Genomic DNA, 56682 nt, shown 5'->3' with positions numbered 1-56682 from the left:
CGGGTGGGCTGGTGGAAGTCCGGGTCGTCGATGCCCGCGCCGGCCTTCTTGCCCCACATCGCCGCCCGCCAGAGCGCGCCCAGCTCGGCGTCGTCGGCGCCGGAGCGCAGCGCGGTGCGCAGGTCGGTCTCGCCGGTGGCGAACAGGCAGTCGCGGATCTGGCCGTCGGCGGTCAGCCGGGTGCGGTCGCAGGCGCGGCAGAACGGGCGGGTCACCGAGGCGATCACGCCGACCCGGGCCGGGCCGCCGTCCACCAGCCAGCGCTCGGCGGGCGCGGCGCCGCGGCGGGCGGAGGACTCGGGGGTGAGCGTGAAGCGGGCGGCCAGCCGGTCCAGGATCTCCTCGGCGGTGACCATCGCGGAGCGGTCCCAGCCGTGCTGGGCGTCCAGCGGCATCTGCTCGATGAACCGCAGCTCGTAGCCGCGCTCCAGGCACCAGCCGAGCAGGTCGGGCGCCTCGTGCTCGTTGACCCCGCGCATCAGCACCGCGTTGAGCTTGACCGGGGTCAGCCCGGCGGCCTCGGCGGCGGCCAGCCCGTCCAGCACGTCCTGGTGGCGGCGGCGCCGGGTGAGGGTGTGGAAGGTGTCCGGGTCCAGGGTGTCGAGCGAGACGTTGACCCGGTCCAGGCCGGCCGCGCGCAGCGCCGCGGCGGTCCGCGCGAGGCCGATGCCGTTGGTGGTGAGCGAGAGCTCGGGGCGCGGGTCGAGGGCGGCGCAGGCGGCGACTATGCCGACCAGTCCGGGGCGTAGCAGCGGCTCGCCGCCGGTGAAGCGGACCTCCTGGACGCCGAGGTCGCGCACGGCGACGGTGACCAGCCGGACGATCTCCTCGTCGGTGAGCAGCTCGGGCTTGGCCAGCCACTGCAGGCCCTCCTCGGGCATGCAGTAGGTGCAGCGCAGGTTGCACCGGTCGGTGAGGGAGACCCGCAGGTCGACGGCGCGGCGGCCGAAGGTGTCGAGCAGCACGGCGGTCCCTTCCCGAGTGTGGCGGCGCCTGGAAAGCCGCCGGCCCGGCCGCCGTGACGAACGGGGCCGGGCCGGGCCAGCTTAGTCATCACCCGACGGTCAGTGGGCGCCCAGTCCGGTCAGCGAGCGGACCTCCAGTTCAGCGTACTTCGCCGGGTCGGCCCGCTCACGGGAGAGCAGGGTGCCGATCCAGCCCGCCAGGAAGCCGACCGGGATGGAGACCAGGCCCGGGTTCTCCAGTGGGAACCAGTGGAAGTCGGAGTGCGGGAAGAGCGAGTTCTTCCCGCCCGAGACGACCGGGGAGAAGAACACCAGCACCACCGAGGTGACCAGTCCGGCGTAGACGGAGCTGACCGCGCCGGCGGTGTTGAACCGCTTCCAGAAGAGTGAGAAGAGCAGGGTGGGCAGGTTGGCCGAGGCGGCCACCGCGAAGGCCAGCGCGACCAGGGCGGCGGTGTTGAGCTTGTCGGCGAACAGGCTGAGCGCGATCGCCACCGCGCCGATCCCGGCGGCGGCCCACTTGGCGACGTACACCTCCTGGCGCTCGGAGACCTTGCCGCGCCGGATGACGTTGGCGTAGAGGTCATGGGCGAAGGAGGCCGAGGAGGCGAGGGTGAGCCCGGCGACCACGGCGAGGATGGTGGCGAAGGCGACCGCGGAGATCACCGCGAGCAGGATCGCGCCGCCGGTGGTGCCCGCGCCGCCGCCCAGGTTCTCGGCGAGCAGCGGGGCCGCGGTGTTGCCCGCCGCGTTGGAGGCCTTGATGGTCTTCGGGCCGACCAGCGCGGCGGCGCCGAAGCCGAGTGCCAGGGTCATCAAGTAGAAGCCGCCGATGATGCCGATCGCCCAGAGCACGGACTTCCGGGCGGCCTTGGCGGTGGGCACGGTGTAGAAGCGGACCAGGATGTGCGGCAGGCCGGCGGTGCCCAGGACGAGGGCGAGGCCGAGGCTGAGGAAGTCGAGCTTGCTGGTGCCGGTGGCCCCGTACTTCAGCCCCGGCTCCAGGAAGGCGTTGGCCTTGCCGCTGGCCTCGGCGGCGGCGCCGAGCAGGCTGGAGATGTTGAAGTGGTACTTGGCCAGTACCAGGACGGTCATCAGCGCGGTGCCTGCGATCAGCAGCACGGCCTTGACGATCTGCACCCAGGTGGTGCCCTTCATACCCCCTATGGCGACGTAGAGGACCATCAGCGCGCCCACCGCGACGATGGTCCAGCGCTTGGCGCCGTCGCCGCTCACCCCGAGGAGCAGGGCGACCAGACTGCCGGCGCCGACCATCTGGGCGAGCAGGTAGAAGATCGACACCACGATGGTGGAGATGCCGGCGGCGGTGCGCACCGGGCGCTGGCGCATCCGGAAGGCGAGCACGTCGGCCATGGTGTAGCGGCCGGAGTTGCGCAGCGGTTCGGCGACCAGCAGCAGGGCGACCAGCCAGGCGACCAGGAAGCCGATGGAGTAGAGGAAGCCGTCGTAGCCGAAGAGCGCGATGGCGCCGGCGATGCCGAGGAAGGACGCGGCGGACATGTAGTCGCCGCTGATCGCCAGGCCGTTCTGGAAGCCGGAGAAGCCGCGGCCGCCGGCGTAGAAGTCGGCGGCGTCCTTGGTCTGCCGGCCGGCCCAGATGGTGATGCCGAGGGTGGCGAGCACGAAGACCCCGAACAGGGTCATGGTGAGGCCGCGGTGGTCGGTGGCGGAACTCGCGAGCAGGTTCATTCGGCGGCCTCCCGGGGGGCGTGGACGACGGCGCCGCGCGCCTCGCGGATCGCGGCGGCGGGCGGGTCGAGCCGCCGGTCGGCGTAGCGCGCGTACCAGGCCGCGATGGCGAAGGTGGTGAGGAACTGGAGCAGTCCGAGGACCAGGGCGACGTTGATGTGCCCGACGACCCTGGTGCCCATCAGGCCCGGGGCGTAGCTGGAGAGCAGCACGTAGAGCAGGTACCAGAGCACGAAGCCGATGGTGACCGGGAACGCGAAGTTCCGGAACGAACGCCGGAGGGTGCGGAACTCAGCGCTCTCCTCGATGAGTTGGGTTTCGGTAGCGGTGGCGGTGGTGATCGGCGGCGATTCCACGCTGTCTCCTTCACTCCTTCGGCGGCATGACGCACCAGTGGAACGATCCGACGTGAGCGGCGTCACAGTCCGGATGCGCCGCGCAATGCTAGGAGGGTGTGGCGTACGCCGAAAGGGTTTGACCGTGACCAGCCAGACGTTCACCCCTTAGCAGTAACCGATTGGCCGAAAACCGTCAGTTCCGGGCAACGCGAAGGGGCGGCACCGGTTCCCCGGTGCCGCCCCTGGCGGTAGGTCAATCAGACAGTCGATCCGATCGCGTCAGAACACGTCGGGACGGGTCAGAACGCGATCCGGACCTTCAGCGCCGAGCGGTCGTCCATCGCGCGGTAGCCGTCCGGCACCCCGTCCAGGTCCACCGTACGGTCGAAGACCAGACCGGGCTCGATGGCGCCGGAGAGGACGTCCGGCAGCAGCTCGGGGATGTACGCGCGGGCCGGCGCGACACCGCCGTTGAGCGAAACGTTCCGGCCGAACATCTGGCCGATGTCGACGCCGGCGCTGCCGCCGTGCGGCACGCCCACGTAGCCGACCGCGCCGCCGTCCCGGGCGATCGAGACCGCGGTGCGCATCGACTCCTCGGTGCCGACCGCCTCCAGCACGGCGTGCGCGCCCTGCCCGCCGGTCAGCTCCTTCACCGCCTCGATCGCGGCCTCGCCGCGCTCGGCGACCACGTCGGTCGCCCCGAACCGGCGGGCCAGGTCGGTCCGCGCGGTGTGCCGGCCGAGCGCGATGATCCGCCCGGCGCCCAGCCGGTGCGCGGCCAGCACGCCGCACAGGCCGACCGCGCCGTCGCCGACCACGGCGACCGTGGAGCCGGGCCGGACCCGCGCCGAGACGGCCGCGTGGTGCCCGGTCGCCATCACGTCGGAGAGCGCCAGCAGGCCCGGCAGCAGCTTCTCGTCGCCCTGCGCCTCCTTGGGCAGCTTCACCAGGGTGCCGTCCGCGAACGGGACGCGGACCGCCTCGCCCTGCCCGCCGTCCGAGCCGACCTGCCCCCAGAAGCCGCCGTGCGGGCAGGAGGTCTGCAGGCCCTCGCGGCAGTACTCGCACACGCCGTCCGACCAGACGAACGGCGCCACCACCAGGTCGCCCACCTTGACGTCACGCACCTCGGCGCCGGTCTCCTCGACCACGCCGAGGAACTCGTGCCCGATCCGCTGCCCGGCGACCCGCGCGGCGACCCCGCGGTAGGCCCACAGGTCGCTGCCGCAGATGCAGGCGTTGACCACCCGCACCACCGCGTCGGTCGGCTGCTGGACGACCGGGTCCGGGACCTGCTCGATCCGGATGTCGTTGGGCCCGTGGATGACGGTGGCGCGCATGGGGGTTCGTCCTTCGCAGAGGCGCCCGCCGGGGGGTGTGCGGGCGGCCGGAAAACATTCGACCAGGTGTACGACGAATCTGTGGCCCACTCTATTCCGGACCGTCCCGCCCAACATTCCGAGTGGCCTCCGCCACGACGGCGGCCGAACCGCCACCCCCCGTCACCGCCGGGCCTTATCCTGTTGGACCATGTACGCGATCCAACCCGAGACCCCCGGCGCAGCACCGCGGACCGCGCCCCTCCCGGCGCAGCGGTCCGCCGCCCCCGACGCCGGATTCGCGGTGGTGGACGTCGAGACCACCGGCCTCGGCCGGACCGACCGCGTCATCTCGGCGGGCGTCTACCAGCTGGACGGCGACGGCCACGTCACCGACCACTGGTACACCCTGGTCAACCCGGAGCGCGACCCGGGCCCGGTCTGGATCCATGGCCTGACCAGCGAGCAGCTGGCCGGCGCGCCCACCTTCCCGGAGATCGCCGGCGAGTTCGCCGAGCGGCTGAGCGGCCGGGTGATGGTCGCCCACAACGCGCTCTTCGACTGGAACATGATCTCCCGCGAGTTCTCCCGGGCCGGCCTGCGCGCCCCGGTCGACCAGCGGATCTGCACCATGGTGCTGGCCCGCGACCTGCGGCTGCCGCTGCCCAACGGCAAGCTGTCCGCGCTCGCCGAGTACTTCGGCGTCCGCCAGCGCCAGGCGCACAACGCGCTGGACGACGCCCGGGTGCTCGCCGAGGCGTTCCGCCCCAGCCTGGAGCTGGCCCGCTCGGGGGGCGTCCCGCTGCCGCTGCAGGCCTGCCTGGCCGTCACCGACCTCGGCGAGGACGCGCCCGCCTCCGCCGCCCGCTCCTCCTGGACCGGCTCCTCCTACCGCCAGGCCAAGAAGCGCCCGCCTTGCCCGTACCCGAACCCCGGGCGCTGGGAGGACGGCAAGCCGCTGGTCCAGGGCATGCGGGTGGCGTTCACCGGCGACACCGCCACCGACCGCGAGCTGCTGGAGGACCGCACCGTCGAGGCCGGCCTGCACATCGCCGGCTCGGTGAGCCGGCTCACCAGCCTGCTGGTCACCAACGAGCCGGGCAGCTGGAGCGGCAAGGCCCGCAAGGCCCGCGAGGTCGGCACCCCGGTGGTCGGCGAGGACGCCTTCCTCCAGCTGCTGCGCGAGGTCGCCCCGCACCCCGGTGCGTGAGCCGGTTGTGAGTACGGCGTACCGTGCCCATGTGTACCGTTTTCTGCTCTCCCGGCACTGGCTGATCACCCTGCTGATCGCCCTGCTGCTGATCCCCACCACGATCCGGCTGGGGTTCTGGCAGCTGCACCGCCACGAGGCGCGGGTGGACCGCAACGAGCTGATCACCCAGTCGCTCGCCGCCCCGCCGGTGCCGTACGACACGCTGTCGGCCGAGCCCGGCTTCGCGGTCCCCAAGGACCTCACCTGGCGCGCCGTGACGGCCACCGGGCAGTACGACCCGGCGCACGAGTTCGTGGTCCGCAAGCGGACCGACTCCAGCGGGGACAAGATCGGCTACTTCGTGGTCACCCCGCTGGTGCTCGCCGACGGCAAGGGCAGCGTCCTGGTGAACCGCGGCTGGGTGCCCTCCGGCTCCTCCGCCGCCGAGTACCCGGCGGTCCCGGCGGTCCCGGCCGGCCAGGTCACCCTGACCGGCCGGCTGCGCGCCGACGAGGCCGCGTCCGGCAGCCTCAAGGACCGGGCCGGCCTGCCGGACGGGCAGTTCAACCTGATCAGCACCACCCAGCAGGGCAAGGAGACCGGCGCCGCCCTGCTCGGCGGCTACCTGGAGCTCACCGCCACCGAGCCGGCCCCGGCCGCCCAGCCCGAGCTGCTGCCCGAGCCCAACCACTCCGACATCGGCCCGCACATGGCGTACGCGATCCAGTGGTGGCTGTTCACCGCGATGATCCCGGTCGGGTTCCTGGTGATGGCCCGGCGCGAGGCCAGGGACCGCCGCAAGGAGGCCGCCGAGGCCGAGGTCGCGGCGGTCGCCGTCCCGGCCTGAGCCGGGCGGCCGCGGCACGTCGGCTACAACACGCCGGCTACAGCACGTCGTCCAGGTCGCGCAGCAGCCGGGCCTTGGCCCGGGCGCCGACCACCGACTTCACCGGCTCGCCGCCCCGGAACACCATCAGCGTCGGCATCGAGAGCACCCCGTACGCGGCCTGGGTCTCCGGGTTGCGGTCGACGTCCAGGCTGACCACGGTCAGCCGGTGCGCCTCCTCCCGGGCGAGCTCCGCCAGCACCGGCGCCATCTGCCGGCACGGCGGGCACCAGTCCGCCGTGAAGTCCACCAGGACGGGTCCCTCGGCGGCCAGCACCTCGGCGGCGAAGGACTCGTCCGTCACCGCCGCCACCCCTGCGATCTGCACCATGGTCTAGTTCTCCCCACTCTCGACTGCCGACTGCGCGGCCCATTCGCACTGCGGCGGCTCGCCGACGGCCCCGGCCGCCAGCGCGTCACGCTCCCGCTCGGCCCGGACGAACTGCTCGGACACCTGGGCGCGGACCTCCTGGAGCCGGGCGATGCACTCGTCCAGCTCGGAGAGCTTCTTCCGGTAGACCTCCAGCGAGGCCGGGCAGGAGTCGCCGTGCGGGTGGCCCGCCTGCAGGCACTCGACGAACGGCCTGGTCTCCTCCAGGCCGAAGCCGAAGTCCTGCAGGGTGCGGATCTGCCGCAGCAGCCGCAGGTCCTCCTCGCCGTAGGCGCGGTAGCCGTTGCCGGCCCGCCGGGCCGGGAGCAGCCCGAGCTGCTCGTAGTACCGCAGTGCCCGGGTGGTCGTGCCCGCCCGCTCCGCCAGTTCACCGATCCGCATGTCCGGCCCCTGCCCTTCCGGCAGCCGTTCGGACGCCGCCGGGAACGACGGTAGACCTTGACGCGGGCGTCAATGCCAGCGGTGCCGGGCGCCCGTGCCGTGCCGGTGCCTCAGTGCTGCTGGGTGTTGTAGAAGCCGATCAGCACCGCGCCCCACCAGCCGGCCTGCGAGACCAGGGCCGAACCGGCGCCGCGGGCCAGCAGCCGGGCCGGCGGGCGCCGCTCCCCGTACGCCGCCAGCCGACGGTGCAGGGTGGTCGCGTACACCCCGTTGAGGGCGATCAACAGCACCAGGAAGAGCTTGAGCTGGGTCAGTCCGGCGTCCAGCCGCGGCTCCAGCAGCACCCCGCTCAGGGTCAGCCCGGCCAGCCCGCCCCAGACCGGCACGTGCAGCGGCGCGGTGAAGTCGACCACCTCGCGCAGCGTGCGGCGGCCGAGCACCCAGAGCAGCCCGTAGTAGTCGATCGCCAGCACCGCGCCGAACCCGACCACCAGCGCCGCCAGGTGCGCGAACAGCGCCACCGTGTGCAGCGCCGGGTCGGAGTGCAGGTGCCCGGCGGTCCAGGCGCTGGCCCCCCAGAGCAGGCAAACGGCGGCGACGGCCCCGGCGACCCGCATTCTTCGCTGCGCGTCGTCCGGCGCGTCCACGGCTCCCCCCGGGGCCTGGACGGTCGGCTGGAATTCGGGCATGACGACTCCGGGGACGAGGGGATGGTGGATGCGGAAAGCAAGGGTAGGTTTCCCTAACTTTTGTATCGCCGTCAACTTTCAGCCGGTCATCGTCATGATTCGGCCACTGACCATCCCGGCGTCCCCACTACCTCCTCCCCCCTCCCACCCGGCAGGATGACCACCATGGATCTTGGACTGCAGAACAAGGTGTACGTGGTCACCGGCGCGACCCGGGGCCTGGGCCTCGCGACCGCCCGCGAACTCGCCGCCGACGGCGCCCGGGTGCTGGTCAGCGGCCGGAGCAAGGAGTCCGTCGACGCCGCCGTGGCCGAACTCGCGGCCCTCGCCGACGGCGCCGGGGCGGTGCACGGCCTGGTGGCCGACAACGCCGACCCGGCCACCGCCGCCCGGCTGGTCGAGGTGGCCGTCGAGCGCTTCGGCCGACTGGACGGCGTCCTGATCAGCGTCGGCGGACCGCAGGCCGGCCCGGTCTCCACCGCCCCCGAGCAGGCCTGGCGGGACGCCTTCGAGTCGGTCTTCCTCGGCGCCCTGCGGATCGCCCGCACCGCCGCCGAGACGCTCGGCGAGGGCGGGGTGATCGGCTTCGTGCTGTCCGGCTCGGTCCGCCAGCCGATCGGCGGCCTCGGCATCTCCAACGGCCTGCGTCCCGGCCTGGCGATGGCCGCCAAGTCGCTCGCCGACGAGCTCGGCCCGCGCGGCATCCGGGTGGTCGGCCTGCTCCCGGCCCGGATCGACACCGACCGGGTGCGCGAGCTCGACGCGCTCGGCGGCGACCCGGACGCCGCCCGGGCCCGGAACAGCGCCGGCATCCCGCTCGGCCGCTACGGCACGCCCGAGGAGTTCGGCAAGGTCGCCGCCTTCCTGCTCTCCCCCGCCGCCTCCTACCTCACCGGCGTGATGGTCCCGGTCGACGGCGGCGCCCTGCGCGGCCTCTGACGCCCCACCCGCCCCACCCGCCCCGGTCGGCCTGGTCGGCCACCCGTCCGGCGTACGGAGGCACCCGCCCGGCGCACGGCCGGCGGGTGCGCCCGGGGCTCACACCACGCGCGGGTGCTTGCGCCGGCCGCGCTGCCGTCCGGTGACCTCCGGCCGGGCCGCGACCACCCGGATCCGCAGGTCGGCGGGCAGCTCCGGCAACCCCAGGCTGGCCCGCGCCCCGGTGCGCGGGCCGGTCTCGAAGTGCTGGGCGAGCGCGTCCGGATCACCCCCCGGGGTCATCCGGACGGCCGCCCGCAGGCGCGGGTGCCGGGGCCCGCGGACCAGCCGCACCCCCACCCGCTCCACCTCGGGGAGCGCCACCGTGCCGGTCTCCACCGCCTCCTCCAGCGCCCTCGCGCGCAGCCGCAGCCGCAGCCCCGGCACCCCGGGCGTCGGTACCGCGACGGTCGTCGGCCCGCTCCGGCGCAGCTGAACCACCAGCCACCAGGCGGTGGCCACGACCAGCACCGCCAGCCCGGCGATCACCGTCGGCCACCACCACGCCTGGGCCACCCACCGGGTCCGCGAACGCCCGCTGACCACCGGCTGATCGGGCGAGGTGAGCGGCCACCAGTCCGGCGGATCGGCCCCCAGCCGCCGGTACAGGTCGAGGCCGCCGGCCAGCACCAGCACCCCGGCCACCAGCAGCACCGCGCCGACCACACCGAGCAGCACCCGGTTGACGCCCGTCCGGCTCACTCCCCGCCACCACCCTCCGCGGGCCGCTCCGCCCGCTGCTCCACCGGCCGGCCGCGCCGGCCCCCGGACCGCACGTCCAGCCGCGGCGGCCGGGCCAGCGCGAGCGCCGCCAGCTCCTCGCGCAACTGCCGCTGCACGGTGGCCGGTTCGGCCGCTCCGGTGAACGCGATCCGCACCCGGCGCCGGTTGATCCGCACCTTCAGGTGGTCGACCCCCGGCAGTGCGGCCGCCCGGTCGGCCAGCAGCGCGGCCACGCCGGACCGGTCGATGACGGCGGCGGTCGCGCCGTGCGGGCGCAGCGGCAGCCAGCGGCGCAGACCGGGGGCGAAGGCGAGGGCGAGCAGCCAGCCGCCGACCAGGGTGGCCGCGCCCGCGCCGAGCAGCACCGCGAGGTCGTCCAGGTGCCGGGTGGCCAGCTGGTCGGCGATCTCCGCGCGCCAGCGCCGGGCCGGGTGCCCGGTCCGGACGGCGATCACGTCGTAGAGCAGCGCCCCGGCCGCCACCAGCAGCACGGTCGCGACCACGGCGGCCGCGGCGGTGCGGGGCGCCCGCGGCCGCGGCACCTTCAGGGCGGCGTCCGGCGGCGTCCCACCGCTCACGACCGCCCCTCCGCCCCGGGCGCCCGACGGCGCGCGACCCGTGGTGCGGTGCCCGGCCCGCTCACGGGCGGCGGGCTCGCGGCGGGCCGGGCGGTCATCCAGCAGCCACCGTGACAGGCCACCCCGGCGCCCCGCCCACCCCCGACCGGCCACCGCACCGCGCCCCGGTGCCCGCACCCGCCCCCACGCCCCATCACCACTCCCGTCACTCCCGCCACTCCCGCCCGCCAGCCGACCCGCGCACCCCCACCCCACCCGCTCACCCGGCCACCTCCGTCACCAGCCGCTCCACCACCACGACCACCTCCGCCACCCGGGTGCCGGTCAGCCCCCCGACCTGGGTGACGATCCGGTCGCGGACGGCCCGGGCCAGGGCGGCGAGGTCGGCGGGGAAGGGCAGGTCCACCGCGACCCGGACGGTGACCGGTGCGTTCGGCCCGGACGGCGCGGTGACCGAGACCGTCGGCGGTCCGCCCCGCTCGGCCCGCCCCAGCCAGGCCTCGGCGAGGGCCTCGCGGGCCGCCCGGGCGGCGATCCGGGCGTAGACCCGGTCGGCGATCCGCAGCCGGCCGCGCGCACCGGGTTCGCGGGTGGCGGGCGCCGGGGCGAGGGCCGCCATCAGCCCCGCCGGTCGCGGCTGCGCAGCAGGTCACCGAGCTCGCCGAGTTCGATGTCGCCCTCCAGCAGGCGCCCGACCACGAATCCGACCACCCCGAGCGCCGCCACCAGCAGGAAGGCCGCGAACCCGCCGAAGTAGCCGGCGAAGCCGAGGGCCATTCCCACCACCAGGCCGACGATGGCCAGGTTCATCCGTTCCACCTCGTCTTCGCCAGCAGGGTCACTTCAGCTTGGGCCGCTGCCCGGAGGAGGGGACTTCCTCTTCCTCCTCCTCGACGTCGGGCTCGTCGGGCAGGTGGACGTCGTTGACGGCGATGTTGACCTCGACGACTTCCAGCCCGGTCATCCGCTCGACCGCGTCGATGATGTTCTCCCGCACCTGGCGGGCGAGTTCGGGGATGACGACGCCGTACTCGACGACCAGCGCGATGTCGATGGCGGTCTGCTTCTCCCCCACCTCGGCCTTGATCCCGCGTCCGACGCTGCTGCGCCCGCCGGGGACCCGGTCGCGCATCGCGCCGAAGGTGCGGGCGAAGCCGGAGCCGAGCGCGTGGATGCCGCCGACCTCGCGGGCGGCCATCCCGGCGATCTTCTCGACCACGCCGACGGCCAGCGCGGTGCGGCCGCGGTCGCCGACCGCCTGGCCCCCTCCCGCGCTCCCGCCCACGCCCGCGGCCGGGGTCGGCGCGTGGGGCGCGGCGGCACCGGTCGAGGGGTTCTTGTGCATGGTGGCGGGCGTCGGAGTGTCAGGCATGGGCTCATCTCCCGTCGTGCGGCTCCAGCTATATCGCAAATCGCTCCAACTCTGGCATTCCGCCACGATTCCCGCCCCCGGAGCACCCCCGAACGCAACAAGGGCCCGGCTCCCGGGGTGATCCCCCCGGAGCCGGGCCCTCGTCGAGCCGGTCGACGATCCCGATCAGTCGCCGATGCCGGCCAGGTCGCGCAGTCGGCGGGCCTGGGCCACCCGCTCGGCCGCGCACTGCTCCTCGTAGTCGCGGCCGCCGGCGCCCCGCAGCAGCGCCTTGGTCTCGATGACGGCGTTGCGCGGCGCGGCGAGCAGCGCGGCGGCGAGGTCCCGGGCGGCGGCGTCGAGTTCGGCGGCCGGGACGGCGAGGTTGGCCAGGCCGATCGCGGTGGCCTCCTCGGCGCCGACCCAGCGGCCGGTGGCGCAGATCTCCAGGGCCCGCGCGTAGCCGACGAGCTCGGTGAGCGGCTTGGTGCCGGTGAGGTCGGGGACCAGGCCGAGCGAGGTCTCCTTCATCGCGAACTGGACGTCGTCGGCGACCACCCGCAGGTCGCAGCCGAGGGTGAGCTGGAAGCCGGCGCCGACCGCGTGGCCCTGGACGGCGGCGATGGTGACCAGGTCGGAGCGGCGCCACCAGCTGAAGGCCTCCTGGTACCCGGCGATGGTCTCGTCGAGCTCCTTGTCCCCGGCGGCGGCCAGCTGCAGGAAGCTGGGCTCGCCGGGGATGCCCTCGGGGGTGAACATCGCGCGGTCGAGACCGGCGGAGAAGGAGACGCCCTCGGCGCGCAGCAGGACCACCCGCACGGTGCCGGGCAGCTCGCGGCCGACGGCGGCGAGGGCACGCCACATCGCGGGCGACTGGGCGTTGCGCCGCTTGGGCTGACAGAGGGTGACGACGGCGAGCTCGCCGTCGATCTCCAGCCGGACGCCGTCCTGCTCCCGGTTCGGGGTCTGCGGATCGGTGGCGGGAGCGGTCATGCGGGCACCTCCGGTGGCACGAATGCTTGGCTACCGGAGAGTAACAAAACTGGCGACGCCACGGCAGGGGGCATCGGAAAACGATAGACGGCACCGGACGGGTGCCATGCGGCGGGGTCGCTCGCCGGCCGCTGACAATGACGATCGGCGGCCGGTTCGCCCGGGCCGGGGGCGGACGATCCTCAGTCGTCTCCCCGGTCGACGCCCTGCCGCCGAGTCATCCGTCCGGTGATTCGACGGAGCGTCAGGAACCAGCTCCAGCAGTAGCTTTGTTCTTGCCCCGCGTGGCACCGCCGCGGCCCCGGAGGATCACTCCGGACTCGCTCAGCATCCGGTGCACGAAGCCGTACGAGCGACCGGTCTCCTCCGCGAGAGCGCGAATGCTCGCCCCGGAGTCGTACTTCTTCTTGAGATCGGCCGCGAGCTTCTCACGCGCGGCACCGGTCACCCGGCTGCCCTTTTTCAGAGTCTCGGCCACCCGTGCCTCCTCGTAGCGTTGCTCGGTCAGATTCCCATGATCACCCATCCACCGCGTCCTGGCCACCCATTCGACAAGGTCCATGTCGGGAATGGGCGGTCCTTCGGTGGTGATCCGAGCGCACAAGGGCGCTCACTCAGAGTGCACGCCCCCGGGGCGCTTGGGCCGTTCGGCAAGAAATTGCTGATCAGCAGCGTGGGCCCGACCACGATCGAGTGGCGGGCCGACGGGAGCTCCTCAAACGGAATGCACGACCTCTTCATTCCCGGACACGCCGAAAGGACTAGTTTTTCTGGTCCAAAGGACGGACGGAATGTCTACCTCCGGCCGGACGGGAAAACGAAGGCCCGGTCGTCCGTACGGACGACCGGGCCCGCGGGCTCGGCTGGATCAGGCCAGGCTGACCAGGTCGGCGTAGGAGGGGTTCCAGAGGTCCTCGACACCGTCCGGCAGCAGGATGATCCGCTCCGGCTGGAGCGCGTCGACCGCGCCCTCGTCGTGGGTGACCAGCACGACCGCGCCGGAGAACTCGCGCAGCGCGCCGAGGATCTCCTCGCGGCTGGCCGGGTCCAGGTTGTTGGTGGGCTCGTCGAGCAGCAGCACGTTGGCGCTGGAGACCACCAGCGAGGCCAGCGCCAGCCGGGTCTTCTCGCCGCCGGAGAGCACCCCGGCCGGCTTGTCGACGTCGTCGCCGGAGAACAGGAACGAGCCGAGGATCTTGCGGATCTGCACCAGGTCGGTGTCCGGCGCGGAGGAACGCATGTTCTCCAGCACCGTCCGCTCCGGGTCCAGGGTCTCGTGCTCCTGGGCGTAGTAGCCGATCTTCAGGCCGTGGCCCGGGATCACCTCGCCGGTGTCCGGCTTCTCCACCCCGGCCAGCATCCGCAGCAGGGTGGTCTTGCCGGCGCCGTTGAAGCCCAGCACGACGACCCGGGAGCCGCGGTCGATGGCCAGGTCGACGCCGGTGAAGATCTCCAGCGAGCCGTAGGACTTGGAGAGGTCGGCGGCGGTCAGCGGGGTCTTGCCGCACGGAGCCGGGTCCGGGAAGCGCAGCTTGGCGACCTTGTCGCTCTGCCGGACCTGCTCCAGACCGGAGAGCAGCTTGTCGGCACGGCGGGCCATGTTCTGCGCGGCCACCGTCTTGGTCGCCTTGGCGCGCATCTTGTCGGCCTGCGCGTTCAGCGTGGCGGCCTTCTTCTCGGCGTTGGCCCGCTCGCGCTTGCGGCGCTTCTCGTCGTCCTCGCGCTGCTGCTGGTACTGCTTCCAGCCCATGTTGTAGACGTCGATCGCGGAGCGGTTGGCGTCCAGGTAGAAGACCTTGTTGACGACCGTCTCGACCAGCTCGACGTCGTGCGAGATGACGATGAAGCCACCCTTGTAGGTCTTCAGGAAGTCCCGCAGCCAGACGATCGAGTCGGCGTCGAGGTGGTTGGTGGGCTCGTCGAGCAGCAGCACGTCGGAGTCCGAGAAGAGGATCCGGGCCAGCTCGACGCGGCGGCGCTGACCACCGGAGAGGGTGTGCAGCGGCTGGCCCAGGATGCGGTCCGGCAGGCCCAGCGCGGCGGCGATGGTGGCGGCCTCGGCCTCGGCGGCGTACCCGCCCTTGGTGAGGAACTCGGTCTCCAGGCGCGCGTACTTCTTCATCGCGTTCTCCTGGGTGGCGCCCTTGCCGTTCGCCATCCGGTCCTCGTTCTCGCGCATCTTCCGCAGCACGGTGTCGAGGCCGCGGGCGGAGAGGATGCGGTCCTTGGCGAGGACGTCGAGGTCGCCGGTGCGCGGGTCCTGCGGCAGGTAGCCGACCTCGCCGGAGCGGACGACCGTACCCGCCGCCGGGATGCCCTCGCCGGCCAGCACCTTGGTGAGCGTGGTCTTGCCGGCGCCGTTGCGCCCGACCAGGCCGATCCGGTCGCCGGGGGCGACCTTGAAGTTCGCGGACTCGATCAGGATTCGGGCACCGGCGCGCAGTTCGAGACCGTTGGCGGAAATCATGGCTGGGGACTACTCCTGAGGCGTGGGCGGGCGCCCGGACACGTCACGGGCCGGGGCGGCGGGAAGGGGCGTCGTCGGCGGGTCGGCGTGCCGCGCGGGGCGGCGCCGCTCGTCCGCTAGTGCCCGGAGAGAACAGCCATGACGGCAAGTCTACCGGGCCGCGCGGGCGGTCCCGGAGAAGTTACCCACCGGGGGTACCCCGGCAACCCCGGCCCGGCCGGTCTACCGGGCCTGCTGCCCGGTCCTCTCGGCCGCGCAGCCGCCCGCGGGGCGGACGGCGGCGAAGGCCTCGGCCGGGCTGCCGCAGGCCGCCTCGGGCGCGGCCGCCTTGGTGTCGAAGACCTTGGGCGCGACGATCGGGCCGTCCGAGATCAGCACCCGGCGGCCGTCCAGCGCCTTCATCGAGACGCCCGGCCCGGCGTTGAGCTGCCAGCCGGAACTGTCCATCCGGTAGCCGGAGATCCCGCCGGAGACCTGCTGCCCGCCGCTGTTGGCGCAGCTGCGCGGCACCAGCACCGCGTGGTCGGTGGCCACCGTGCGGGTCGGGTCGTAGAGGCAGTTGCCGGCCGGCTTGGAGTTGTAGCGCAGGTCGCCGTCGGCGTCGCGGAAGCCCATGGTCAGGTTGGGCGTGACCACCGCCACCCAGGGCGCGGACTCCCGGACGGTGCGCAGCGAGGCCGCGGCCCGCTCGGTGGCGAGCTGCTTGCGCTGCTCCTCGGTGCGCTTGTCCGCGCCGGGCTCGCCGTCGCCGCTCAGCCAGTCGGCCAGGCCGGGCACCGCCCGGTGCCAGCGCACCGCGTGGTCGCCGGGCCGGACCGAGGTGACCAGGCCGTCGTCCCAGACCACCACGGCGCTCTCGCCGGCCATCGCCAGGTAGAGCGCGGTGGCACCCTCGCGCTGGTACGACCAGGCGTGCTCGCCGGTGGCCTTGTGGTACGCCTCCAGGCCCGGCCCGACCCGGAGGTCGAGGTCGGCGGCGTCCAGCGTCACGGCGGCGTCCGGGCTGGCCTCCGAGGCGCCCTTGGCGGCCACCCGGTCGCCGAACGGGACCGGCTTGTTGGCGTGCGCGGCCGCGCCCGCCACAAGGACCAGCAGCACCGCCGAGGCAGGGAGGATCGACCGGGGGCTGAGGGCGCGCGACTTCCAGGACACGGCCGGAGCGTACCTTTCGGCGGCCGCGCGAGTCAGCCGGGCTTCTCCCGGCCGCCCGACGGCGGAACCCCACCCACCGTTTCCGTCCGCCCCGCCGGCGCCGGCCCACCGACCTGCGCCGTCGGGCCCGGTGGCACCCCGGCCGCCGCCCGGGCCGGGCGCCCCGGCGGACCGCCCGCCACCGCCAGGACTGTTACCGAGGTGATACATGACACACCGCCGGACGGCGGTTCGAATATCGCCCACTTTAGGGTGACATTCGGCTTTTCCCCCTCCGCTCGGGCCTACTGTCGGCAAGCGGGGCACCACGCTGCGTCGCCCTGCCCAGCTCCGCCCCGACCGTGGCACCACCCGGGGCACCGCCCGAGGAGAGACCATGCGATTCGGCCGCCTGGCGCTGGCAGCCGCCGCCCTGCTGCTGCTCACCACCGCCAGCGTCCCCGCCGGGACGCCACTGAGCCAGACCGAGCGGCACACCCTCTCCTCCGACGCGATCTCACCGCGCGGGGCCGCCCCCCGGCCGCCGGTCCAGCGGCCCCCGCACGAACCGCCGTTCGGGGCCTTCGTCGGCTCCTGGGACAACTACATCCCGCAGATCAACCGGTACGCGCAGTGGCTCGGCAACGCCAACCTCCAGGTCGGCCACACCTACCTGGCCGGCAACGGCTGGTCGGACGTCGAGGGCGAGCCGGCGGTGCTCGGCATGTGGTCGCAGTGGCGGCTGGCCGACCCGTCCCGGATGCTCATCCTCGGCGTGCCGATGCTGGTGCCCAACGAGGCCAACGTGCCGGACGGCGAGGTGGCCCGGCTGCTCGCCCAGGGCGCGCGCGGCGACTTCGACCGGCACTTCCTCCGGCTGGCCCGCCGGCTGGTCGCCCTGGGCGGCGCGGACACCGTGCTCACCCTCGGCTGGGAGATGAACGGCGTCACCTACACGCACCGCTGCAAGCCCGACCCGACCGCCTGGAAGACCTACTGGCGGCGGATCGTCACGGTGATGCGCTCAGTACCCGGGCAGCGGTTCCGCTTCGACTTCACGCCCAACCGCGGCCTGGACGCGATCCCGTGGACCAAGTGCTACCCGGGCGACGACGTGGTCGACATCATCGGCATGGACAGCTACGACCAGCCGGCCGGCGGCACCTTCACCGACTACGTGAGCGAGCCGTACGGGCTGCAGGACCAGGTCGAGTTCGCGGCCCGGCACGGCAAGCCGGTCTCGTACCCCGAGTGGGGCCTGTTCCGGAACGGGGACAACCCGGAGTTCGTGCAGCGGATGGTGGAGTGGATCCGCACCCACGACACCGCGTACCAGACCGTCACCGACTACTGTCCGCACGGGTTCTGGCAGTGCGACCGGAACCCGCGCTCCAGCGCCCGGTTCCGGCAGCTGATGGCCGGCTCCAAGGGCGCGACCACCCCGACCGCCCCGACCCAGCCGCCGGCCCCGGGCACCCCGACCCAGCCGGCCACCCCGGCCACTCCGACCGCCCCGGTGCAGCCGACGGCGCCGGCCTCCCCGTCCCCGGCGGCCTCGCCGACCTTCTCGGGCAGCCCCGCGGCCTCCCCCACCGCGCCGCTCGTGCCGACCGCGCCCACCTCGCCCGCCGCGCCCGCCGCGCCGACGCCGGCGGCCCGGCCCACGACGAGCCCGACCCCGACCACGCTGCCGAGCCCGTCGCGCACGGCCCGGCCCTGGTGGTGGTGGTAGCCGGCCCGGCGGGTCAGCTCCGCCGACGGGCTGCCAAGGCCTCCTTGAGCCTCGGCAGCCGGGTGGTGAGGACGTGCACGGCCGCCTTCCGGGCGCGCACCGCGCCACCCCGGGCGGCGGCCGCCGGGGCCGGGCCGCGCGGGCCGAACAGCAACCGCTCGTTGGGCAGCCGGTCCGGCCGCCAGCGCTGCTTGTACGGCTCCTGGCCGCGCAGCAGGCTGAGCACCGGGATCCCCGCGCCGATCGTCTCGTCCAGCGCCGCGCCGAACAGCAGCCCCGCGATGTCCAGCCGGTCCCGCAGCTTCGGGTGCGCGCCGTACAGGTAGAGGCCGCCGAAGGACGGGCAGAGCAGCAGCAGGTTCACCGCCACCAGCTCGCCCTCCAGCCAGTACTGGTGGACGGCCGCCCGGCCGGTGGCGACCAGGCCGGCGGTGGACTCGTCCAGGTGCCGGGCGAACCGCTCGGTCCGGTGCTCCGGCGTGACGCCGCGGTCCTGCCACTGCAGGAAGTGCAGCCGCAGCAGCCCGTCCAGTGCCTCCGGCACGTCCTCGGGCGCGGTCGAGCGCACCTCCACCCCGGACTCGGCGATCTTGCGCAGCTTGACCCGGCTGCGCTGGGCGGTCTTGCCGGGCACCCGCTTGAGGATCTCGTTCATCGGGACCGCGGGCAGGTACTGGCAGAGCGAGTCGGCGAAGCGGCGGCGCCGGCCGCGCCACTGTTCGAAGACCCGCTGGACGGCCGCCTCCGGGCGGACCTCACGCAGGTCGAGGCTGTGCCAGGGGCGGGTGAGCGGCAGGGCGGCGGCGAACTCGGCGGCCGCGCGCTCGGCGCAGGAGTCGTCGAGCAGGATGTCGGTGTAGTCGATCAGGCCGGCGCCGAGCCCGGTCAGGCCGCCGAGCGGGCCGCGGCGGCGCTGGAACGCGCCCGCGCCGACCAGTCGGCCGTCCCGGCGCACCAGCACCACCAGCAGGGCGCCGGGACGGCCGTACTGGCGCCACCAGGAGCGCTGCCAGACGGCGGCCTGGAAGAAGGTGGCGGTCCCGCAGCGGGTGACCAGGTCGTCCCACTCCTCCGCGAGGGTGTCCAGGGCGTCGTCCTCGCGGCGGAGCTCGGTGGTCCAGCGGGGGCGGCAGGCCTGGGCGGGGAGGCCGGTGGCGGGGGCGGCGGCCTCGGTGCTCATCGGCCGCTCCCGACGGTGGTCCCGGCCGCCTTGGGGCCGGTCTTGGGCTCGGTCTTGGGGTCGGTCTTGGACTTGGCCTCCTTGGCGTCCTTGGCGTCGGCCTCGTCCGTGCCCTTCGCCCGGTCCTTCTCCCTGTCCCGGTCCTTCTCCTTGCCGCCGCTGTCCTTCCCCTCGGGCTCGGCCTCGCCCTTCGGTTCGGCCTTGACCTCGACCTTCACCCCGGCCTTGGCCTTGTCCTCGTCCGCCGGCTCGGCGGCCCGCGGACGCGGGGTGGTCGGGCCGCCCGGCCCGGGCTCGGTGGGTGCGGGCTCGGCGGGCCCGGACACGGGTTCGGCGGTACGGCGGCGGCGGGTCATCATCACCAGCGCCCCGATCAGCACCCCGGCCGCGCCGCCGACCGCCACGTCCAGCTGGGCGGACGGCGTGGTCGGCTTGTCGGGCTCGGCGGCGGCCGCCAGCGGCACCAGCCGGACCCCGGTCTCCTTGCTGCTGACGTTGCCGAAGGCCACCAGCGAGCGGGCCACCGCGTCCGCCGCCAGGACGGCCTCCTGCGGGTTGGCGCCGGTGCCGGTGATCTCGATCATCGGGGCGTCCGGCGAGGTGGTGCCGTGTACCAAGGCCTCCAGGTCGGCCCGGCGGTGCCCGGTCTCGGCGGCGGCCGCCGCGAGCACCTGCGGCTGGCCGGCCAGCCGGCCGTACGCCTGGGCGAAGTTGACCGCGGTGGCGGCCTCCCCGACGTTCTCCGGCACCACGATCACGTAGGAGTTGGCGGCGTACGAGGGCTGGGCCACCGCGGCGTACCCGGCGCCGGCGGCGGCGCCCAGCGGGACCGCGAGGGCCATCGGCCACCAGCGGCGGGCCAGCCGGATGGCGCTTCGGCGCGGATCGGTCATCGGGACTCCTTGGGTATGAGGGCCGCCCGGCCGGCGGCCCGGCGTCTGGGAAGCTCCGGGTCCCGGCTCAAGCGGGGGCCAGGCGGTCGTAGAGGGCGCCGAGGTCGGCGGCGACCCGGACGATGTCGTAGTGGCCGACGGCGGGGGGCCGGGGCAGCGGGTCGGTGCTGAGGTCGTCGAGGTGGCGCAGCTCGCGCAGCGCGGCGGTGTAGGCGGCGGCCTCGGACGGGATCCGGCGGGCCTGCGGGGCGGCGGTGGGCGGCAGTTCGTCCAGCGCCGGGCAGGCGCTGTGCCGGACCGGCAGGCCGGCCGCGAGCCCCTCCAGCACGCCGAGGCCGAAGGTCTCCTCGGTGGAGGGGGCGGCCAGCACGTCGAGGGCGGTGAGCAGTTCGGGCACGTCGTCGCGTTCGCCGGTGAGCCGCACCCGGTCGCGGACGCCGAGTTCGGCGGCCCGCCGCTCCAGGGCGGCCCGTTCCGGGCCCTCGCCGATCAGCACCAGGTGTGCCGCCCGGTCCAGTCCGGCCAGCGCCTCCAGCAGCACCTCGAAGCGCTTGCCGGGGACCAGCCGGCCGACCCCGCCGATCGCCCAGCCGCCCGGCGGCAGGCCGAGCTCGGCGCGCAGCCGGGCCCGGGTGGCGGCCCGGTCGGCGGCCGGGCGGTGGTAGCGGGCGGTGTCGATGCCGTTCGGGATCAGTTCGACCCGGCCCGGCGGGACGCCCCAGGCGTGCAGGGTCTGGGCGACCTGCCGGGAGACCGCGACGGTGGTGGTGCCGAGGCGTTCGGCGGCCAGGTAGAGGCCCTTGACGCCGCGGGTGACCGGGCGGCCCTCGATCACCCCGGCGTGCAGCGAGTGCTCGGTGGCGACCACGGCCCGGACCCCGGCCAGCCGGGCGGCCAGCCGGCCGTACAGCCCGGCCCGGTAGAGGTGGGTGTGCACCACGTCGTACCGGCCGGCCCGGACCAGCCGGGCCAGCCGGGGCAGCGCCCCGAGGTCCCGGTTGCCGCGCATGCCGAGGTGGTGGACGGTGACGCCGTCGGCGCGCAGCGCGGCGGCCACCGTGCCGGGGTTGGTGAGGGCGAGCACCTCGCAGTGCTGGTGGGCCGGCAGGTGGCGGAGCAGCAGCTGGAGCTGGCGCTCGGCGCCGCCGGAGGCGAGGCCGGTGACGATGTGCAGGACCTTCACCGGGAGGCCTCGCCGGTGTTCGCCCGATCGCCGCCGGGGCGGGCGGCGCGGGTGGCCAGCCGGGAGCGGCGGAGTTCGGTGACGGTGTCGCGCAGCCGGTGCCGGCCGCGTTTGGCGCGCAGCCGCCAGGCGCCGTCGCGGTCGCCGACGTAGCAGCGCGGCAGCGCGTACCGGCCGGTGAGCGGGGAGTGCGCGATGGCGCAGGCGTAGTCGTAGCCGGCGTCGCGGACGGCCAGGGTGGCGGCCAGGTCGACGGCGCCGTACGGGTAGCAGAAGCCGGTGACCGGACCGCCGACCACCTCCTCCAGCGCGCGGCGGCTCTCCCGGGTCTGGGTGGCGAGCACGTCGGCGGGCAGTCCGGGCAGGGCCTGGTGGCCGAGGCCGTGCGAGCCGATCTCCCAGCCGGCCGCGGCGAGGTCGGTGACCTCCTGGACGGTGAGCAGGGTCTTCCGGGGGCCCTCGGTGTCCCAGTCGTTCGCGCGGCCGAGCAGGTCGGCGACCACGTACGCGGTGGCGGTGAAGCCGTAGGCCTGGAGGATCGGCACCGCGTAGCGCGCGAAGTCCGCGTAGCCGTCGTCGAAGGTGAGGCCGACCAGCTTGTCGTCCAGGCCGGCCGCCCGGGCCCGCATCAGCTCGCGGACCGAGACGCCGCGCCGGCCGCGCCGGTGCAGCCAGGCGATCTGTTCGGCGAACCGCTCGGGGCTGACCGTGAGCTGGTAGGGGTCCTCCTCCTCGACGGCCACCGAGTGGTACATCAGGATCCACGGCGAGGAGCCCTCGGCGGCGGGGGCCGCGGCGGGCGGGCGTCGGCTTCTGGGCAGCTGGGCCGGTGGCCGTCGGGTGCCGGTGCGCGGTGCGTCGGTGAACGACGGTTCGGTGCGCGGCGGTTCGGTGCGCCGTCCAGTGGCCGCCGGCGCGGCCGGCGCGGCCGGGCGGCGGACGCCCGAGGCGACCGACCGGACGGATCCCCGTTCAGCATCCATGGGGAGGCTTCCCTTCATCGGCGACAGGTGACGGGTTCGGGGCCCGGCCGGGCCCGGCGGCCCGGAGGGCGGCCCGGACGGCGGTCCGGACGGGGCCGCGCACCTCGCGGGCGTCGAGGCCGGCGCCCGCGGCGGCGAAGACCAGCAGCACGGTCAGGCCGCCGAGCGCGGTCGAGAGCAGGGGGTCGCTGGTGAGGCCGGCGGCGGGGGCGCCGAGCGCGGCGGCCGCGGCGGCGGCGACCAGCAGGCGGGCCTGGCCGCCGAGGATCCGCGGCAGGCGCAGCGGGATGCCCCGCAGGACCAGGCCGTGCAGCAGCAGGGCCGCGGTGGTGGTGATGCCGGCCGCGTTGCCGGCGGCCAGGCCGAGGGCGCCGAACCGCGGGGTGGCGAGCAGGCCGACGGTGACGGTGACGACCAGGCCGAAGGCCATCGCGCCGGCCGGGTACCAGTCGAGCAGGCGGCGGCCGCCGTCCTCGGGGCGCGGGTCCCCGGCCCGGCGGACCACCGGGCGGAGCGAGAAGTAGGGGCGGATCATCACGCCGATCAGGGCCTGCGCGGGCACGCCGAAGCTGTAGACCCGGATGACGGCGGCGGTGGCGGCGGTGTCCCGGGGGCCGAACGCGCCGCGTTCGAAGAGCAGCGCGACCATCGAGGGGGCGCAGGCCATCAGGAAGGCGGTGCCGAGCAGGACGACCGCCGCCGCCTGGCCGAGGTCCTTCTCGACCCGGTCGCGGGCGGCGGTGAGGTCCCCGGCGGCGAGCGCCCGGGCGACCAGCGGGAAGGTGACGGTGACGATCAGGATGCCCGCGGTCATGGCGAGTTGGGACACCTTGGCCGCGTAGTTGAGGTGCGAGATGGTGCCGGGCGGCAGGCCCGAGCCGAGGTAGCGCTCGATGAAGACCTGGGCCTGGCGGGTCAGGGTGAACGCGCCGACCGGCAGCAGGGCGAGCGGGATCAGCACCAGGGTGTTGCGGGAGCGGCGGCCGCGGCCGCGGCGGGCGGTGCCGGCGCGCAGTCCGCGCAGGAACGGGCCGACCAGCAGGCCGGCCATCAGCAGGCTGCCGAGGGCGACGCCGATCGCGGCGGAGCGCACACCCCAGATGCCGTGGCAGGTGAGCAGGACGCCGAGGATGCCGAGGTTGTAGGCGACGTAGATGCCGGCCGGGGCGGTGAAGCGGTGGTGGGCGCGCAGCGCGGCGGCCAGGTAGCCGGCCACGCCGAACGGCAGCACGGTGATCGCGGTGATCCGGGTGCAGGTGACGGCGAGGCCGGGGTTGGCCAGGCCGGGGGCGAGCAGCTCGACGAGCTGGGGGGCGCCGAGGGCGGCGCCGAGCGAGAGGGTGGAGAGCGCGAGCAGCAGCCAGGGCAGGGTGGCGCGGACGAGCTGGCGGACCGGGTCGGGGCCGTCGGGGCGTTCCTCGCGGAGCACCAGGGCGAGGGCGAAGGCGGGCACCATGAGGAAGGACATGGCGTCCTCGATGAGCAGCGGTGCGGCGGTCTCCGGGACGGTCCAGGCGACCAGGAAGGCGTCGGTGCCCTGGTTGGCGCCGAAGTAGCGGGCCAGCAGGAGGTCGCGGAGCAGGCCGAGCGCGGAGCCGGCGGCGCTGAGGACGGCGGTGACGCCGAAGGCCTTGGCGAGGAAGCCGCGGCGGGGGACGCCGCTGGGCGAGGAGCCGCTCGGCGCCCGGCGGGGGGCGGGGAGCGCGGGGGTGTCGAGGGCGGTGGGCTGCTCCGTCGTCATGCGCGGACCTCGCGGGGGCGGGCCGCGCGGGCGGCGAGGCCGAGCACGATCGAGGTCAGCACGGTGGTGGTGCCGCCGATGTCGGCGTAGAGGAAGTCGATCAGGACCCAGACGAGCAGGGCGAGCGCGGCGAGGCCGGGGCCTGCCGCGTGGCGGAGGGTGCCGAGGAGCAGGCCGAGGAAGAGCAGGCCGTAGGCGATGAGGCCGATCAGGCCCTGTTCGCTGAGCACCAGGAAGTACATGTTGTGCGGCGAGAGCAGCGGTTCGCGCTGGAAGCCGTGGGTGGCGTCGGCGGTGTCGCTGCCGGAGGAGAGCCGCAACGGGGCGTGGCTGTCCCGCAGTTGCTGGAAGGCCTTGGGGCCGGCGCCGGAGACCGGGTGGTCCTGCCAGATCCGCCCGGCGGTGGCCCACAGGTCGTAGCGGTCGGAGACGGACTGGTCGGGGGCCGCGGAGACGGAGCCGATCGAGGTGAGCCGGTCGGTGACGCCGGAGCCGCCGAGGCCGAAGCCGCCGACCAGGACGACGACGGCGGCCAGGCCGAGGACGGCGCTGCGGACGGCGAGCCGGGCGTCGGCGCGCAGCAGCAGGACGGTGGCGGCCGCGGCGGTGGCGATCCAGCTGCCGCGGCTGAAGGAGACGGCGAGCGGGAGGGCGAGGAAGGCGGCGGCCGCGAACATCGCCCGCCGCAGCCTCGGGTCGCCGCCGGTGCCCCGCTCGCCGAGGGCCAGCGCCAGCGCGGCGAGCAGGCCGAAGCTGACCACCGTGGACATCGCCATGATGTCCAGCGCGCCGAAGGTGCCGACGGCGCGGATCGGGCGGCCGGCGTAGGAGGCGCCCGTTCCGGTGAGGAACTGGTGGACGCCGACCACGCCCTGGATCAGCGCGGCGGCCACGAAGGAGCCGAGCACCAGCCGCTGGTCGGTGCGGTCGCGCAGGGCGCACAGCACCGCGGCCGGGACCAGGACGAAGACCTGGGTGAGCCGGACGAAGCCGGTGAGGCTGGTCGCCGGGTCGATCGAGCCGACGGTGGCGACCGCGGCGGCGGTCACCACCGCGCCGAACCGGACGGCGTCGGCCCGGCCGATCGCGGGGGCCCGGCCGCGCAGCAGGTGCACGGCGGTGAGCGCGACCAGGGCGAGCGAGGCCAGGTCGGCGGCGGTGATGTGGACGGCGGCCGCGACGTCCTTCTCGCCGGTGGGGACGCAGACCAGCAGCACGGTGGCGGCGGCCAGCAGGCTGGGCCGCCGGTCGAGCGCGGCCCCCGCACGCCGTAACAGGCTTGCCGGACGCGGGGTTTCGGCGAGGGTCAGGGCCACGGCGTTGATCAGCTCCCGTCCGGGTGGAGCATGAGGGCCGCGGTGCGGCACAGGATCTTGACGTCCTGCCAGAGGCTCCAGCTCTCGATGTAGCGGTTGTCGAAGCGGGCCCGGTCCTCGATCGAGGTGTCGCCCCGCAGTCCGTTGACCTGGGCGAGGCCGGTGAGGCCGACCGGGACGCGGTGGCGGTCCGCGTACTCGGGGTAGGCCTGGCTGAACCGCATGACGAAGTAGGGGCGTTCGGGGCGCGGGCCGACCAGGCTCATGTCGCCGCGCAGCACGTTCCACAGCTGCGGGAGCTCGTCGAGGGAGCTGCGGCGCAGCAGCCGGCCGACGGCGCCCATCCGGTGGTCCTGGGCGATGTTCCAGCGGGTGGCGGACTCGTGCTCGTTGCTCGGGCGCAGGGTGCGGAACTTGAGGACGGTGAAGACCCGGCCGTCGAGTCCGGTGCGCTGCTGGCGGAAGAGGACGCCGGGGCCGGTGTCGAAGCGGACGGCGAGCGCGCAGAGGGCGAGCACGGGGGACAGCAGCAGCAGGCCGAGGCCGGCGGCGGTGATGTCGAGGGTGCGCTTGGCGAGCCAGCCGGGGCGGCGGGTCGCGGCGCGGCCGACCCGTAGACAGGGGAAGCCCCAGAGGTGGTCGGCGCCGGCCAGCGGTCCGGCGCCGAGCGAGCCGTACTCGCGCAGGGCGGGGACCAGCCAGACCTGGCAGCCGAGCCGGGCGGCGTCCCGCAGGGCGGCGGCGGTCTCGGCCTCGTCGGCGGCGCCGGCGGTGGCGACCACGTGGTGGACGCGGTGGCGGCGGATCTCGCGTTCGAGGACCTCGCGGCCGCCGAGCACCGGCAGGTCGGTGTCGCCGGCGAGCAGCGGCGGGTCGGGGTCGAGGAAGCCGACCGGGCGCATGCCGTACTCGCGGCGCTCGCTGAGGGCGGCGGCGACCCGGCGGCCGAGCCGGCCGGCGCCGAGCACCAGGACGGGGCTGGGCCGGCTGCGGCGGATCCGGCGGACCAGGTGGTAGAGCAGGGCGCGGCCGCAGACGGCGAGCAGCAGCTGGGTGCCGAGCAGGACGGTGAGCCGGGCCGGGGTGGCGGGGCCGGAGTCGGGCCAGTGGCCTTCGAGGCAGCCGGCCAGGCTGATCGCGAAGGCGGCGGCGACCACGGCCCGCGCGGTGAGGGCGGGCAGTTCGTCGAGGACGGACAGGGTGAGCCGGGTGCGGTAGAGGCCGCCGGCGAGGTTGAGCACGAGGAGCAGCGGCAGCAGGGCGGCGACGCCGAGCAGCGGGGCGACCCGGACGGCGGGGTCCAGGGCGCGGTTGGCGATCCCGGTGGCGGTGCACAGGGCGAGGGCGTCGACGGCGACCAGGGCGACGGGCAGCGCGAACCTGACGCGGACCGGGCGGCGGTGCCGGCGGGCCGGCAGGGCGCTGCGGGTCTGGGCCGAGCGCGCCGGGCGGTCGAGCAGCCCGGTCGCGGGTGGGCGCGGGCCGGACAGGGGCCGGCCGGGCCTTGGCACGCTGTCGTGGTCAATGGTCATCAGCGCACGAACTCCCCTGCTGTGTGCCCGGGGTGACGGCGTCCCGGCACCGGATGGGCCGGGGCGGCCGTCCCGGCCCGGTGGGCTCGGTCCTGACAGCACCTGCTGCCGTTGACGGCTTCCGATTTTCTCGCGAATTCCCGGCGTGAAATCGAAACGATGCAGGCGAAATCAGACGTTACCGAACACCGACTGGATTGCTGGAAGCTGACTTGCCATTTCATTCCAGCCGCCCATTAATAGGAAGATCTGATTTACCCCCTCGTCCACAACCGGGTGAGGGTGCGAATACGGCGGCGCCTGAGCGGCGGCCATTCACGGCATGTGAAACGATCAGATGCGCTGCGGGACACGGGCGCGACGCCGCCCGGCCGCCGGTCCGGCGCCCAGCAAATCCCGGTAGATCGCGTCCACTTGTTCGACCACCGAGCGAACATCATGGCGGGCTGCGGCGTGCTCGCGCAGACGGGCACCGCGTCGCTCGCACTCGATCGGATCGGACAATGCCTCCGCCATTCGGGTGACGAGCGCGGCGACGTCCTCCGGCGGCACCACGGCGGACGCGCGTTCGGACGGCGGCAGGCACTCGCGGGCCCCGGGCACATCGGTCAGCAGCACCGGACGGCCGGCCGCCATCGCCTCCAGCGGGGCCAGCGCCATCCCCTCCCAGCGGGACGGCAGCACCACCAGGTCGGCCGCGGCCAGCCAGGGCCGGGGGTCGGCGACGTCCCCGACCAGCCGGACCCGGGACGGCTCGGCCGACTCCCGGACCAGACCGGCCAGCCGGGTCTCCTCCGGGCCGCCGCCGACCAGCGCCAGCCGGGCCGCCGGGACCAGGCGCTGCACCTCGGGCCAGGCGGCGAGCAGCACGTCCTGCCCCTTCTGCCGGCAGAGCCGGCCCACGCAGACCGCCAGCGGGGCGTCCAGCTCCAGGCCGAGGGCGATCCGGGCGGCCCGGCGCTCGGCGGGCGCGTAGTGGCGCACGTCCACGCCGTTGGGCACCACCGCCCAGTCGGCGTGCAGACCGGCCGCGACGCCGTCGGCCCGCTCCTGGACCGAGACGCAGAGCAGGCGGTGCGCCCAGCGGGTCGCGTACCGCTCCCAGCGCAGGGTGGCCGCGGCCAGCGCGCCGTCCACGGCGGCGAAGGACCAGGCGTGCGGCTGGAAGACGGTCGGCACCGCGCCGCGCACGGCCAGCCGGCCGGCCAGTCCGGCCTTGGCGCTGTGCAGGTGGAGCATGTCCGGGGCGGCCGCCCGGACGATCCGGCGCAACCGCCAGGCCTCGGCCGCGGTGGCCGGGCCGGGCGAGCGCCGGGCCGGCCAGTCCTGGACCAGCGCGCCGACCGCCGCGGCCTCCTCGGCCAGCCGGCCGCCGCCCGGACAGGCGACCAGCACCCGGTGGCCCGCCTCGCGCTGGCCCCGGACCAGGTCCACCACGACGCGGGCCACTCCACCGTCGACGGGCTGCGAAATGTGAAGGATCGTCATATGCACGGCGGCGAGCCTAGGGTGGCCGCACCGTGCCGGGGGGTCGTCCTCACCCGCACGTGGCGGGGCGTCCACCCGTACGGCGCGGCACTCGTACGGGTGGACGGACGCGTCGAACGGCCGGTCGGGTCGGGGCCGGGGTCAGCGGACCTCGGCGGCCAGGTTGGCGAGCACCTGGTCGTGGATCCGGTTCAGGCCCTTCGGCGCGAAGGTGCGCTCGAAGAAGCCGCCGATGCCGGTCGCGCCGGTCCAGGTGGCCGTGACGGTGACCTTCGACCGGCCCTCGCCGGCCGCCGCCACGGTCCAGGTGATCACCATGCTGGAGTTGGCGTCCTTCTCCACCAGCTGGTCCGGCTGCGGCGCCGAGACGGTGAACAGGCAGTCGCGGATCCGCTTCTCGGTGGCCTGGAGCTTCCAGTGCACCTGGGTGCCCGCGCCGGTGCCGCCGACCCGGACCTCGTACTCGCTGTACTGCGCGGGCAGCAGCTTGGGGCGGGTCACCTGGTAGTCGGCGAGCGCCTCGTAGACCCGCTCGGGGGCCGCGTCGTAGACCCGCTCGGTGGTGGCCTGCACCTGTCCCATGGTCGTGCTCCTTGTGCGATTCGTGCGAAGTCCCGGCGCCGTGAGGTCGTCCGGGGTACCGGCAAGCCAACCACAGCGGCCCGCGCACACCGGCCCGTGCCCTCCGCCGCCCCCGCCCCGGACCCAGGCATTAGGGTGGCCGGTGTGCTCGATCAGGTGACAGCAGTGCGCTACGTCGACCCGCTGCGGGCCGGCGGTTCGGTGCCGGGCGTGGTGGAGACCGACGACCTGGGTACCTACGTGGTCAAGTTCACCGGGGCCGCCCAGGGCCGCAAGGCGCTGGTCGCGGAGGTGATCGTCGGCGAGCTGGCCCGGCGGCTCGGCCTGCCGGTGCCCGAACTGCGGCTGGTCGACTTCGACCCGGCGGTCGCCGACGGCGAGCCGGACCCCGAGATCCAGGACATCCTGCGGGCCAGCCGCGGGCTCAACCTCGGCATGGACCTGCTGCCCGGCGCCCGCGACTTCAAGCCCGGGATGATCGAGGTCGACCCGGTCACGGCCGGCCGGGTGGTCTGGCTGGACGCGCTCACCGGCAACGTCGACCGGACCGTGCACAACCCCAACCTGATGGTCTGGCACGGCCGGCTCTGGCTGATCGACAACGGCGCCGCACTGATCTTCCACCACCGCTGGTCCGCCGCCGAGGCGGCCGTCGGCAAGGCGTACGACCTCAGCGCCCACGCCCTCGGCGGGTACCGGCCGGACGTCCGGCTGGCCGACGAGGAGCTCGGGCCGCAGGTCACCGTCGATCTGCTGGAGGAGGTGCTGGCACTCGTGCCGGACGCCTGGCTGGCCGACGAGCCGGGCTTCGACTCGGTCGAGCGGCTGCGGCACGCCTACGTCACCCACCTGGCGGCCCGGGCGGTGCTCTCCCCCGAGTGGCTGCCGGCCGGGTTCGCGACGCCCGAGCAGCTGCGCGAGGCGGAGCGGCGGCAGGCCGCGCGCAGCCGGGCCGGCCGGCCCGCCTGGCTCCAGGAGGTACCGGACCTGCACGGCAAGCCCTCGGTGGAGACGGTCTGGGAGCACCACTTCGATTGAGCCCCGGTGGGCCCTGGTGGGCGGACATGCCGAAGGGGAGCGGGACGTGTGTCCCGCTCCCCTTCGTTTCAGTGCGTCAGTGGCTCAGTGGCGCGTCAGCGCCACCACTGGACCGCCTTCTCGGCGTTGATGATGCCCGCGCCGTAGAAGCCGTTGTCGTCCGCGCCGCCCTCGCAGGTGGCGGCCCACTCGCCGGCACCGCCCGGGTTGTACGGGCCCGACGGGCAGGCGTGCGACTCGGCCTGGCTGGTGAGCATCTCGGTCAGCTCGTCCGCGCTGGCCCACGGGAAGGTGCTGGCCAGCAGGGCGAGCACGCCGGCGGCGTGCGGGGAGGCCATCGAGGTGCCCTGCATGTAGCCGTACTTGCCACCGGGGATGGTGGACAGGGTGCGGCCGTTCTTGTCCGGGGTGTCCGGGATCTGGTAGCGGCGGTCGCCACCGGGGGCGGCCACGGTGACCTTGCCCTTGCCGTAGCTGGAGTAGTACGACTTGTCGCCGTTGACGCCCACCGAGGAGACCGCGACCACGCCGTCGAGCTCGGTCGGCAGGTTCAGGCAGTCCTGGGTGATCGGGCGCTCGGCCGGCGTGGTGTCGTCCGGGCTGGCGACGTCCTTGGTCTTGTGGGCCAGGTCGATGTTCTCGTTGCCGGCCGCGGCGACGTTGAGGACGCCCTTGCGCTGCGAGAACTCGACGGCGCGGCGGACGGCGGTGGTGATCGCCGCCTGGTCCGCGTCGTTCTGGCAGTTGAACATCCACGGGTCGACGAAGTAGCTGTTGTTCGTGACCTTGAACTTGTGCTCACCGGCCCAGACGAAGCCGCAGATGGCGTACTCCGGGTAGATGAAGCCGCCGTCGTCGACGACCTTGACCGCGGCCAGCTTGACGTTCGGGGCGATGCCCTCGATGCCCTTGCCGTTCTTGGCGGCGGCGATGGTGCCGGCCACGTGGGTGCCGTGGTCACCGTCGACACCCGGCTGCCAGGCGTCCCAGGCGGTGTTGGGCTTGCCGCCGTCGATGCAGGAGACCGACTGCGAGGCGTCGATGTTGGCGGCGAGGTCCTCGTGCTTGCCGTCGATGCCGGAGTCCAGCACGCCGACGGTCACCTTGTTGCTGCCCAGGGACAGCTTGTGGGCCTTGTCGACGCCGATCTGGCGCATGTCCCACTGGTTGGCCCAGTAGGGCTCCTCGCCGGCGGCGGGGGCGGCGGTCGGCTCGGCGGCGACCTCGGCCTTCTGGCTCTCGGCGGCGACGATGCCCTTGGTGCGGCTGGCACCGACCGACTCGACGCCCTTGGCCTGCCGCAGCTTGGCGGCGAACTTGGTGTCGTTCGAGCGGGCGATCACCACGCCGATCTGCTCGTAGGAGTACACCACGGTGCCGCCGAGGGTCTGGATCGCCTTCTCGACCTTCTGCACCTGGCCGTGGTTGGCCTTGGTGTTGACGACGTAGCTGAGCAGCGGACCGGTCGTCGGCTCGGCCCCGGCCGCGGCGACGGCGGTGCCGGACGGCAGCGCGAGGGCGCCGGCGGTGGCGAGGACGAGGCCCACCGCCGCATACCGGGTCCGGCTGATCCGAGGAACACTCATAGGGGTTGGCCCTCCCGAGTCGTCATGCAGCAGCTGCGGTTTGGCAGGTGCAAGTGGAATGATCGGGACGCTAGTGAACAAGTGTTGCAATCCGCAAGAGGTAGACATCGAATCGTCACAACCCGGCCACTTACGGAAGGTATGACTCCGCTTCTGCTGGGCATAGCGTGTGACGATCAGACCGCGGCAGAGAACAAGGGCCACCGGCGAGCGATCCTAGCGAGCCCCGGGGGCCGCAAGCAGGCGGTGGACGCGGCCGGAAGCCGCCACTGGCGGACTGCCGCCACCCCGGACCGGCGGATCCCGGTCGGGCGGGGGCGGTCAGAGCACGTACAACCGGCGGGCGTTGTCGGCCGCCACCCGGCGGGCCAGCCGCTCGGCGTCGGCCGCCGTGCAGGCGCCGTCGGCGCGCCAGTCGTCCAGCAGCACGCCCAGGCCGTGCCGGAACTGGGCGGCGCCGACCAGGTACAGCTCCGGCAGGCCGTAGGCGTCGGTGGAGAACAGCACTTTGCCGAACGGGGCCAGCTCCAGCATCTCGCCGAGCACCGCGGCCGCCCGGGGGCCGACGTAGGAGGTGGTCAGCCCGAGGTCGGTGTACACCAGCGGGAAGGCCTGGGCCAGCCAGGCCGCCTGCCGGTGGTAGGGGTAGCCGTGCAGCAGCACCAGCGGGACGCCGCTCGGCTCGGCGGCGCGCACGAAGTCGGCCAGCAGCGAGGGGTCGGCCCGGTGCAGGGTGAGGTCCGGATCGCCGAAGCCGGTGTGCAGCTGGAGCGGCAGCCGGAGTTCGGCGCCCACCTCCAGCCCGGCCCAGAGCAGTTCGTGCAGCAGCACCGGGTCGGTGAGCCGGCCGCCCCCGGCGTGCGAGTGCGCCGCCGCGGCCGCCGCCACCTCGGCCGGGGCCGGGCGCTCGGCGGGCACCGCCAGGCCGGTCCGGTAGGCCACCACCGACTTGAGCGCGACCGCGCCGGCGGCCGCTTCGGCCAGCGCCTCGCGGACCGCCCGGGCCCAGTCGCCCGGCGCGGCCGCGACCGTCTCGGCGACCGACTCCAGCCGGACCACCTCGCGCACCCGGGCGCCGGCCGCCTCGGCGAACTCGCCGAGCGGCAGCAGCGGATGGCCGGCCGCGCCGGTCAGCCCGGTGTCCACCAGGCAGGTGTGCAGCCCGGCGGCGGCCAGCAGCCGGCGGGTGGCCTCGGGCGCGCCGAGCTCGCGCCGCCGGGCCAGGTACTCCTCGGCGGGGGCGTGCGCGGGCAGCCCGAGCGCGGGCGGGCACCAGCGGCGGACGGCGAGGCCGAGCGCGCTGTCGAACGGCGAGCCGCCGGGCGCGGGCGGCCGGTCGGACTCGGTGAGCAGCCCCGCCAGGGCGTCGTCGGCGAGCTCGGCGGTCAGCACGCTGTGGCAGTGGTGGTCGACCAGCGCGGGAAGGTCCACGGCCTAGGACCGCCGGCGGGTGACGAGGGCGAGTCGCTCGGGGAGGTCCACGCCGCTAGTACCGCCAGCGGGTGGCGGCGGCGAGCCGCTCCGGGGGCGTGTCGGCGTACTGCTCGCTCTCCGCCTGGCGGACAGCCAGCACCGCCTCGTACAGCGGCTCGCCGAGCGCCTCGCGCAGCGTCGCCGACTTGCGGTAGGCGGCGATCGCCTCGGCCGGGCCGGCCGGCAGCCGGGGGACGGTGCCGGGTGCGGCGGCGGCCGGGTCCCCGGTGAACTCCGGTGGCAGCGCGAGCCGTTGGTCCAGCCCGGCGAGGCCGGCGGCGATCACCGCGCCGATCGCCAGATAGGGGTTGGCGGTGGCGTCGAAGCACTTGATCTCGGCGTTGGCGGCGGTGGCGCGCTCGCCGGTGGAGCCGGTGACCAGCCGGAGCGCGGCCTCCCGGTTCTCCAGGCCCCAGCACTGGTAGGCGCCGGCCCAGTGCGAGGGGACCAGCCGCAGGTAGCCGGCCGGGCTGGAGCAGCCGAGCACCAGCAGTTCGGGCAGCGCGCCGAGCACCCCGGCCAGGAACCCCTCGGCCTCGGCGGTCAGCCCGTGCGGACCGGGGCCGCCGTGCGCGAGGTTGCGCCCGTCCCGCCAGAGGCTGAGGTGGAGGTGGCCGCCGTTGCCGACCGAACCGGCCTCGACCACCGGGGCGAAGGAGGCCCGCAGGCCGTGCCGGGCGGAGACGGCGCGGACGGTCTGCCGGATCAGCACCGAGGTGTCGGCGGCCTCGACCGGGCCCTCGGGGGCGACCGAGACCTCGAACTGCCCGGCCGCGTACTCGGGGTGGACCTGGAGCACGGTCAGCCCCTGCTCGCCGAGCGCGCGCAGCAGGTCGCGCAGGTAGTCGGAGAGGTCGATGAGCCGCTGCATGCCGTAGGCGGGACCGGCGGTCGGGTAGCGGGGCTCCTCCTCCGGCGGGCCGGCCAGCGCGACCACCCACTCGACCTCGATCCCGGCCTTGAGGGTGAGCCCGCGCTCGGCGGCGGCGGCGACCATCCGGCGGGCGAACAGCCGCTGGCAGCCCGGGTGCGGCGGGCCGGCCTGGGTGTAGCGCTCGCCCGGGGCCCAGGCCCAGCCGGGCTGGGCGGCCAGCGGGACCAGCCGCTCGACGTCGGGGTGGAGCCGGAGGTCGCCGGTGGGGCCGCCGATCAGCGGGCTGGAGACGATGGTGTCGTCGGCCAGGAAGACGTCGAAGCAGGGGGCCGCGCCGATCCCCCACTGCGCCGCGTGCACCAGCCCGGTGAGCGGGACCGCCTTGACCCGGGCGATGCCGGCGTTGTCCACCCAGGTGACGGCGACCGCCTCGACCCCGGTGGCGCGCAGCCGCTCGACCGCCGCCTGCGCGCGCGCCGCCCGGTCCGCGCGCGGCGGCGGCGCGGCACCGTCGAGCGCCCCGCCGGCGGACCCGGCGGAGGACCCGCCGAGGGGCTCGGCGGACGGCTCGGCGGACGGCTCGGGACGGCCCGCGGCAACGGTTCCAGTGCTCATGTCCCTCATGCTGCCCCGGCACGCCCTCTTGCGTAACTCCCCTATCGAGTGGTCCGAACGGACGTCCGTCCACCCCGTCACCCACACGAGCGAAGGTGGCTCGTTCACCCCCTTCCTACTGCTCGGTAACTTCGCTACAGTGGCGGGCACGCACCACCGTCGGGCTTCGGGAGCCGCACCGACGGGGGCGTCGCCACGGCATGCGGGAATCGCGCGGACCGGGCGGCGCGTGGCGGTGCGCTCGTTCACCTTCACCGGTCGGTGCCGCGGATCGCGGCCGGAGCCGGGTCTTCTCCTCTGTCTTCAGAGTTTCAGCGTCGCTTCCTTCACGTCGAGCGCCTGAGTACCACGGCACACCCGCAGCACCGCCGGAGCGGACCGGCGGCTGCGCGGTGGCCGCAACCGTCATCTCCCCAGCCCCGCACGCGGACCCTCCTCCGGAGGCGTGTCCGCCGGAGCGCGCGCGGGCCTTCCATGACAAGGAGTCAGGACAATGGAGCGTCCCTTCCCCACGGTCGCCGTGGTCGGGCTCGGCACGATGGGTGCCGGCGTCGCCGTGGCGGTCGCCAAGAGCGGCCGCCGGGTGATCGGCATCGAGGCCGACGAGGCCTCCGCCGCCCGGGCGCTGGCCCGGATCGAGGAGGCGACCGCGCACGCGGTGGCCCGGGAGCGGCTCACCGCCGAGGAGCGGGCCGGACTGCTCGCCCGGATCTCGGTCGGCTCCGCGCTGGACGCCGCCGCCGCGGCCGACCTGGTGATCGAGGAGGTGCCGGAGCGGCTGGAGCTCAAGCGCGAGCTCTTCGCCGAGCTGGACCGGATCTGCCCGCCGGAGACGGTGCTGGCCACCGGCACCACCGCGCTGTCGGTGACCCGGATCGCCGCCGCCACCGCCCGCCCGGACCGGGTGCTCGGCCTGCACTTCTTCAACCCGGTGCACACCATGAAGCTGGTCGAGGTGGTGCGCACCGTGCTCACCACCCCGCGGGTGGCCGAGGACGCCGCGGCGTTCGCCCGGGACCTCGACAAGGAGCCGGTGGCGGCCGGCGACCGGGCCGGCTTCGTGGTCAACGGGCTGCTCTTCGCCTACCTGAACCAGGCCGCCGCGATGTACGAGTCCCGGTACGCCACCCGGGAGGACATCGACGCCGCGATGCGGCTCGGCTGCGGCCTGCCGATGGGCCCGCTGGCGCTGCTCGACCTGATCGGCGTGGACACCGCCCGGACCGTCCTGGAGGCGATGTACGAGCAGTCCCGGGACCGGCTGCACGCGCCCGCGCCGATCCTCGGCCAGTTGGTCTCGGCCGGCCTGCTGGGCCGCAAGACCGGCCGCGGCTTCTACACCTACGAGGCACCCGGCTCGTCCAGGGCCGTCGACGCCCAGACCGGGCCCGCCCGGCCGGACCTGCCCGGCCGCGAGGTGCGCACCGTCGGCGTGTGCGGCTCGGGCACCATGGCCACCGGCATCGTCGAGGTGTTCGCCAAGGCCGGGTACCCGGTGCTGCTGGCCGCCCGCAGCCAGGAGAAGGCGGAGACCGCCAAGGCGCAGCTGGCCCGGTCGCTGGAGCGCTCGGTGGCCAAGGGCCGGCTGAGCGAGGAGCAGCGGGACGCCGCGCTGGCGCTGGTCACCCCGGTCGGGCAGTACGGCGAGCTGGCCGAGGTGGACCTGGTGGTCGAGGCGGTGGCCGAGGACCTGGCGGTCAAGCGGGAGCTGTTCGCCACCCTGGACAAGATCGTGAAGCCGGGCGCGGTGCTGGCCACCACCACCTCCTCGCTGCCGGTGATCAGCTGCGCCTCGGCCACCTCGCGGCCGCAGGACGTGATCGGGATGCACTTCTTCAACCCGGCGCCGGCGATGAAGCTGGTCGAGGTGGTGTCCACGGTGCTGACCGCGCCGGACGTCACCGCGACCGTGCTGGAGCTGTGCGCGAAGGTGCGCAAGCACCCGGTGGAGTGCGGCGACCGGGCCGGGTTCATCGTGAACGCGCTGCTCTTCCCGTACCTGAACGACGCGGTGCGGATGCTCCAGGAGCACTACGCGACGGTGGACGACATCGACACCGCGATGAAGCTCGGCTGCGGCTACCCGATGGGCCCGTTCGAGCTGCTGGACGTGGTCGGCCTGGACGTGTCGCTGACCATCGAGCAGGTGCTGCACCAGGAGTTCCGCGAGCCGGGGCTGGCCGCGGCGCCGCTGCTGGAGCACCTGGTGGCGGCGGGCTGCCTGGGCCGCAAGACCGGCCGCGGTTTCCGCGACCACGCGCGCCGATGACCACGCCGTCGCCCTACGGGGCCCAGCCCGGCCGGCCGCCGGTGCCGTCGGAGCGGGCCGGCTGGGGGCCGGGCGCGGTCTCCGCGCACTGGCCCAGACCGGCGGTGAGCGGCCCGGTCGCCCCGGTGCGCCGGGGAAGGCCCGCGGTCCCGGCGCCGGGGACGTGTAGCGTTCCGGCCATGGATCGGGTTCAGTCACTCTCCCCGCAGCACTCCGCCCCCGCGCGGGACGGCCGGCCGGCCGGGACCGGGTCGGGGGGCCAGGAGGGGGGCCCGGGCGGTCGCCGGGCGGCGGCGCAGCGCCAGCAGATGCGCCAGGACCTGGCCAGCGCGGCGATGGAGCTGTTCGCCTCGCAGGGCTACGAGGAGACCACGGTCGACCAGATCGCGGCGGCCGCCGGGGTGGCCCGGCGGACCTTCTTCCGGTACTTCCGGTCCAAGGAGGAGGCGATCTTCCCGGACCACGACGACACCCTGGTCCGGGTGGCCGACCTGCTGGCGAGCGCCGAGCCGGAGGAGCACCCGCTGGACGTGGTGTGCCGCGGCATCAAGGAGGTGCTGCGGATGTACGCCTCCACGCCCGGGGTGTCGGTGGCCCGGTACCAGCTGATCCGTCAGGTGCCGGCGCTGCGCGAGCGGGAGATCGCGGTGGTGGCCCGGTACGAGCGGCTGTTCACCCGCTACCTGCTGGGCCGGTTCGACACCGCGGAGGAGATCCCGACGGGCTGGCAGCGCGGCGGCGAGGACGACTCGATGCTGGCCGAGGTGTCGGCGGCGGCCGTGGTCGCGGCGCACAACCACGTGCTGCGGCGCTGGTTGCGGGCGGGCGGCCGGGGTGACGTGGAGGCGCAGCTGGACCACTCCTTCGAGGTGATCCGGCGGACCTTCTGGGCGTCCAGCACGCCCGGCGCGCGGCGCCGCGGTGCCCTGGTGGCACCCGGTGCCAGTGGGACGGAGGCGGAGGGGGTGGCCGCGAGCGCACTGAGTGCCAGCCCCGGGGGTGAGGTGCTCATCACAGTCGCCCGCACCGATGCTCCGCTGGACCTCGTGGTGGACTCCATCCGGGCCGCGCTGGAGGACGCCAAGCGCGCCTGACCGCCTGCGTTTTCGCAGGTCGAGGCGGGTTCAAGGGCCCGTGCCGAATCCTCGGCACGGGCCCTTCGCATGCCCGCGCGGGGCCGTCCGGAGGCCGTCCGGGCGGGCCGGAATTCGTGACACCCGGTGTCTTTACGAGTGGCACAGGGTGCCACTACCTTGTTACCCACCAGTCGCGGCGCCGCGGCTCCCCACCTCGGCGCGCCGCGGACCGGCGCTCCCCCACCCCGGGAGCGACGCCCAGCAGTGCCAGGCCCACCAGCCACCCAATCCACCACCCATCTCAGCGAAGCCGGTGTCCGCTCCCGGCTCCCCCAGACGCCCTGTGCCCCTCACACAGGTACGCCTTCGGAGGCAGCCATGAAGGAAATCCTCGACGCGATCCTCAGCACCGACAGCACCTCGGCGGACTTCGCCGCGGTCAAGCTGCCGGAGTCCTACCGAGCGGTGACGCTCCACAAGGACGAGGAGCAGATGTTCGCGGGCCTCGACAGCCGCGACAAGGACCCTCGCAAGTCCCTTCACCTCGACGAGGTGGCCCTGCCCGAGCTGGGCCCGGGCGAGGCCCTGGTCGCCGTCATGGCGAGCGCCGTCAACTACAACACCGTGTGGAGCTCGATCTTCGAGCCGGTCTCCACCTTCGGCTTCCTGGAGCGCTACGGCCGGCTCTCCCCGCTCACCAAGCGCCACGACCTGCCGTACCACGTGCTCGGCTCGGACCTGGCCGGCGTGGTGCTGCGCACCGGCGCCGGGGTCAACGCCTGGAAGCCGGGCGACGAGGTGGTCGCGCACTGCCTGTCCGTCGAGCTGGAGTCCTCGGACGGCCACAACGACACGATGATGGACCCGGAGCAGCGGATCTGGGGCTTCGAGACCAACTTCGGCGGCCTGGCCCAGCTGGCCCTGGTGAAGACCAACCAGCTGATGCCCAAGCCGGCCCACCTGACCTGGGAGGAGGCCGCCTCCCCCGGCCTGGTCAACTCCACCGCGTACCGCCAGCTGGTCTCGCAGAACGGCGCGGGCATGAAGCAGGGCGACAACGTGCTGATCTGGGGCGCCAGCGGCGGCCTCGGCTCGTACGCCACCCAGTACGCGCTGGCCGGCGGCGCCACCCCGATCTGCGTGGTCTCCAACGACCAGAAGGCCGAGATCTGCCGGGCGATGGGCGCCGAGGCGATCATCGACCGCTCCGCCGAGGGCTACAGGTTCTGGAAGGACGAGCACACCCAGGACCAGCGCGAGTGGAAGCGCTTCGGCGGGAAGATCCGCGAGCTGACCGGCGGCGAGGACGTCGACATCGTCTTCGAGCACCCGGGCCGGGAGACCTTCGGCGCCAGCGTGTACGTCACCCGCAAGGGCGGCACCATCGTCACCTGCGCCTCCACCTCCGGCTACATGCACCAGTACGACAACCGCTACCTGTGGATGTCGCTCAAGCGCATCGTCGGCTCGCACTTCGCCAACTACCGCGAGGCCTGGGAGGCCAACCGCCTGGTGGCCAAGGGCAAGATCCACCCGACCGTGTCCAAGGTGTACTCGCTGGACCAGACCGGCCAGGCCGCGCTGGACGTCCACCAGAACAAGCACCAGGGCAAGGTCGGCGTGCTCTGCCTGGCCCCGGAGGAGGGCCTGGGCGTGCGCGACGCCGAGCTGCGCGAGAAGCACCTGCCCGCCATCAACCGCTTCAGGAACATCTGACATGGCCGACCGCGACCGCCCCTGGCTGATGCGCACCTACGCCGGGCACTCGACGGCGAAGGACTCCAACGCGCTGTACCGGCGGAACCTGGCCAAGGGGCAGACCGGCCTCTCCGTCGCCTTCGACCTGCCGACCCAGACCGGCTACGACTCCGACCACATCCTCGCCCGCGGCGAGGTCGGCCGGGTCGGCGTGCCGGTGGGCCACGTCGGCGACATGCGGACCCTGTTCGACGGCATCCCGCTCGAACAGACCAACACCTCGATGACGATCAACGCCACCGCGATGTGGCTGCTGGCGCTCTACCAGGTGGTCGCCGAGGAGCAGGGCGCCGACATCGCCAAGCTCACCGGCACCACCCAGAACGACATCGTCAAGGAGTACCTGTCGCGCGGGACGCACGTCTTCCCGCCCGGCCCCTCGGTCCGCCTGATCACCGACATGATCGCCTACACGGTCGGGAACATCCCGAAGTGGAACCCGATCAACATCTGCAGCTACCACCTCCAGGAGGCCGGGGCCACCCCGGTCCAGGAGATCGCCTACGCGATGTGCACGGCGATCGAGGTGCTGGACGCCGTCCGCGACTCCGGCCAGGTGCCGGCCGAGCGGATGGGCGAGGTGGTCGCCCGGATCTCCTTCTTCGTGAACGCCGGCGTGCGGTTCGTCGAGGAGATGTGCAAGATGCGCGCCTTCGCCCGGCTCTGGGAGAAGGTCACCCGGGAGCGGTACGGCATCGAGGACGCCAAGCAGCGCCGGTTCCGCTACGGCGTCCAGGTCAACTCGCTCGGCCTGACCGAGGCGCAGCCGGAGAACAACGTCCAGCGGATCGTGCTGGAGATGCTCGCCGTCACGCTCTCCAAGGACGCCCGCGCCCGCGCCGTCCAGCTGCCCGCCTGGAACGAGGCGCTCGGCCTGCCCCGCCCGTGGGACCAGCAGTGGTCGCTGCGGATCCAGCAGGTGCTCGCCTACGAGTCCGACCTGCTGGAGTACGGGGACATCTTCAACGGCTCCGAGGTGATCGAGGCCAAGACCGCCGAGCTGCTGGCCGGCGCCGAGGCGGAGATCGCCAAGGTGCTGGAGATGGGCGGGGTCATCCCGGCCGTCGAGTCCGGCTACCTCAAGTCCAACCTGGTCTCCTCGCACGCCGCCCGGCGGGCCCGGATCGAGTCCGGCGAGGACAAGATCGTCGGGGTGAACTGCTTCGACACCACCGAGGAGAGCCCGCTCACCGCGGACCTCGACACCGCGATCATGGTCGTCGACCCGGCCTCCGAGCAGTCCGTGCTGGCCGCCCTGGAGGCCTGGCGCGGGCAGCGCGACGAGGCCGCCGCGCTGCGCGCCCTGGAGGAGCTCAAGGCCGTCGCGGCGACCGGCGAGAACCTGATGCCGGCCACCCTGGCCTGCGCCCGCGCCGGGGTCACCACCGGCGAGTGGTCCTTCGCCCTGCGCGAGGTGTTCGGCGAGTACCGGGCGCCCACCGGCGTCGGCGGCGCCCCGGTCGCGGTCGCGGCCGAGCCCGGCGGCGAGCTGGCCGCGGTCCGCGAGGCGGTCGCCGCGACCGCCGCCGAGCTGGGCGGCGGCAAGCTGCGCCTGCTGGTCGGCAAGCCCGGCCTGGACGGGCACTCCAACGGCGCCGAGCAGATCGCCGTCCGGGCCCGGGACGCCGGCTTCGAGGTGGTCTACCAGGGCATCCGGCTCACCCCCGAGCAGATCGTCTCGGCGGCCGTCGCCGAGGACGTCCACTGCGTGGGCCTGTCGATCCTCTCCGGCGCCCACTCCGAGCTGGTCCCGGACGTCCTGCACCGGCTCCGCCGGGCCGGGGTGGAGGATGTCCCGGTGATCGTGGGTGGCATCATCCCGGCAGCGGACGGCGAGGCCCTCAAGGCCGCCGGCGTCGCCGCCGTGTTCACCCCGAAGGACTTCGGCATCACCACCATCATCGGCCGGATCGTGGACGAGATCCGGCTGGCCAACAGGCTCCAGCCCTGGACGCCGGCCCCGGCCACGACCAGCTGACCCCGGAAGGATCCACCCCCGTGACTGTCAACCGCCTCCGCCCGCGCCGCTCCTGCCTGGCCGTACCCGGCTCCAACCCGCGGTTCCTGGAGAAGGCCCAGGGCCTGCCCGCCGACCAGGTCTTCCTCGACCTGGAGGACGCCTGCGCCCCGCTGGTCAAGGAGAGCGCCCGGCACAACATCGTCGACGCCCTGAACAACGGCGACTGGGGCGGCAAGACCCGCGTCGTGCGCGTCAACGACTGGACCACCCACTGGACCTACCGCGACGTGATCACCGTGGTCGAGGGCGCCGGCCCGAACCTGGACTGCATCATGCTGCCGAAGGTGCAGGACGCCGAGCAGGTCAAGGCGCTCGACCTGCTGCTCACCCAGATCGAGAAGACCATGGGCTTCGAGGTCGGCAAGATCGGCATCGAGGCGCAGATCGAGAACGCCAAGGGCCTGATCAACGTCGACGCGATCGCCCAGGCCTCGCCCCGGCTGGAGACCATCATCTTCGGCCCGGCCGACTTCATGGCCTCGATCAACATGAAGTCCCTGGTGGTCGGCGAGCAGCCGCCCGGCTACGGCGCCGACGCCTACCACTACATCCTGATGCGCATCCTGATGGCCGCCCGCGCCAACGACCTCCAGGCGATCGACGGCCCCTACCTGCAGATCCGCAACCCCGACGGCTACCGCGAGGTGGCCGGCCGCGCCGCCGCGCTCGGCTTCGACGGCAAGTGGGTGCTCCACCCGGACCAGGTCGCCATCGCCAACGAGGTCTTCTCCCCCTCGCAGGCCGACTACGACCACGCCGAGCTGATCCTGGACGCCTACGACTGGTGCACCTCCGAGGCGGGCGGCGCCAAGGGCTCGGCGATGCTCGGCGACGAGATGATCGACGAGGCCAGCCGCAAGATGGCCCTGGTCATCGCCGGCAAGGGCCGGGCCGCCGGCATGCAGCGCACCACCAAGTTCGAGATCCCGGAGAGCTGAGCCATGCAGTTCGGACGCACCTACGAGGAGTTCGAGGTCGGCGCGGTCTACAAGCACTGGCCCGGCAAGACCGTCACCGAGTACGACGACCACCTGTTCTGTCTGCTCACCATGAACCACCACCCGCTCCACATGGACACCAACTACGCCGAGAAGACGACGGACTTCGGCAAGAACGTCGTGGTGGGCAACTACATCTACTCGCTGCTGCTCGGCATGTCCGTCCCGGACGTCTCCGGCAAGGCGATCGCCAACCTGGAGATCGAGTCGCTGCGGCACGTCGCGCCGACCTTCCACGGCGACACCATCTACGGCGAGACCACCGTCCTCGACAAGTGGCCGTCCAAGTCCAAGGACGACCGCGGCATCGTCTACGTCGAGACCAAGGGCTACAAGCAGGACGGCACCGTCGTCTGCATCTTCCGCCGCAAGGTGATGGTCCCCACCGAGACCTACACCAAGGCGCGCGGCGGCGAGCAGCCCGGCCGGCCCACCCCCTCGGCCTGAGCCCAGGCCCCCTCCGGACCCCGGACGGGCCGGCCGCCGTCATCGGCCGTGCCCCGAACCGGTTCACGGGGGCTCCGCGGAAGCCACGCCCGCGGAGCCCCCGTCCACCCTCTTCCCCCAGGCATGACAGGAGCCGCACGATGGGACGCCTCGCACAGACCGACGGCCTCACCGAGATCCAGCGGGACATCCTCGCCACCGTGCGCGAGTTCGTCGACAAGGAGATCATCCCGGTCGCGACCGAGCTGGAGCACAAGGACGAGTACCCGACCGCGATCGTCGAGGGCATGAAGCAGCTCGGGCTGTTCGGCCTGACCATCCCGGAGGAGTACGGCGGCCTCGGCGAGTCGCTGCTCACCTACGCCCTGGTGGTCGAGGAGATCGCCCGCGGCTGGATGTCGGTCTCCGGCATCGTCAACACCCACTTCATCGTCGCGCACATGATCAACGCGCACGGCACCCAGGAGCAGAAGGACCACTTCCTGCCGAAGATGGCGGCCGGCGAGATCCGCGGCGCCTTCTCGATGTCCGAGCCGGGCCTCGGCTCCGACGTCGCGGCGATCTCCACCAAGGGCGTCAGGGACGAGGGCGGCGAGTTCTACGTCCTCAACGGCCAGAAGATGTGGCTGACCAACGGCGGCACCTCCACCCTGGTCGCGGTGCTGTGCAAGACCGACGAGGGCGGCTCCACCCCGTACAAGAACATGACCACCTTCCTGATCGAGAAGACGCCGGGCTTCGGACCGAACCCGACCGTCCCCGGCCTCACCGTGCCCGGGAAGATCGAGAAGATGGGCTACAAGGGCGTCGACACCACCGAGCTGGTGCTGCAGGACGTCCGCGTCCCGGCGGACCGGATCCTCGGCGGCGTCCCCGGCCGCGGCTTCTACCAGATGATGGACGGCGTCGAGGTCGGCCGGGTCAACGTGGCCGCGCGCGGCTGCGGCGTCGCCCGCCGTGCCTTCGAGCTGGGCATCGCCTACGCCCAGCAGCGCACCACCTTCGGCAAGAAGATCGCCGAGCACCAGGCGATCCAGTTCAAGCTCGCCGAGATGGCCACCAAGGTCGAGGCCGCCCACCAGATGATGGTGATGGCCGCCCGCAAGAAGGACGGTGGCGAGCGCAACGACCTGGAAGCCGGCATGGCGAAGTACCTCGCCTCCGAGTACTGCAAGGAGGTCGTCGAGGACTCCTTCCGCATCCACGGCGGCTACGGCTTCTCCAAGGAGTACGAGATCGAGCGGCTCTACCGGGAGGCCCCGATGCTGCTGATCGGTGAAGGTACTGCGGAGATCCAGAAGATGATCGTCGGGCGCCGGCTGCTGGAGGAGTACCGCATCGCGGACTGAGCGCCCGGCTCACCGAGCCGCCGGACGACGGGCGTGCGGGCCCGTCCCGGCAGCGCGCCGTGTCCCGACCCGGCTGGCCTGGTCCGCCCCGGGTCCGGCACGGCCCCCGAAGCGGCCGCAGGGCGTACAGCTGCTGTCACGCGCCCTGCGGCCGCTTCGGCACACCCTCCGCGCGCCCTTCCGCATACCGTCGGCCGGGCGTGTTCGCGGCCCGGCGGGGGCGGTTGAGACAAGAGTCACCAGCTTCGCCCGGTCCCTTGGGAACCGGAGCGGGGCGAGCTACGGTCGTATACACAGAGGCGCACCGGCGCCTCCGGCAGGACACATGAACGAGCAGGCGGGTTGCCCACCCACCGTGTGCTCCCGATAGCATCCACCGGGACAGCAGACGTCCCTCTATTACCCGATCCCGCGGTGGCCCCCGTCCAGCGGCCATGATCCCCCGCGACAAAGGTCTTCGATGCCCATCAGCCCGTCCCCTCACACCTCCGTCACGGACCGCGATGCCCTCGCAGCCACGACGGCCGGTCGGCGACCCCGCGTGACCATCGCGCGCGGAGCCACCCCCTGGTTCGTCCCCACCCTCGCCACGGCCGCCGTGACCACCGCCCTCACCCGGCGCAGCGGCAAGTGGGCCCTGGCGGCGGTGCCCGCCTGTGCGCTCGGCGCCGGCATGCTGTGGTTCTTCCGCGACCCCGAGCGTGAGATCGGCACGGGCAGAGTGATCTCCCCCGCCGACGGCGTGGTCCAGAGCATCGACGCGTGGCCGGACGGCCGGACCCGCGTGGCGATCTTCATGAGCCCGCTCAACGTGCACGTCAACCGCGCGCCGCTGCCCGGCACGGTGACCTCGGTCGAGCACGTGCCCGGCGGCTTCGTGCCCGCGTTCAACAAGGACAGCGACCAGAACGAGCGGGTCGTCTGGCACTTCGACACCGAGCTCGGCGACATCGAGATGGTGCAGATCGCGGGGGCCGTGGCCCGCCGCATCGTGCCGTACGTGGACGCCGGTACCAAGGTCGAGCAGGGCGACCGGATCGGCCTGATCCGGTTCGGCTCCCGGGTCGACACCTACCTGCCGGCCGGCGTCGAGGTCGGCGTCGAGGTCGGCCAGAAGACCACCGCCGGGGTGACGCGCCTTGACCGTGACTGATCCTGAGACGATCGTCGGCCTGGACGACGAGGAGACGGCCCTGCGCCGTCGCCGCTGGGCCCGCGACCGCGAGCTCCGCGCGCCGCGCTCGCCGCAGCACCTGTCGACCGCCGACTTCCTGACCCTGGGGAACGCCGTCTGCGGCTTCCTGGCGATCTACTCGATCACCACCGGGGTCCTCGTCCCGCACATCACCAACCCGGACGCCGCGCCGGACAAGCACAGCGCCGCCACCGCGGTGACGCTGCTGCTGATCGGCTCGATGTGCGACCTCTTCGACGGGCTGGTGGCGCGCAAGCTGCGCTCCTCCGCCCTCGGGGCGGAACTGGACAACCTGGCCGACCTGATCAGTTTCGGCATCGCGCCGGCCTACTTCGTCGCGGTCTGGGGCATGGTCTCGCCGGGCTCCGACAGCCGGCTCTCGGCGCTGATCGCGCTGACGGTGCTGCTGTCCGTGGTGCTGCGGCTGGCCCGCTTCTCGGCCGTGAAGATGCGGCCCGGGGTGTTCCAGGGCATGCCCTGCCCGATGGGCGCGATGACGGTGATCGCCATCGTGCTGCTCGACCCGCCGTTCCTGCCGGGTCTGCTGGCCATCGCGGGCACCGCGTACCTGATGATGAGCCGGATCGAGTACCCGAAGCCGCAGGGGCTGCTGGCCACCGCGACGCTCTGCTGGATCGTGCTCTCGATCGGCTGCCTGGCGGCCTGGGCGACCGGTGCGCCCGGTGGCGACACCCTGCTGCACATCGGCGCCTTCGCGCAGATCGCGCTGGCCGCGATGGCGCCGCTGCTGGTGATCCGCCGCAAGGTGGGCCAGAAGGTCGGCGACGTGCGGGCGCGCCGCGCGGAGTCGCGGATCGGCTGACGGCCGCAGGACGCACGGAAAGGGCCCGGTTCCCCCCAGGGGAGCCGGGCCCTTCCGCGTGTTCCGAGCCGGGTGCTCAGGCGCCGCCGCGGTGGACGCTGAAGGCCGAGCGGCGGGCCGCCCGGGCCACGCCCGGGTCCGGGTGGACGCCGGACACGGCGGTCAGCACCGAGGCCGCCCGCGGGTGCCCGGACTGCCGGGCCCGGGCGAACAGCCGGACCGGGTCGCCGGCCGAGGCGCCCTCGACGTGGCCGACCAGAAGTTCCGTTTCACCGTGGTCCAGCACGGCGGCGGCGGTGTCCACCCAGAGCCAGGCGGCGTCCTCGGCGCCCAGGACGTCGGCCGGGGAGACCCCCTCGTCCGAGCGCTCGGCCAGCCAGAGCAGCGCGTACGGGCGCAGCACCGGCTCGTCGACGGCGGCCCGGACGGCCTGCTCGGCGGTGGAGCCGGCCACCCGCAGCGCCTCGAAGGCCAGGCCGCGGACCAGCGCGTCCTCGCCCTGCGCGGCCTCCAGCAGCTCGGCCACCGCCCGGTCGGCCGGGCGGGCGGCCACCCAGGCCCGGTACTCGGCCCGGGCCGGGCCGGGCGAGTAGTCGGCGCAGGCGCTGAGCAGCTCCGGGGCGCTCTGCTCGATGTGGCCGGCGGCGGTCTGCGCGACGGTGCAGATCTCCTCCAGCTTGGCCCGCACCGCCCAGTGCCCGAGCGGCGACAGCTCGGCCGCGTTGTCCCGGCGGACCAGCGCGCCGACGGCGGCCAGGCCGTCCAGCATCCAGTCCAGGACGGCGGCGACGTCGGCGGGCGAGGCCGGGGTGTCGATCTGCGGCTCGCGGCAGGTGCCGCGGACGGCCGAGATCGCGGAGGCCGCGTGCGGGACGGGCGAGAGGCCGAAGGTGCTCTCGCCGCCGCCGACCCGGCGCTCGTCCAGGCCGCGCCGGAGCAGTTCCAGCAGCTCGATGTCGGCGACCGGGCCGTCCACCAGGTGCAGGAAGGAGAGCAGCTGCGGCGCCTGGTCGACGGCCTGCCCGGCGAGCAGCGCGAAGACGCCGCGCAGGGCGGCGGGCGGCACCGGGGCGAGCAGCGTCCAGGCGTCGAACAGCGCCGACCAGCCGCGGACCACCGCCTCGTCGTCGTGCTCCCAGGCGTGCAGGCGCCAGCCGGGGACGGCGCCGCCGTCCCGGGGCTCGACCAGGCCGACCAGCAGGGCCTGGCCCCACGCCTTGGCGGCGGCGCCCACCGTCATGGCGAGCGCGAGGCCGGCCGCGCGGGCGTCGTCGGGCAGCAGCTCGCCGCGCTTGTCGACCTCGTCGAGGTCGCCGGCCCAGCGGGCGATCCGGACGGCGTCGACCAGCATGCGGCGGGCCAGCGGGGCGAGTTCGGCGGGTGCGGGGAAGCCCTCCGGCACGGGGACCCGGCCACGGCCGGGCGCGGGGGCGGGGCCTCGTCGGCGGGGTACGCCCGGGGCCCCCGGCCTGGCGCCGGTGGGACGGTGGGCCGTTCCGGGGAGACGGGTCACCGTCGCACCGGAACCGATCGTCGGCGGGAGCGGGGCATCACGGTCGCGCGGGTTCCGAGACGTCACGTCGAGCAGTCTTCCCCTTGTACCGGCCATCTGTCACATCCGGTTGTCCGCGCGGGGCCGGAGGGGGGCGCGGGGCCTCCACAAGATCGGGCAACAGCTGCCAAACCGACTGGCTTGATCTTTGTGGCGGGTCCATGCCAGACGGAACGCCGGTGTTCCTCCCGTTCCTCCCCGTCCCCTCCCGCCCCGACGAGCGGGGGGGGGAGAAATGGGGAGGAATCCGTGGCGGGGGGCACGGACGAGGGGAACGGACGGGGGGAACGGACGGGGAATCAGAGGAAGGGGGTGAGCCAGCGGCGGAGGGTCTCGGTGTAGCGCTCCGGGGCGGTGTTCCAGAGCGCCGCGTGGTCGCCGCCGGGGAACGCCTGGAGGCTGACCACGTCCGGACGGTGCGCCGCGAGCCGCTCGGCGGCCCGGAACGGGGCCACCGGATCGTCCGGCCCGTGCAGCACCAGGGTCGGCATCCGCAGGTCGGTGCCCTCCGCGAGGCGGGCGAAGTCGGCCAGATCCACGCCGGTGCGGCCCTCGGCCGCGAGCGCGCCCAGTTCGGCGGCCGCTCCCCGGAAACCGGCCCGGGCCGCGCCCTTGCGGGCGGTGGCCGGCCAGTCCAGCACCGGGGAGTCCAGCACCAGGCTGGCGATCGAGGACGCCCAGGTCGACCGGACCGCCGTCTGCAGGGCGATCGTCGCGCCCACCGACCAGCCGTACAGCACCACCCGGCCCGCGCCGCTCTCCAGCGCCAGCCGGACCGCCGCCTCGACGTCCCGCCACTCCGTCTCGCCGAAGTGGCCGAGGCCGTCCGGGGAGGCCGGCGCGCCCGGGTCGCCCCGGTAGCCGAGGACCAGCACCGGCAGGCCGAGCCGCTGGAGCTCGGGGAGCACCGGGAGCGCCTGCTGCCGGTCGTCGCCGAGGCCGTGCACCAGGATCACCCAGGTCCCGCGCACGCCGTCCAGCCGCCAGGCGGGCAGGGCGCCCAGTTCGCCCTCGACGGCGGTCTCGGTGAACGGCAGGCCGAGCGCCCGGGCCGGGTCGCCGAGGTAGACGCGCGGGGTGAAGCGGACCTCCGTGCCGGGCGCCAGGGTGCCCCGGTCGGCGCGCACCAGCCGGCGGGTGACCCCGCTCCCGTCCCGGTGCAGCACGTCCTCCACCACGGCGTGCCCGTCCTCGCCCCACTCCACGGCCCAGCGGCCGGGGCGCTCGCTCGCCGGGCCGGGGGTGAAGGTGACCCGGCCGGCGCCGAGCGACTGGACCAGCACCGGGCCGGTCCGCTCCCGGGCCGCGGCGACCGGGTTGACCATCCCCTCGGACGCCCGCCGGCCGATCACCAGCACGGCCGCCCCGGTGCCGATCACGGCGGCCGCCACGGTGGCGGCGATTCCCCAACGCATACTCGCTCCCCACTGCTCGGTCCATCGGCTGCCCGGTGGCTGCCCGGCGCCTGCTCGGTCCATCGGCCCCCGTCGCCCAGTCCACTCGCGGCGGCGGCCGGGGGCCAGCAGAACGCGCCCGTACGGGTTGCTCGCGGGTTGTCCGCGGGTTGCTCGCGGGTTGTTCCGGCCGTGTGACCAACCCCTCCGCGACCTCGGTTGACTCCCGGTTCGGACGCGTGATGGGATCCTTCAGCCAATACGGAGGCAAGCAGAGGAAGCCGGTGCGAGTCCGGCGCGGTCCCGCCACTGTCACCGGGGAGCACGACCGGAAGAGCCACGGCGCGCCGTCAGAAGCCGCTGGAAGGCCCGGGAGCGCGTCCGACCCGGAAGCCAGGAGACTCTCGCCACCGGTACGTCGATCCAGGGCGCGGACCCTGAGTGAGGACACGCACGCGATGCAGGCTGCCCCGCCCGGTCGAGACCCGCTGAAGCACGCCCTGCCGTGCGCCCGCTGACCCGGGCCGCCGCGTTCGCCGCGGGCGCCGTCGCCGGGTACCTGGCCGACGCCCGGTTCGGCGACCCGCGCCGCGGCCACCCGGTGGCCGGCTTCGGCACCGCCGCCGGCCGGCTCGAACGCCGCCTCTGGCGCGACGACCGCGCCACCGGCACCGCCTACACCGCCCTCTGCGTGGGCACCGTCACGGCCGGCGCGCTCGCCGCCGACCGGCTGCTGGCGCACCGTCCGCTCGGCCGCGCCGCGCTGGCCGCCGCCGCCACCTGGACGGTGCTCGGCGGCACCTCGCTGACCCGGGAGGCCCGCACCATCGGCCGCTCGCTGACGGCCGGTGACCTGACGGCGGCCCGGGACAGGCTGCCGCACCTGTGCGGCCGCGACCCGAGCGGCCTGGACGAGCGGCAGCTGGCCCGCGCGGTGGTCGAGTCGGTCGCCGAGAACACCGCCGACGCCGTGGTCAACGCCCTGGTCTGGGGCGGGCTGGCGGGTACCCCCGGACTGCTGGCGTTCCGCGCGGTGAACACCCTGGACGCGATGGTCGGCCACCGCTCGCCCCGCTACGCCCGGTTCGGCTGGGCCTCGGCCCGGCTGGACGACGTGGCCGGCTGGCCGGGCGCCCGGCTGACCGCGCTGCTGACCGTCGCCGCCGCGCCCGAACCGCGCACCGCCTGGCGGATCTGGCGCCGGGACGGCTCCGCGCACCCCAGCCCGAACGCCGGCCAGGCCGAGTCCGCCTTCGCCGGCGCGGTCGGCGTCCGACTCGGCGGCACCCTCCAGTACGGCGAACGCGTGGAGCACCGGCCGGTGCTCGGCGAGGGACTGCGGCCGGTCGGGGTGGACGACATCGAACGGGCCTGTGTGCTCTCCCGGCGGGTGAGCGCGCTGGCCCTGGGTACGACGGTCGCCGGGCACCTGGTGCTCCGGGCGGCCCTGGGCGGGAAGCCGGTCATCGGCGGGAAGCCGGTCCTCGGCAGGAGAAGGGGAAGGGGCGGGGCATGAGCAACGCGCTGTTGGTCGCCGGGACGACCTCGGACGCCGGCAAGAGCGTGGTCACCGCGGGCATCTGCCGCTGGCTGGCCCGGCAGGGCGTCAACGTCGCGCCGTTCAAGGCGCAGAACATGTCGCTGAACTCCTTCGTCACCGCCGACGGCGCCGAGATCGGCCGCGCGCAGGCGATGCAGGCGCAGGCCGCCCGGGTGGAGCCGGAGGCCGCGATGAACCCGGTGCTGCTCAAGCCCGGCGCGGACGGCCGCAGCCAGGTGGTGCTGCTCGGCCACCCGGTCGCCGAGGTCGGCGCGCTGGACTACCGCGAGCGCAAGCCGGTGCTGCTGGAGCGCGCCCTGGAGTGCCTGGCCGACCTGCGCCGCCGCTTCGACGTGGTGGTCTGCGAGGGCGCCGGCTCGCCCGCCGAGATCAACCTGCGGGACCGCGACATCGCCAACATGGGCCTGGCCACCGCCGCCGGACTGCCCGTCGTGGTGGTCGGCGACATCGACCGGGGCGGCGTGTTCGCGGCCATGTACGGGACGCTGGCGCTGCTCTCCGCCGAGGACCAGCGGCACGTGGCCGGCTGGTTCGTCAACAAGTTCCGCGGCGACGCGCGGCTGCTCGCCCCCGGGCTGGAGATGCTGCGCGAGCTGACCGGCCGTCCGGTGCTCGGCACCCTGCCGATGCTGCCCGACCTGTGGCTGGACGCCGAGGACTCGCTGGACCTGTCCACCGTGGTCGACCGGACCGCCTCGCGCGGCCCGCTCGGCGCGGACGTGCTGCGGATCGCCGTGCTGCGCTTCCCCCGGCTGTCCAACTTCACCGACCTGGACGCGCTGGCCCAGGAGCCCGGGGTGCTGGTCCGCTGGGCCACCCGCCCGGAGGAGCTGGCCGACGCCGACCTGGTGGTGCTGCCCGGCACCCGGGCCACCGTCGCCGACCTGGCCTGGCTGCGCGAGCGCGGCTTCGAGCCGGCGCTGGCGGCGCGGGTCGCGGCCGGGCAGCCGGTGCTCGGGATCTGCGGCGGCTACCAGATGCTGGCCGGCGCCATCGTCGACGAGGTCGAGTCCAAGGCGGGCGCGGTGGACGGCCTCGGGCTGCTGCCGACCCGGGTCCGGTTCGGGGCGGCGAAGATCCTCGGCCGGCCGGTCGGCGAGGCCTTCGGCCAGCGGGTCGAGGGCTACGAGATCCACCACGGGATCGTCGACGTGGAGGGCGGGGAAGCGTTCCTCGACGGCTGCCGGGTGGGCGCGACCTGGGGGACCACCTGGCACGGCGCGCTGGAGAACGACGGCTTCCGGCGCGAGCTGCTGCGCGAGGTCGCCGCGGTGGCCGGCCGGGCGTTCGTCCCCGCGCCGGACACCTCGTTCGCGCAGGCGCGGGAGGCCCGGCTGGACCGGCTGGGCGAGCTGATCGAGGAGCACGCGGACACCGACGCGCTGTGGAAGCTGATCGAGGGCGGGGTGCCGGCGGCCGGGTCGCTGCCGTTCCTGCCGCCCGGGGCCCCTGGGGAGAATGATGAGTGACGTCCGATACCCGTTCACCGCGATCGTCGGCATGGCCGACCTGCGGCTCGGGCTGCTGCTGAACGCGGTCTCCCCGGCGGTCGGCGGGGTGCTGGTGCGCGGCGAGAAGGGCACCGCCAAGTCGACCATGGTGCGCGCGCTGGCCGGGCTGCTGCCGTCCATCGCGACCGTCGACGGCTGCCGCTTCGCCTGCGACCCGGCCGCGCCGGACCCGCAGTGCCCGGACGGCGTGCACGCCGGCTCCGCCGCCGCCTCCGAGCGCCCGGCCCAGCTGGTCGAGCTGCCGGTCGGCGTCTCCGAGGACCGGATCGTCGGCTCGCTCGACCTGGAGCGCGCGCTGTCCGAGGGCGTCAAGGCGTACGAGCCGGGCCTGCTCGCCCAGGCGCACCGCGGCGTGCTCTACATCGACGAGGTCAACCTGCTCCAGGACCACGTGGTGGACCTGCTGCTGGACGCCGCCGCGATGGGCCGCTCCTACGTCGAGCGCGAGGGCGTGTCGGTGCGGCACGCGGCCCGGTTCCTGCTGGTCGGCACGATGAACCCGGAGGAGGGCGAGCTGCGGCCGCAGTTGCTCGACCGGTTCGGCCTGACCGTGGAGATCGCCGCCACCCGGGACCCGGCCGAGCGCGCCGAGGTGGTCCGCCGCCGGCTCGGCTACGACGCCGACCCGGCCGGGTTCGCCGACCGGTTCGCCGAGGACGAGCGGGCGCTGGCCGAACGGATCACCACCGCGCGGGAGCTGCTGCCGAAGGTCGAGCTGACCGATGCGGCGCTGCGGCAGATCACCGCCGTGTGCGCCGCGTTCGAGGTGGACGGGCTGCGCGCGGACATCGTGATGGCGCGCACCGCCGTCGCACTGGCCGCCTGGGACGGGCGCACCGAGGTGCTGGAGGAGGACGTCCGCAAGGCCGCCCGGCTGGCGCTGCCGCACCGGCGGCGACGCAACCCCTTCGACGCGCCCGGGCTCGACGAGGAGCAGCTGGACCGGACGCTTGAGGAGCACCGGCAGGAGCCGGAGGAGGAGCCCGAGCCTCCGCAGGGCCCGGAGGGCGAGGGGCCCGAGGGCGAGGGGCCGGACGACGGGGGTGACGGCGGCGACGGCGGTGGCCCGGACGGTGGCGGGGCTCCCGAGCCGACCGGTCCGGAGGCGCCGCCGGTCGAGGCGACGGACACGCCCGCCGCGCCGGACGCGCCCGAGCAGCCCGTCCCGGCCCAGCACCCCTCCCCCGCCCGGGAGTCGGCGCCGGTCGCGGCCGGCGACCCGTACCGCACCCGGCTGTTCGCGGTGGACGGCACCGGGCGCGGCGCGCAGGGCCGCCGCTCCCCCGCCGAGACCGACGGCGGCCACACCATCCGGGCCCGCCGCCCGCAGGGCCGGCTCGCCCGGCTGCACCTGAGCGCCACCCTGCGCGCCGCCGCCCCGCACCAGGTGGCCCGCGGGCGCGACTCGCGCGCGCTGGTGCTGCACAAGGACGACTTCCGCGAGCAGGTGCGCCAGGGACGGGAGTCCAACCTGGTGCTGTTCGTCGTCGACGCCTCCGGTTCGATGGCGGCCCGGCAGCGGATGACCGCCGTCAAGGGCGCCGTGCTGTCGCTGCTGATGGACGCCTACCAGCGCCGGGACAAGATCGGCATGATCACCTTCCGCGGCGCGTCCGCCGAGCTGGCCCTGCCGCCCACCTCCTCGGTCGAGGTCGGCGCCGCCCGGCTGGAGTCGCTGCCCACCGGCGGCCGCACCCCGCTGGCGGCCGGACTGCTGAAGGCCCACGAGGTGCTGCGGATCGAGCGGCTGCGCGACCCGGACCGCCGCCCGCTGGTGGTCGTGGTGACCGACGGCCGGGCCACCGGCGGCGGCCGGGACGCCGTCGCGCAGTCCCACCGGGCAGCCGGGCTGCTGGCCGCGCAGGGCGTGGCGAGCGTGGTGCTGGACTGCGAGTCCGGCCCCGTCCGACTCGGCCTGGCCCGCACCCTGGCGACCCGGCTGCGGGCCACCGCCGTGACCTTGGACGAGCTGCGCGCCGAGGGCGTCGCCTCGCTCGTCCGTGAGAACCGTGCCATCACCTCCACTGCGCGAAAGGCGGCCTGAGCCATGCCCAAGGGTGTCCCCGAGAGCGTCCCCGAGGACGGCCTGACGACCCGTCAGCGCCGTACCCTGCCGATCACCGCCGTGCACACCGGCCCCGGGAAGGGCAAGTCCACCGCCGCCTTCGGGATGGCGCTGCGGGCCTGGAACCAGGGCTGGTCGGTCGGGGTGTTCCAGTTCGTGAAGTCCGCCAAGTGGAAGGTCGGCGAGGAGAACGCGCTGCGCGTGCTCGGTGCCTCCGGCGAGGGCGGCAGCGTCGACTGGCACAAGATGGGCTCCGGCTGGTCCTGGATCCAGCGCTCCACCGAGATGGAGATGGACAGCGAGGCGGCCGCCAAGGAGGGCTGGGAGCAGGTCAAGCGCGACCTCGCCGCCGAGACCTACCGCTTCTACGTGCTGGACGAGTTCACCTACCCGATGCACTGGGGCTGGGTCGACCCGGACGAGGTGGTGGCCGTGCTCAAGGACCGCCCCGGCAGCCAGCACGTCGTCATCACCGGCCGGTACGCGCCCGAGGCGCTCACCGACTTCGCCGACCTGGTCACCGAGATGACCAAGGTCAAGCACCCGATGGACGCCGGCCGCAAGGGCCAGCGCGGCATCGAGTGGTAGCGCCCCGGTAGGGCACCGGCAGAGCACCGGCAGAACACCGGCAGAACACCGGCAAGCCAGGCAGAGCAGTGAGAGCAGCGAGAGCAGTAGCACCGTGAACATCCCCCGTCTCGTCGTCGCGGCGCCGTCCTCCGGCGCCGGCAAGACCACCGTGGCCACCGGCCTGATCGCGGCGCTCGCCGCGCGCGGGCTGGCGGTCTCCCCGCACAAGGTCGGCCCGGACTACATCGACCCGGGCTACCACGGGCTGGCCGCCGGCCGCCCCGGCCGCAACCTGGACGCCTTCATGTGCGGGCCGGAGCGGATCGCCCCGCTCTTCCTGCACGGCGCGGCCGGGGCGGACGTCGCGGTGGTCGAGGGCGTGATGGGCCTGTTCGACGGCGCCTCGGGGCGGGGCGAGCTGGCGTCCACCGCGCACGTCGCCAAGCTGCTGAAGGCGCCGGTGGTGCTGGTGGTGGACGCCTCCTCGCAGTCCCGCTCGGTGGCCGCGCTGGTGCACGGCTTCGCCTCCTGGGACCCGGAGGTCCGGCTGGCCGGGGTGATCCTCAACCGGGTCGCCTCCGACCGGCACGAGCTGCTGCTGCGCGAGGCCCTGGAGGAGGGCTCGGGCGTGCCGGTGCTGGGCGCGGTGCGGCGGTCGGCGGCGGTCGCCACGCCGTCCCGGCACCTGGGCCTGATCCCCGCCGTGGAGCGCTCGGCGGAGGCGCTGCGGGCGGTGGCCGACATGGGCGAGCTGGTCGCCGCCTCGGTGGACCTGGACGCGGTGCTGGCGCTGGCCCGCACCGCCCCGCCGCTGGCCGCCGAGCCGTGGGACCCGGCCGCCGAGGTGACCCCGGTCGCGGGCCGGCCGCGGGTCGCCCTGGCCGGCGGCGCCGCGTTCTCCTTCTCGTACGCCGAGAACGCGGAGCTGCTGGCCGCCGCCGGCGCCGAGGTGGTGCCGTTCGACCCGCTGCACGCGGACGCCCTGCCGGCGGGCACGGCGGGCCTGGTGATCGGCGGCGGGTTCCCCGAGCTGTACGTCCGGGAACTCAGCGCGAACGCCCGACTGCGGGCCGCGATCGCCGAGTTCGCCGCCGCGGGCGGACCGGTCTCCGCCGAGTGCGCCGGACTGCTCTACCTCGGGCGCGAGTTGGACGGCCTGCCGATGTGCGGCGTGCTGGACACCACGGCCCGGATGACCGAGCGGCTGACCCTCGGGTACCGGGAGGCGGTGGCGCTGGAGGACTCGCCGCTGGTCCCGGGCGGGTCCCGGCTGCGCGGCCACGAGTTCCACCGGACGGTCTGCGAGCCGGCGGCCGGCGAACGGCCCGCGTGGGGCTGGCGGTTGCCGACCGGCCCGCACCGGGAGGGTTTCGCGGGCGGCGAACGGGCCGCGAACGTTCACGCTTCGTATCTGCACCTGCACTGGGCGGGATCTCCGCAGCTCGCCGCCTCCTTCGCGGCGGCGGCTGCGGCGCACCGGGCGGGCTGAGGGGGCCTCGGGCGGATCCGACGGCCCCTCGGGTCTGGTGCTTTCGCCGCCCGCGGCGTCAGAATGGGGACAGACAACCGCATATCGCCCCATTCGCAACCGGTACCGGCCAGACCCGACCGCCCTCCTGGCGAGCCGACCGATTGCCGGCGACCGCCCACCCGGCGGGGTGAGCAGGCTCGAAGGAGCCGTCACGATGCGTCACACGTTAACCTCGCTGCGTCCCCATTCCTCGGATCACCGACACGTCTGCCCCGTCCCCATGGCCCCGAACGTGCTCGCCGCGCTGCACGA

General features: G+C 74.3%; 50 protein-coding genes and 1 riboswitch (2 of these 51 cut by a window edge). Of the genes, 20 read left to right on the top strand and 30 right to left on the bottom strand.

Annotated features, from left to right (window positions below; all coding sequences use genetic code 11):
• From moaA to AB0N76_RS04310, 4 genes are all read right to left on the bottom strand, one after another.
• Positions 1-965, bottom strand: partial view of a GTP 3',8-cyclase MoaA gene (gene moaA / locus AB0N76_RS04325; protein WP_363552990.1) — the 5' portion only. It extends 25 nt beyond the left edge of the window; 965 of the gene's 990 nt are visible here — the first part of the coding sequence; its start codon is at positions 963-965; the stop codon falls past the left edge of the window.
• Between the two features lie 99 nt (positions 966-1064).
• Positions 1065-2675, bottom strand: coding sequence for a cation acetate symporter (locus tag AB0N76_RS04320; RefSeq protein WP_363552988.1), 1611 nt, complete (start codon positions 2673-2675; stop codon positions 1065-1067).
• Positions 2672-3031, bottom strand: a complete 360-nt coding sequence (locus AB0N76_RS04315; protein ID WP_363552986.1) for a DUF485 domain-containing protein — start codon at positions 3029-3031, stop codon at positions 2672-2674. Before AB0N76_RS04315 ends, AB0N76_RS04320 begins: the two co-directional genes overlap by 4 nt.
• A 281-nt stretch (positions 3032-3312) precedes the next feature.
• Positions 3313-4356, bottom strand: a complete 1044-nt coding sequence (locus AB0N76_RS04310; protein ID WP_363552984.1) for a zinc-dependent alcohol dehydrogenase family protein — start codon at positions 4354-4356, stop codon at positions 3313-3315.
• Positions 4357-4546: 190 nt separating this feature from the next.
• On the opposite strand from AB0N76_RS04310, the gene AB0N76_RS04305 reads away from it, so the two are divergent.
• Both AB0N76_RS04305 and AB0N76_RS04300 read left to right on the top strand, forming a co-directional pair.
• A complete protein-coding gene (locus tag AB0N76_RS04305) occupies positions 4547-5545 on the top strand; it encodes a DEDDh family exonuclease (protein ID WP_363552982.1) in 999 nt (332 codons plus the stop codon).
• Positions 5546-5576: 31 nt separating this feature from the next.
• On the top strand, positions 5577-6374 hold the full coding sequence (locus tag AB0N76_RS04300) for an SURF1 family protein (protein WP_363552980.1): 798 nt from the start codon (positions 5577-5579) through the stop codon (positions 6372-6374).
• A gap of 37 nt (positions 6375-6411) precedes the next feature.
• On the opposite strand, the gene trxA is transcribed toward AB0N76_RS04300, so the two are convergent.
• From trxA to AB0N76_RS04285, 3 genes are all read right to left on the bottom strand, one after another.
• Positions 6412-6744 (bottom strand): thioredoxin, encoded by a 333-nt coding sequence (gene trxA, locus AB0N76_RS04295; protein ID WP_363552978.1) that lies wholly within the window; start codon positions 6742-6744, stop codon positions 6412-6414.
• 3 nt (positions 6745-6747) lie between these two features.
• Positions 6748-7185 carry a MerR family transcriptional regulator gene (locus AB0N76_RS04290; protein ID WP_363552976.1) on the bottom strand — a complete coding sequence of 146 codons (438 nt, stop codon included), beginning with the start codon at positions 7183-7185 and terminating at the stop codon, positions 6748-6750.
• Positions 7186-7295: 110 nt separating this feature from the next.
• A complete protein-coding gene (locus AB0N76_RS04285; protein ID WP_363552974.1) occupies positions 7296-7874 on the bottom strand; it encodes a hypothetical protein in 579 nt (192 codons plus the stop codon).
• Positions 7875-8039: 165 nt separating this feature from the next.
• On the opposite strand from AB0N76_RS04285, the gene AB0N76_RS04280 reads away from it, so the two are divergent.
• Positions 8040-8813 carry an SDR family oxidoreductase gene (locus AB0N76_RS04280; RefSeq protein WP_363552972.1) on the top strand — a complete coding sequence of 258 codons (774 nt, stop codon included), beginning with the start codon at positions 8040-8042 and terminating at the stop codon, positions 8811-8813.
• Positions 8814-8912: 99 nt separating this feature from the next.
• On the opposite strand, the gene AB0N76_RS04275 is transcribed toward AB0N76_RS04280, so the two are convergent.
• The 9 genes from AB0N76_RS04275 to AB0N76_RS04235 all read right to left on the bottom strand — a co-directional run bounded on the left by AB0N76_RS04275 (position 8913) and on the right by AB0N76_RS04235 (position 16116).
• A complete protein-coding gene (locus AB0N76_RS04275; protein WP_363552970.1) occupies positions 8913-9554 on the bottom strand; it encodes an alkaline shock response membrane anchor protein AmaP in 642 nt (213 codons plus the stop codon).
• Positions 9551-10153 carry a DUF6286 domain-containing protein gene (locus AB0N76_RS04270; RefSeq protein WP_363552968.1) on the bottom strand — a complete coding sequence of 201 codons (603 nt, stop codon included), beginning with the start codon at positions 10151-10153 and terminating at the stop codon, positions 9551-9553. The genes AB0N76_RS04275 and AB0N76_RS04270 overlap by 4 nt, the downstream gene beginning before the upstream one ends.
• Positions 10154-10412: 259 nt before the next feature.
• Positions 10413-10772, bottom strand: coding sequence for a hypothetical protein (locus AB0N76_RS04265; protein WP_363552966.1), 360 nt, complete (start codon positions 10770-10772; stop codon positions 10413-10415).
• A complete protein-coding gene (locus tag AB0N76_RS04260) occupies positions 10772-10963 on the bottom strand; it encodes a hypothetical protein (RefSeq protein WP_363552964.1) in 192 nt (63 codons plus the stop codon). Before AB0N76_RS04260 ends, AB0N76_RS04265 begins: the two co-directional genes overlap by 1 nt.
• 28 nt (positions 10964-10991) lie before the next feature.
• The gene (locus tag AB0N76_RS04255; RefSeq protein ID WP_363552962.1) at positions 10992-11525 is read right to left on the bottom strand and encodes an Asp23/Gls24 family envelope stress response protein; all 534 of its coding nucleotides are present in this window, start codon (positions 11523-11525) and stop codon (positions 10992-10994) included.
• A 165-nt stretch (positions 11526-11690) separates the two neighbouring features.
• On the bottom strand, positions 11691-12497 hold the full coding sequence (locus AB0N76_RS04250) for an enoyl-CoA hydratase/isomerase family protein (protein ID WP_363552960.1): 807 nt from the start codon (positions 12495-12497) through the stop codon (positions 11691-11693).
• Positions 12498-12741: 244 nt separating this feature from the next.
• A complete protein-coding gene (locus tag AB0N76_RS04245; protein ID WP_030059940.1) occupies positions 12742-12975 on the bottom strand; it encodes a helix-turn-helix domain-containing protein in 234 nt (77 codons plus the stop codon).
• A gap of 390 nt (positions 12976-13365) precedes the next feature.
• Complete coding sequence (abc-f, locus tag AB0N76_RS04240) at positions 13366-14964, bottom strand: ribosomal protection-like ABC-F family protein (RefSeq protein WP_363552958.1); 1599 nt, start codon at positions 14962-14964, stop codon at positions 13366-13368.
• A 222-nt stretch (positions 14965-15186) separates the two neighbouring features.
• A complete protein-coding gene (locus tag AB0N76_RS04235; protein ID WP_363552956.1) occupies positions 15187-16116 on the bottom strand; it encodes a hypothetical protein in 930 nt (309 codons plus the stop codon).
• Positions 16117-16492: 376 nt separating this feature from the next.
• On the opposite strand from AB0N76_RS04235, the gene AB0N76_RS04230 reads away from it, so the two are divergent.
• Positions 16493-17827: a glycosyl hydrolase gene (locus AB0N76_RS04230; protein ID WP_363552954.1), complete on the top strand. Its 1335-nt coding sequence runs from the start codon at positions 16493-16495 to the stop codon at positions 17825-17827.
• Between the two features lie 13 nt (positions 17828-17840).
• Here the strand turns inward: AB0N76_RS04230 and AB0N76_RS04225 are convergent, their stop codons facing one another.
• The 9 genes from AB0N76_RS04225 to AB0N76_RS04185 all read right to left on the bottom strand — a co-directional run bounded on the left by AB0N76_RS04225 (position 17841) and on the right by AB0N76_RS04185 (position 28725).
• On the bottom strand, positions 17841-19007 hold the full coding sequence (locus AB0N76_RS04225; RefSeq protein ID WP_363552952.1) for a GNAT family N-acetyltransferase: 1167 nt from the start codon (positions 19005-19007) through the stop codon (positions 17841-17843).
• Entirely contained in the window at positions 19004-19900 is an 897-nt protein-coding gene (locus AB0N76_RS04220) for a hypothetical protein (protein WP_363552950.1), read from the bottom strand. Before AB0N76_RS04220 ends, AB0N76_RS04225 begins: the two co-directional genes overlap by 4 nt.
• Before the next feature lie 67 nt (positions 19901-19967).
• Positions 19968-21083 (bottom strand): glycosyltransferase, encoded by a 1116-nt coding sequence (locus AB0N76_RS04215; protein WP_363552948.1) that lies wholly within the window; start codon positions 21081-21083, stop codon positions 19968-19970.
• A complete protein-coding gene (locus AB0N76_RS04210; RefSeq protein ID WP_363552946.1) occupies positions 21080-22066 on the bottom strand; it encodes a polysaccharide deacetylase family protein in 987 nt (328 codons plus the stop codon). The genes AB0N76_RS04215 and AB0N76_RS04210 overlap by 4 nt, the downstream gene beginning before the upstream one ends.
• Positions 22056-23807, bottom strand: coding sequence for a lipid II flippase MurJ (locus tag AB0N76_RS04205; RefSeq protein WP_363552944.1), 1752 nt, complete (start codon positions 23805-23807; stop codon positions 22056-22058). The genes AB0N76_RS04210 and AB0N76_RS04205 overlap by 11 nt, the downstream gene beginning before the upstream one ends.
• Positions 23804-25123, bottom strand: coding sequence for an O-antigen ligase family protein (locus AB0N76_RS04200; RefSeq protein ID WP_363552942.1), 1320 nt, complete (start codon positions 25121-25123; stop codon positions 23804-23806). The genes AB0N76_RS04205 and AB0N76_RS04200 overlap by 4 nt, the downstream gene beginning before the upstream one ends.
• A gap of 8 nt (positions 25124-25131) precedes the next feature.
• Entirely contained in the window at positions 25132-26655 is a 1524-nt protein-coding gene (locus tag AB0N76_RS04195) for an exopolysaccharide biosynthesis polyprenyl glycosylphosphotransferase (RefSeq protein ID WP_363552940.1), read from the bottom strand.
• A gap of 333 nt (positions 26656-26988) precedes the next feature.
• Positions 26989-28143 (bottom strand): glycosyltransferase, encoded by a 1155-nt coding sequence (locus tag AB0N76_RS04190; RefSeq protein WP_363552938.1) that lies wholly within the window; start codon positions 28141-28143, stop codon positions 26989-26991.
• A 141-nt stretch (positions 28144-28284) separates the two neighbouring features.
• Positions 28285-28725 (bottom strand): SRPBCC family protein, encoded by a 441-nt coding sequence (locus tag AB0N76_RS04185; RefSeq protein WP_363552936.1) that lies wholly within the window; start codon positions 28723-28725, stop codon positions 28285-28287.
• Between the two features lie 144 nt (positions 28726-28869).
• Between AB0N76_RS04185 and AB0N76_RS04180 the strand changes: the two genes are divergently transcribed.
• A complete protein-coding gene (locus AB0N76_RS04180; RefSeq protein WP_363552934.1) occupies positions 28870-29763 on the top strand; it encodes a HipA family kinase in 894 nt (297 codons plus the stop codon).
• 95 nt (positions 29764-29858) lie between these two features.
• On the opposite strand, the gene AB0N76_RS04175 is transcribed toward AB0N76_RS04180, so the two are convergent.
• The 3 genes from AB0N76_RS04175 to AB0N76_RS04165 all read right to left on the bottom strand — a co-directional run bounded on the left by AB0N76_RS04175 (position 29859) and on the right by AB0N76_RS04165 (position 34311).
• A complete protein-coding gene (locus tag AB0N76_RS04175) occupies positions 29859-31349 on the bottom strand; it encodes a S8 family serine peptidase (protein WP_363552932.1) in 1491 nt (496 codons plus the stop codon).
• Between the two features lie 321 nt (positions 31350-31670).
• On the bottom strand, positions 31671-32780 hold the full coding sequence (locus AB0N76_RS04170) for an amidohydrolase family protein (RefSeq protein WP_363552930.1): 1110 nt from the start codon (positions 32778-32780) through the stop codon (positions 31671-31673).
• Between the two features lie 55 nt (positions 32781-32835).
• A complete protein-coding gene (locus AB0N76_RS04165) occupies positions 32836-34311 on the bottom strand; it encodes a glutamine synthetase family protein (protein ID WP_363552928.1) in 1476 nt (491 codons plus the stop codon).
• 493 nt (positions 34312-34804) lie between these two features.
• Between AB0N76_RS04165 and AB0N76_RS04160 the strand changes: the two genes are divergently transcribed.
• The 9 genes from AB0N76_RS04160 (at position 34805) to AB0N76_RS04120 (ending at position 46246) form a co-directional block, all read left to right on the top strand.
• A complete protein-coding gene (locus AB0N76_RS04160; RefSeq protein WP_363552926.1) occupies positions 34805-36580 on the top strand; it encodes a 3-hydroxybutyryl-CoA dehydrogenase in 1776 nt (591 codons plus the stop codon).
• A gap of 179 nt (positions 36581-36759) precedes the next feature.
• A complete protein-coding gene (locus AB0N76_RS04155) occupies positions 36760-37674 on the top strand; it encodes a TetR family transcriptional regulator (protein WP_363552924.1) in 915 nt (304 codons plus the stop codon).
• 360 nt (positions 37675-38034) lie between these two features.
• Complete coding sequence (gene ccrA, locus AB0N76_RS04150; RefSeq protein ID WP_363552922.1) at positions 38035-39372, top strand: crotonyl-CoA carboxylase/reductase; 1338 nt, start codon at positions 38035-38037, stop codon at positions 39370-39372.
• Position 39373: 1 nt separating this feature from the next.
• Positions 39374-41392 (top strand): protein meaA, encoded by a 2019-nt coding sequence (locus AB0N76_RS04145; protein WP_363552920.1) that lies wholly within the window; start codon positions 39374-39376, stop codon positions 41390-41392.
• A 20-nt stretch (positions 41393-41412) separates the two neighbouring features.
• Positions 41413-42372 carry a CoA ester lyase gene (locus tag AB0N76_RS04140; protein ID WP_363552918.1) on the top strand — a complete coding sequence of 320 codons (960 nt, stop codon included), beginning with the start codon at positions 41413-41415 and terminating at the stop codon, positions 42370-42372.
• Between the two features lie 3 nt (positions 42373-42375).
• The gene (locus AB0N76_RS04135) at positions 42376-42879 is read left to right on the top strand and encodes a MaoC family dehydratase (RefSeq protein ID WP_363552916.1); all 504 of its coding nucleotides are present in this window, start codon (positions 42376-42378) and stop codon (positions 42877-42879) included.
• A 140-nt stretch (positions 42880-43019) separates the two neighbouring features.
• Positions 43020-44228, top strand: coding sequence for an acyl-CoA dehydrogenase family protein (locus AB0N76_RS04130; RefSeq protein WP_363552914.1), 1209 nt, complete (start codon positions 43020-43022; stop codon positions 44226-44228).
• A gap of 460 nt (positions 44229-44688) precedes the next feature.
• Positions 44689-45381 carry a phosphatidylserine decarboxylase gene (locus AB0N76_RS04125; protein WP_363552912.1) on the top strand — a complete coding sequence of 231 codons (693 nt, stop codon included), beginning with the start codon at positions 44689-44691 and terminating at the stop codon, positions 45379-45381.
• Positions 45382-45421: 40 nt separating this feature from the next.
• Positions 45422-46246, top strand: coding sequence for a CDP-alcohol phosphatidyltransferase family protein (locus AB0N76_RS04120; protein WP_363553050.1), 825 nt, complete (start codon positions 45422-45424; stop codon positions 46244-46246).
• Positions 46247-46322: 76 nt separating this feature from the next.
• On the opposite strand, the gene AB0N76_RS04115 is transcribed toward AB0N76_RS04120, so the two are convergent.
• Positions 46323-47648 (bottom strand): hypothetical protein, encoded by a 1326-nt coding sequence (locus AB0N76_RS04115; protein WP_363552910.1) that lies wholly within the window; start codon positions 47646-47648, stop codon positions 46323-46325.
• A 449-nt stretch (positions 47649-48097) separates the two neighbouring features.
• Positions 48098-49213 carry an alpha/beta fold hydrolase gene (locus tag AB0N76_RS04110; protein WP_363552908.1) on the bottom strand — a complete coding sequence of 372 codons (1116 nt, stop codon included), beginning with the start codon at positions 49211-49213 and terminating at the stop codon, positions 48098-48100.
• A gap of 205 nt (positions 49214-49418) precedes the next feature.
• Positions 49419-49616, top strand: a riboswitch (cobalamin riboswitch).
• An 81-nt stretch (positions 49617-49697) separates the two neighbouring features.
• Here AB0N76_RS04110 and AB0N76_RS04105 point away from each other — a divergent pair.
• The 6 genes from AB0N76_RS04105 to AB0N76_RS04080 form a co-directional block, all read left to right on the top strand.
• A complete protein-coding gene (locus tag AB0N76_RS04105) occupies positions 49698-50708 on the top strand; it encodes a cobalamin biosynthesis protein (protein ID WP_363552906.1) in 1011 nt (336 codons plus the stop codon).
• Positions 50705-52222, top strand: coding sequence for a cobyric acid synthase (locus AB0N76_RS04100; protein ID WP_363552904.1), 1518 nt, complete (start codon positions 50705-50707; stop codon positions 52220-52222). The genes AB0N76_RS04105 and AB0N76_RS04100 overlap by 4 nt, the downstream gene beginning before the upstream one ends.
• Complete coding sequence (locus AB0N76_RS04095) at positions 52215-54308, top strand: putative cobaltochelatase (protein ID WP_363552902.1); 2094 nt, start codon at positions 52215-52217, stop codon at positions 54306-54308. The genes AB0N76_RS04100 and AB0N76_RS04095 overlap by 8 nt, the downstream gene beginning before the upstream one ends.
• 3 nt (positions 54309-54311) lie before the next feature.
• Positions 54312-54917, top strand: a complete 606-nt coding sequence (gene cobO / locus AB0N76_RS04090) for a cob(I)yrinic acid a,c-diamide adenosyltransferase (RefSeq protein ID WP_363552900.1) — start codon at positions 54312-54314, stop codon at positions 54915-54917.
• Between the two features lie 94 nt (positions 54918-55011).
• Positions 55012-56388 carry a cobyrinate a,c-diamide synthase gene (locus AB0N76_RS04085; protein WP_363552898.1) on the top strand — a complete coding sequence of 459 codons (1377 nt, stop codon included), beginning with the start codon at positions 55012-55014 and terminating at the stop codon, positions 56386-56388.
• 262 nt (positions 56389-56650) lie between these two features.
• On the top strand, positions 56651-56682 hold the 5' end (the start) of the coding sequence (locus AB0N76_RS04080; protein WP_363552896.1) for a M6 family metalloprotease domain-containing protein. It continues 1381 nt past the right edge of the window; only the first 32 of its 1413 coding nucleotides appear in the window; the start codon lies at positions 56651-56653; the stop codon falls past the right edge of the window.

Origin of the sequence: Kitasatospora sp. NPDC093806, from assembly GCF_040683335.1 — a bacterium.
Lineage (GTDB): Bacteria > Actinomycetota > Actinomycetes > Streptomycetales > Streptomycetaceae > Kitasatospora.
Note: the sequence above shows the minus strand (reverse complement) of the source record. Positions and strands in the feature narration are given on the sequence as shown.

Bases quoted from the DNA above. Each gene is read 5' to 3' on its own strand.
- AB0N76_RS04320 (WP_363552988.1), bottom strand. From the start codon at position 2,675: ATGAACCTGCTCGCGAGTTCCGCCACCGACCACCGCGGCCTCACCATG.
- AB0N76_RS04310 (WP_363552984.1), bottom strand. From the start codon at position 4,356: ATGCGCGCCACCGTCATCCACGGGCCCAACGACATCCGGATCGAGCAG.
- AB0N76_RS04305 (WP_363552982.1), top strand. From the start codon at position 4,547: ATGTACGCGATCCAACCCGAGACCCCCGGCGCAGCACCGCGGACCGCG.
- trxA (WP_363552978.1), bottom strand. From the start codon at position 6,744: ATGGTGCAGATCGCAGGGGTGGCGGCGGTGACGGACGAGTCCTTCGCC.
- AB0N76_RS04290 (WP_363552976.1), bottom strand. From the start codon at position 7,185: ATGCGGATCGGTGAACTGGCGGAGCGGGCGGGCACGACCACCCGGGCA.
- AB0N76_RS04285 (WP_363552974.1), bottom strand. From the start codon at position 7,874: ATGCCCGAATTCCAGCCGACCGTCCAGGCCCCGGGGGGAGCCGTGGAC.
- AB0N76_RS04280 (WP_363552972.1), top strand. From the start codon at position 8,040: ATGGATCTTGGACTGCAGAACAAGGTGTACGTGGTCACCGGCGCGACC.
- AB0N76_RS04265 (WP_363552966.1), bottom strand. From the start codon at position 10,772: ATGGCGGCCCTCGCCCCGGCGCCCGCCACCCGCGAACCCGGTGCGCGC.
- AB0N76_RS04260 (WP_363552964.1), bottom strand. From the start codon at position 10,963: ATGAACCTGGCCATCGTCGGCCTGGTGGTGGGAATGGCCCTCGGCTTC.
- AB0N76_RS04255 (WP_363552962.1), bottom strand. From the start codon at position 11,525: ATGCCTGACACTCCGACGCCCGCCACCATGCACAAGAACCCCTCGACC.
- AB0N76_RS04250 (WP_363552960.1), bottom strand. From the start codon at position 12,497: ATGACCGCTCCCGCCACCGATCCGCAGACCCCGAACCGGGAGCAGGAC.
- abc-f (WP_363552958.1), bottom strand. From the start codon at position 14,964: ATGATTTCCGCCAACGGTCTCGAACTGCGCGCCGGTGCCCGAATCCTG.
- AB0N76_RS04230 (WP_363552954.1), top strand. From the start codon at position 16,493: ATGCGATTCGGCCGCCTGGCGCTGGCAGCCGCCGCCCTGCTGCTGCTC.
- AB0N76_RS04225 (WP_363552952.1), bottom strand. From the start codon at position 19,007: ATGAGCACCGAGGCCGCCGCCCCCGCCACCGGCCTCCCCGCCCAGGCC.
- AB0N76_RS04220 (WP_363552950.1), bottom strand. From the start codon at position 19,900: ATGACCGATCCGCGCCGAAGCGCCATCCGGCTGGCCCGCCGCTGGTGG.
- AB0N76_RS04210 (WP_363552946.1), bottom strand. From the start codon at position 22,066: ATGGATGCTGAACGGGGATCCGTCCGGTCGGTCGCCTCGGGCGTCCGC.
- AB0N76_RS04205 (WP_363552944.1), bottom strand. From the start codon at position 23,807: ATGACGACGGAGCAGCCCACCGCCCTCGACACCCCCGCGCTCCCCGCC.
- AB0N76_RS04195 (WP_363552940.1), bottom strand. From the start codon at position 26,655: ATGACCATTGACCACGACAGCGTGCCAAGGCCCGGCCGGCCCCTGTCC.
- AB0N76_RS04190 (WP_363552938.1), bottom strand. From the start codon at position 28,143: ATGACGATCCTTCACATTTCGCAGCCCGTCGACGGTGGAGTGGCCCGC.
- AB0N76_RS04185 (WP_363552936.1), bottom strand. From the start codon at position 28,725: ATGGGACAGGTGCAGGCCACCACCGAGCGGGTCTACGACGCGGCCCCC.
- AB0N76_RS04175 (WP_363552932.1), bottom strand. From the start codon at position 31,349: ATGAGTGTTCCTCGGATCAGCCGGACCCGGTATGCGGCGGTGGGCCTC.
- AB0N76_RS04165 (WP_363552928.1), bottom strand. From the start codon at position 34,311: ATGAGCACTGGAACCGTTGCCGCGGGCCGTCCCGAGCCGTCCGCCGAG.
- AB0N76_RS04160 (WP_363552926.1), top strand. From the start codon at position 34,805: ATGGAGCGTCCCTTCCCCACGGTCGCCGTGGTCGGGCTCGGCACGATG.
- AB0N76_RS04155 (WP_363552924.1), top strand. From the start codon at position 36,760: ATGGATCGGGTTCAGTCACTCTCCCCGCAGCACTCCGCCCCCGCGCGG.
- ccrA (WP_363552922.1), top strand. From the start codon at position 38,035: ATGAAGGAAATCCTCGACGCGATCCTCAGCACCGACAGCACCTCGGCG.
- AB0N76_RS04145 (WP_363552920.1), top strand. From the start codon at position 39,374: ATGGCCGACCGCGACCGCCCCTGGCTGATGCGCACCTACGCCGGGCAC.
- AB0N76_RS04135 (WP_363552916.1), top strand. From the start codon at position 42,376: ATGCAGTTCGGACGCACCTACGAGGAGTTCGAGGTCGGCGCGGTCTAC.
- AB0N76_RS04130 (WP_363552914.1), top strand. From the start codon at position 43,020: ATGGGACGCCTCGCACAGACCGACGGCCTCACCGAGATCCAGCGGGAC.
- AB0N76_RS04125 (WP_363552912.1), top strand. From the start codon at position 44,689: ATGCCCATCAGCCCGTCCCCTCACACCTCCGTCACGGACCGCGATGCC.
- AB0N76_RS04110 (WP_363552908.1), bottom strand. From the start codon at position 49,213: ATGCGTTGGGGAATCGCCGCCACCGTGGCGGCCGCCGTGATCGGCACC.
- AB0N76_RS04100 (WP_363552904.1), top strand. From the start codon at position 50,705: ATGAGCAACGCGCTGTTGGTCGCCGGGACGACCTCGGACGCCGGCAAG.
- AB0N76_RS04095 (WP_363552902.1), top strand. From the start codon at position 52,215: ATGAGTGACGTCCGATACCCGTTCACCGCGATCGTCGGCATGGCCGAC.
- cobO (WP_363552900.1), top strand. From the start codon at position 54,312: ATGCCCAAGGGTGTCCCCGAGAGCGTCCCCGAGGACGGCCTGACGACC.